Raw genomic sequence first — 57,671 nt, 5'->3', positions numbered from 1 at the left:
TTTATTAAATTTGAAAGTGTTGACTGGCTTATGCCGGATTTCTGTGCTAATTTGTACCAACTCATATTTTTTTCGTTTCGGAGCATTTCAATACACTCAACAACATTCATTATAGATCACCTAATAACACAAAATAAATAAGTACTATTTGCTCAATATACTGAGCCTTTTGTTGAAGATTTTAACATACATTATATATAATTGCAACTTATATTGAGCATAAAGGTGATTCTATGCAGAAATTGATAAATACGTTCGATTTTGGGGCAAATTTACGACGATTAAGAAGAAGATATGAACTTACCCAAGATCAGCTTGTTGCGCGTTTAAATTTGCAAGGGATTGATATATCAAGAAGTAAATATTCACGTTATGAAACCGGTGAGTTAAATGTACCGATAGATACAATAAGGACTTTACAGAAAATATATCAATGCCCGTACGAAGATTTTTTTGACGATGAAAAATAACTGTTTGATTGCTCATTATAATGAGCCATTCGTTTTAAAAAGTACTTTACACTAAACCTATGATAAAACGATAGGGATAGATATTTATGCAAAAACTAAGAAATACGACTACATTAGGGAATAATTTACGAACAATCAGAAAGAAATGCCGACTTACTCAAGAGCAAGTTGTAGCCCGTTTAAATTTATTAAATATTGAAATAACCAGATCATATTATTCACGCTATGAAACAGGGGAATTAAATATTCCTGTCGAAACCATTGTTGCATTGCGTTATGTTTTTCAATGTTCCTATGATGAATTGTTTCAAAATATTCGACCAGATATACAATAAAAATGAATATATAAAAAATAGAATATTTCTAAAGATTTTTAAATTAACTATATTGTATATCAATCACTATTTTTTGACACTCGTTTCTATGTTACCAAACTAATTCCCATTTCAGCTATAATGTCATGCATATTCTTCCCGGCATTAATTAAAATATTGAACTGCTAATATTTTATTTGTTGTTTAGCGTCACCCGGCTTTCTTCCGGATTATACGCCGATGCGTATTATGGAATATAATCTGTTATCGCTGATGCCTCCTGTACTTTGATTAATAAATGTTCATACGTTTGAACATTTTGCAAACAAAATCTTTTAGCTTATCAACCTTTAACATCCGTATCCGTTTCCCGCTTAATCCAGTCTTTTAATACATAATTAATGTATTGGCTAAAATTCCGGTCATCTTCATTGGCCATTTCTATAATCTTTTCCACAAGGTTGGAATCGAGAGTAATGCTCACCTTAACTTTTAATGGTTTGGGATTCATAAGATTATCCTTTTTTATCCCACAATATCATTCAGGGAGATATAACATTGAATAATAAGATAAAGTAGGATATAAGGAGACTAATAGAATAGTCATGTATTGAATAAATGCAGACAGCCACCTTTGGCGGCCATCAGGGCCATATTATCCGGCCAGACCGGGCCATCTCCGGCCATTAACCGTTATGCCGCGAAAGGCTCTTTACATGAGTAGCACATGATAGGCTCTCTGCCTTGGCAAATCCGCCTGTGGTGCTGGTTTGCCGGCTTTGCCAGAATATCATGTGTGATGGAGGCTCATGTCAAGAGTACCGTGGAATAATGGTTAATGGCCGGCCGGATAATATGACTCACACTGGCCGGATAATATGGCACAGTTGGCCGTTTAGGATGACAATCTGCAAATAAACAGATCCGGCTATTTATTCATTGCCATCTTATTTGTACGTTCCAAAAGATAATCCACAGAACAGTTAAAATAATCTGCAACTTTAATTAGGATATCCAGGGGAAAATCCCGAAGCCCTTTTTCATATCGGGAATAAACATCCCGATGAAGTCCTAATATTTCAGACATTGCCTTTATGGTAAGGTCATGGTCAAGACGTAAATTTTGTATCCGCTGCAATTTCAATATCATCCACCTCTTTTATTCCTCTCTATAGACAAAATAAAAGATAGAGGATATAATAATATGAAATAAGACTATTTGGCCGTATTTTTGTTATTTTATAGCGTATTTGCGTCTTATATTGAAACGCAAAAGAAAGTAAGCTATACTAGTTATAAATTATGCAAAGGGGGAGAATATGAAATGAAGTTGAAGAAATTGGCGATAACTTTAATTACCACATCATTAATTATGGGAATCAATGGAATACCAGCGATGGCCGCTGAAAATACAGTGATAAACGAAAATGTATCATTTGAGAATCTAAACGCTTCAAGTACTGCGGATGCGCTAAGACAGAAACAGTGGGTAGTTGATAAGGAGGCTGTGTACAAAACAGTACATCACGATGCAGAAGGTTATTACAAAGATGAAAAAGTAGTTGATAAAGAAGCTGTTTATGAAGATGTACTTGTAAGTCCAGAAGAGGGTCATTGGGAGCAGCAAAAGGTGATTGATAAAGAAGCTGTGTATGATACAGTACATCACGAGGCAGAAGGTTATTGGACGGAAAAAGAATGGGTAGAGACAAAGCCTGCTTGGGATGAGCCTATCTATGAAGAGCAGATTAGACAAATTTGTGTAGATTGCGGAATGGACCTGACAGAAATGTCTGCAGATGATAGAATAGAACATGCAGGAAACCACCTCCTTGCAGATCCAGATAATGCTTCCGGTCAGTGGCGTGACGAGGTTCATCAGGTTCAGACCGGAAGCATACACCATGATGCAGAAGGTTACTGGACAGAACCTGTATGGGTAGAAACCAAACCAGCTTGGGATGAAACAGTATTAGTATCCCCAGAAGAATCTCATATGGAAGACGTATGGGTAGTAGATAAAGAAGCCGTCTATGAGCAGCAGTTAGTAACCCCTGAGGTATCTCATATTGAGAAGGTCTGGGTAGAGACTAAACCAGCTTATGACGAAGAAGTTCTTGTATCCCCGGAGGAAGGCCATTATGAATATGTTTACATTGATTCGGTGGCTGAGTTTGTTAATCGTCTTTATACGAACCTGTTACAGCGTGAGGCTGATGATAGTGGCCTTGTATCATGGACGGAGGTTCTTAAGTCAGGTCGTGAGCAGGGGGTTAAGGTAGCTCAGGGGTTTGTTGAGAGTAATGAGTTTAAATCCAGAACCCTTTCCGACACAGAATATATTAAGATTCTTTATAGAACTTTCCTTGGTCGCGAAGCTGACACTAACGGACTTAACAGTTGGTTAGCTGTTCTGGACAGTGGTCTTTCCAGGATGCATGTATTTAAGGGTTTTGCTGAATCGGATGAGTTTACTAAGATCTGCCAGCAGTATGGTATTCAGAGGGGGAATGCGGTATTAACGGCTCCTATGGATCAGAACGAGGGTGTTACTAAGTTTGTAGCTAGGTGTTATGAGTTATGCCTTGGTCGCAAGGCTGATGCTGATGGTCTTAATGCTTGGTGCAATCAGATCTTGACAGGTGCTAATACTCCTAAACAGGCAGCTTATGGGTTTGTGTTCTCTAATGAGTTTAAAGCTAAGAACCTGTCTGATACTGAGTATGTTAAGGTTCTTTACAGGGTATTTATGGATAGAGAGGGCGATGCTGGCGGACTTAATGCTTGGGTAAATGTACTTAAGAGTGGTCAGAGTCGTGAACATGTATTTAATGGTTTTGCGGATTCCCCGGAATTTCAGGAAATCTGTGCCGGTTACGGATTATTAAATAGATAGATAAATCCTCGACAGTTTGTAAACACAGACTGCCGGGGATTTTTAATGAGGGCGTCTCACGAATTGATATATCAATAATTATTTTTTGATATACGCTTATATCTGAAATACGTTGCCTGGCTGATCTCCATTTCTGCCATGATCTCCCGGCACTTAACAGGTTATTAGACTGCTTGTATTTTATTTGCTGTTTGGCGTCTCCTGGTTTTTTTCCGGCTCCACAGGCATTATGGTGAAATGGTATTGGGGATTAAGAAACAACTGTCTTGAAATGATTCGGCGTGGTTTTAGTATGTATTTGTTTGGAATAAAAAAGTTGTACAAATCTTGTACAAAAAGATCAGAGATGGCGCAAACCTCCTTTCTATGCGGGTTTGAGAAGTGTCTAAAAGTTCAAATCCGGTCTGCGCCTTTCTTATGGAGTGCTTCAAATCCAGTATTTATGCGGGTTTGAAGCATTTTTGTTTTTAATAAAAATGTGACTTACTCCGAATATTAAAGCATTATTTTTTATAATGTCGGCTATTTTCGCATACTCCTGCGAATCTATTAAATGAGCGCTGCAAGGACAACTATGAGAATCCGTTATTGGGGAAGTTGAAGTTTAAGAAATAAAAAACGTATATACATCTGTATTGATATGCATTTGCGTAATTAAAGGAAAAAATGAAGAATACGTGAAACAGAACGGATGTAAAGCAGGTTATGTTTTGTGAAGAGGTTTTCTTATGTTAGAGAATCCCAGCATGTAATCTGCAGAAACATTATAGTATTTACAAAGAGCTATTAAGTATTCAATGGGAAGCGGCCTTTTTTCCAGTTCGTATTGGGAATAAGTTGTTTGAGCAACGCCCAGCATATCGGCAACTTGTTTCTGAGTTAAATCATTATCCTGTCTTAAAGATCTGATTCTATCTGCATAATTCAAATAAACTCACCTCGGATTTTAAAATGGTGGATAAACTGTCCTTAGTTTACAGTAAAGCTCAAATTGATATTGATTTTTAAGTCACAGTGACTTATGATAATTTTAAGTCATATTGAGTTAAATTTTTGTGAAAAAACTGGGAGTTTGACCGCAGTTGGCGGCCTCCAGATAAAAATAATGCTTAAAGCAGAAAGAGGGAATTGAAGATGAAGAAACTGAAAACGTATCTTTGCCTGTTCTTGTCTTTTGTCATGATTTTTGGCGGGACACAGACATGGGCAGCTTCGCCAAATGATCCAATAGGAGACAATATGGCAAAAATAAATTGGAGTGGTAATGACAACTATTGTCGTGTCACTGCTATTAACGGGAATCCGGTGAGTGGCCCTCAGGATTATAATAATAAGGAATTTCCAGTAGGCACCACCTTTACCCTTCAGGCAGATCCTTCCTATGAATCACAATATGGAGGTCAGGAACAGACACAGATGTTTTTTAAGTGGACTGCTCTTGTGGTGAATAGTGTCTATGAGGATCCGGTACAGGATTCTTCCAGTCTGGAAAACCAGTATGCAAGGGAGACAACGCTGACTATTACAAAAAATATGGCAGGAAAAAGTGTACTATTATCCGCCCAATATACTGCAGAGGATCTTTTGGGAAAGATTCCGATCAATGCGGAATGGATTTATGATTATACACCATGCAATATTGTCAGCTATACCGGCGATGTGGACGTATATGGAGAAAACGGCACTTATTTTAGTTCATCTGCAGGTGTGGGAAGCACACTGACTTTTAAGGTCACTGAGCCAACGGCCGGGGCTTCTTATCGTTGGTTCCTTTTTACGGCTGGCGGAGAAGGTTCCATTGGCAGTTTGGTTCAATACTTTCCGGGGGAGAATGGGGATACCTTTACTCTGGAAGTGACTCAGGAAATGATGGACAGTTATTCCGGGGTTTACCCATATAAAGTGTCTGCTGTTCAGTGGGACCATAATGATAGCTGTGAAGTTATGGTCGGCGGCGGAAAAATTATTTCTGCTGATGGTGTGCCTGTAAGTGAAGGGCAGGTAACATCTTTTGAAAATGAAGCCTATCTCAATAACATTGGTGGAAACTATGGAAGCTTTACACCGGGAACAGTCCTTGAAATTCAGGCGGATAATGCCACAAATGTCTGGGAACAGCTTTCTAATATTCCATCCGTTCCCCGTGCAGCTCTCTTTAGAAGCACAAACTTTGTCCCAGGCAAAGGAGAAATAACAACCGTATCGGATACAATGATCGAGTATGTTGTTCCAGATCAGGGTACAGTACTTATTTTACCAGGGGATGCAGATAATTTATTTACGTGGAGTTATGCTCTCTATGATATTGACAACGCTGGTTCGGAGGAGACAACACCAGACGCGCAGCAGCCGCCGGAAACTTCTCAGCCGGAAGTCCCCCAGGTAACGCCAGAGCGTGAGGTCCAGGTTAAAGCCTTTGCTCAGAGGCTTTATGAGAACATTCTTCAGCGGTCGGCTGACCAGACCGGATTGGACCAGTGGGCGGACGTCCTTTTAAGCGGCCAGGAAAGCGGCGCGAAGGTGGCCCAGGGCTTTGTGGATAGCGATGAATTTAAGGCCAGAAATTTAAGTGATGAAGAATATATCAAGATTCTTTACCGGGCATTCCTTGGCAGAGAGGCGGATACGGCGGGTCTGAGTGCATGGCTTGATGTGCTGGATAGCGGACTTTCAAGAATGCATGTGTTTAAAGGTTTTGCCGAATCTGACGAGTTTACGAATATTTGCAATAATTACGGCATTATCCGCGGCAATGCGGTGCTGACAGCGCCTATGGATCAAAACGAAGGGGTGACAAAATTTGTGGCCCGGTGCTACGAGCTGTGCCTTGGACGCAAGGCGGACACCAACGGCATTAACGCATGGTGCAATCAGATTCTCACAGGAGCCAACACGGCCAAACAGGCGGCCTACGGATTTGTATTTTCCAACGAGTTTAAGGCGAAAAATCTGTCCAACGAAGAATATGTAAAGACTTTATACCGCGTATTCATGGATAGGGAAGCGGATCCCGAAGGCTTGGGCGCGTGGATCGGCGTACTTGAATCAGGACAGAGCAGAGAGCATGTCTTTGACGGATTTGCGGATTCTCCGGAATTTAGGGAGATCTGTGCAGGGTATGGTATTCAGTAACAGCAGCATAGCTGTAGGGGTTATTCGGAAAGTGAAATTGATAGACTAAAAATAATCTCCGGAAGAGTTATAATCAAAGTATATGATATGAGCTGCCCGACAAATGGGCAAATTCAACATCTGACGGCGGCAGTATTTCTGGTAAAATAAACAAGCCTCATACTTCTTCACCTCTGAAGTATGAGGCTTGTTTGGCGCTGTGGCCTTACTCAATCGTTAGCCCCTGGTATGGCTGATCCATAGGTATAGTTATTCCCCCGTCCGGCAATGTGATGCTGGTCAGATTGCCATCTTCCATGACGCAGAAATAAATATTAAGAGTGGATGGATCGCCGCCAAGATCCCGGTCCACATAATTTTCCTGGAGTGTTTTGGTAATACTGTCAAGAATCATCTGAGTCAGAGTAATGTTATCGTATGCAAAAAAGTCCTGATGCTGCTGGACCGGGGGTCCGGTGAAAATCGAACAATCTTTTGTAAAGCAGACTGTCATCCCACCCTTTCCGTCGGTCACAGAATCGGCCAGGGACAGATCCCATCCAGTAAGATCAGATATAGCATGAATAAGGTTGTCGGGCGTTTTTTCTGCTGTAAAAGGATATTCGCTGAAACTTTCTCCGCTGCCGATATATAAAGTTCCGGTCGTTTGAGCCGCCTCTGACGATATGGATTCCTGAGATTGAGGAGATGTTGACTCAGATTCCTGAATCTGAGGCGAACTGGAACCTGCCCCCTCAACAGGTTCAGATTCACTGGCTGTTTCACTAACTGGTGGAGTCTCGGCAGTATCTGAGGATGACGTGGGCGAACTCTCCGTTTGTGCGTCTGTAGAAATAGTTGTTTCTGGCGGGGCGGAATTATTTTCGGATGGAGCCTGTCCGGAAGAACAGGCAGATAAAAGAAGAGTTGTGCCAAGAAACAATGCAAACAGTGTTTTATTTTTGAACATAAATATTGCTCCTTTCCCAATGGCCGCCCTTATTTAAAGTGAGACGGCAGAGTATGTGATTTTTGGTGGACTGGGGATGGAGAAAAAGCGTTTCTTCATCTTCATCTGAGTATAGCACAAATTTTTTTATATGGAAGACAATGGAACAATATGTAAGAAAAACGTCATAGGTTTTGAATAATTTTTATTTTGATCCTTTTAAGTCCCTTTAAGCTTTTGCGTTTACTATAGTCAATGTAAGAATGTTATATCAGCTTATTATACAGGAATTTATGAGGAGAAAGCAATGGATGAACACAGAAGATACAGGGAACGCAGAATAGAAGCTCAGAAGCGCGCAAGAGCGGCCAGAAAGCGGAGGCGGATAAAGATTGCCGCCGCTTGCGGGGCCGCGCTGTGCGCAGCCATAGGTATTGGTGTTTATGCAGGGAATAGCCTGTCCGGCCAAAAGGATATGGCAGTAGACACCATGGCGTCTGAGTCCACAGAATCGGCGGCAGAAGGTATGTCTGACAGCAGTTCGGATATACTGTCGGAAAGCGGAAACATGGAAATTTTCACAGATGGAAGTATTGCTGAAGGGGCAGCTTCGGTTAGCTCTGAGAGTGACGGACAGGATGGCAGCGAGGTGGAAACGTCAGAGGCTCTTTTGGAACTTGAGCAGGAAATTGAAGAAATTTTAGCCGAGATTGACGGCGTATGGAGTGTTTATGTGAAGGATCTTGGCACAGACGATATATTATCCATGAATAATCAGCGGACAGTCGGATAATGAATCTTATAACGAGCTGGTGCGTCTGGAAAGCGCTGACCAGAGTTTCAGCGATGGATGCCATATTCTTAATGACTATCTGGAAACTGCCGGATATACAGATACCCGAATATATCATACATTAAGTCCATCGGCTACGGAATCGGAATCTATTTCAGATATTCAGAATCACACTTCGGTGGAGGACTGTGGAGCAATTCTGGAAAAGATTTATGAAGGCACCTGTATTTCCCAGGAAGCTTCGGAGGAAATGCTGGAATTGCTTTTAGGGCAGCAAACCGTGACCAAAATACCGGCGGGGCTGCCGGAAGGTGTTGAAGTGGCTAATAAAACCGGTGAGACAGAGGAATCACAGCATGATGCGGCGATTATTTTTGGTGAGGAGACAGACTATATTTTATGTGTCATGTCCGCAGAATGGTCCGTCAGCTCGCAGGCGGTGGAAACAATTCAGACGATTTCTCAGGCAGTATATGAGTATTTGAATATGTAAAAAACATTCTGTCACTGAAGCATCAATCCATAGGAAATAATATAATATAGCCTTTCTTTGGCGGTCATATCTTCATAGGGCACAAGGGAGGCTATTTTTTTCAGCCGGTTGATCAGCGTATTCCGATGGACGAAGAGCTGCGCGGCTGTGGACGTAGTGTTGCGCTCACATTGGAGATAGATAAAAAGTGTATGGGCAAGCTCAGTCTCATGTTTTTTGTCGTAGCGGATGAGCCTCTTCAGCCATGGGGAACACAAAACCTGGGCAGATTCTCCCTGCCTGATCAGGTAATGGATATGATCCATAAAAAAGTCTTCATAAATATACAGGCCGGGATCGGAAAAATGGCAGACGCCCAGCTCAATGGCGCGAAGGGCCTGTTTATAATAGTCGGACAGATCGAAAATCGAGTCAAAGATATTGCTTATTCCGCAGAACAGCCCCTGAGTTTCGCAAAAGCGCCTGAGTTTGCCATAGTCGGCGGGACCCAGCCATTGATCCTCTTTGTTTGAGAGGATACCTATGATCTGTCCCTGATACAGCAATGTTTTTAATGAGGGAAACAGGGATTCCATCTCATTTCTCACCCGGTGGATATTAATGGTGTGGAAACTACGGGCAGTTTCGATGACAATGCAGTATAAAGTTCGGGAGAACTCCCGGCTGACATAGGCAAAGCGGCTTTGGAGCGCCGTGGAAGCGCTGACTTTTTTGTCAAGGAGGTCGCTTAAAAAAAATTCATAGGGAAAGCCGGAGGTGTTTTTATTAAATTCAGACTGTTGGAATTTCTCATATATAAAGTTTCTCAAAATGACCAGGTAATCATAGTCTATAGATTCGATGGGTTTGTAAAAGTCGCTGATGACAAGGTGGCCCACATCTCTGTCTGTGTCAAAACATAAGATCAGCCGCTGGCGGCCAAGTTTCTCATCGGTAGCCAGAACCGGGAGAGAACTTTTTTTGACCTGCTCATGGAGAGGCTTTCGCTCATAGAGATAGTGGTTGACAAAGTCAAAATCATAATCAGTAAACCCGCCCTCGTCAATAATCTGGCGGCTGTGAGCGTCGAGGCTTTCAAAATAGGGCGCTGCCGCTATGAGCTTAAAGGCTGCGTCAAATACAAAAACAGGGTTTTTGATGACAGACAGAGAAAGCTCGGTCAATTCCTGGATGGAGGCCCCGCCAAAAAAAGCCTCGGACAGCGTGCCTGTAAAGGCGGACAAAAGCTGGTCATAATCAAAAGCCTGGATCAGATCCCGGACAAGGGTATCCGGATCGGAAGCTCCGGCTGAATAAAAAAAGTGATTCTGCATTTTGCCGGCAAGATCTTCCAATTCATTCTGGGTCAGATCAGTGGCAGTGAGAAAGAAGATCCTGTTTTTGGGAACATCATCTTTGCAGGCGCGCAGCAGAGGTTTTTTCAGAATATAAAGCACCTGGGGCTGCCTGGCCTCAGACAGTGTTTCAATAGATGAAACAGAGGCAATGACAGGCGGCATTGACTTTGGAAAATGACAAACTTCCTTTTTCTCGAACCATTCTTTTAACTTCTTCATATTTAATGTCTTTCCCCCTATTCTTCACGTATAAAATCTGTAAATACCTGATGTTATTGTAACACACCCGGGCGCTGTGGCTATGTGCGATTTTGTCGAATTTGGGCAAAAGAAATGTGCGCCGGTGACCAGGACATGGTTCTTTAAATATGTTAAAATAATAACAATTTTAAAAAAGGATCAATAAAACCCCTGATCCTGGAAGGAGGAAAAAGGTATGGCCCGTGTTGACGAGATTGTGATCAGTAATGGGTGTATTGGCTGCGGCAGATGCGTGAAGTCCTGCTTTACTGACGTTTTGCGCATGAATCCGGAAACGAAAAGACCGGAGGCGAAGTATTTGGAGGAGTGTGAGTGGTGTCTCATCTGCGAGGAGCAATGTCCGGTAAACGCCATTTATGTAAAACCCCACATTCCTGTAAAAATCCCACATTCATTTTAGTTATTGGAGAAAGGCAGTTGGACTATGGAAAAATTAGAAAATATCGGGAAAATTATAACGACAGATGTCCTTGTGATCGGCGGAGGAATTGGCGGGCTTGTGGCCGCTTTAAGGGCACGGGAACAGGGCGTGGACGTGCTTATTGCAGATAAGGCCAACGTAGGTTTTGCAGGTATGCCTTCCCGGGCGGGCAACGGCGTGCTGACGCTGAAAAAGGATTCAGATATTGATGAATATGTGGAATACCTTGTTAAAAACCTTGGCGTCTATCTGACCGATCAGGAAGCTCAGACACAGCTTGCCAGCGTCAACTACGAGGCCCATCACAAAGTGATGGACTGGGGGGGTAAAGATCACCACCGATGAAAACGGAGAGATCGGCTATTTCCCCAATCCCTGCGGCCCCTGGTATAATTCAGGGATTGAGTTAAACTGTACAGAGACACTGAGAAAGACCGCGGAGAAAAACGGCATAAAGATTCAGAATAATGTCCAGATTACCTCTCTCATAAAAGACGGGGATAAAGTGTGCGGCGCCGTGGGCTACAGCATTATGGACGGCACATTTTACATATTCCGGGCAAAGGCGGTCATCTCTTCCTGCGCAGCCTGCGGCTTCCGGACGGTCCGCATGTTTAACGGCCGGGGCGAGGGCGTAAAGCTGGCATGGGACGCCGGCGCCCAGATGCGCAACGCCGAGTACGGCAATTTTGTGGAAATCATCAGCGATGTTCTTGGGGAATCCATTTATGGAACCCAGACTATTGTGTACAATCAGAAAGGTGAAAATGTCTGGGATAAATATGTGAAATGGCCGGCGCCGGATGTATGTATCGAAATGATTCTTGGCATGGAAAAAGAATACCGGGAGGGCAACGGCCCGCTGTATATTGACTTCTCAAAAATGCCTGAGGAGTGGAAGGTCATTGGACAGAGCGGCGGCGAGCTTATGGGAATGACCCGGTTTTTCCCGGATAAGTTAAAATGGATGGCCCGCAGCGGCGCCAGGGAACATGAATATGTGGATCTTGGGGAAAAACCTACGGTGAAGACCGGCCTTCACGGAAATGCCGGGCCTGTTCGGGTAGATCTGGATTTTAAGACAACGGTGGACGGACTTTATGTTGTAGGCGTGGACTGCTGTAATGGTTCCGGCGCCTTTGGGGCGATCCCTCAGCCTGGTGGACAGAGAGGAAGCGGCCTGACCTTTGGCATTACCACCGGTTATATCGGGGGCGCCAAAGCGGCGGAATATGCAAAAAATAAAGGGCGCCTGGGAGAACCTGACGCGGCGGACGTCCTGGAAAAGAAGAAAGACGCTTTTGCCTGCTTGAATCAGCCCTCAGGCATTTCGGCCTACGACCTGATTGAGCGGATACAGGAAGCGATCTGTCCCTTTGACGTATGTATCCGCAGAAGTGAAGCGTCTCTGACCAGGGCCATTGAAAAAATCGAGGCTGTTAAGGCCGACCTTCCCAAAATGAAAGCCGGTGACTACCATGAGCTTATGGTGTGCAACGAGACAAAAGCTATGGCCCTTGTGGCGGAACTGATGCTCAGGAGCGCTCTGGTGCGGAAAGAATCCAGAGGTTTTCATTACCGGGAGGATTATCCGGAAATTGATAATAAAAACTGGCTTAAATGGACCATTGCGGACAATGTGGACGGAAAGGTTGTTATTTCAACAGAAGATATACCTATGGAACGCTATAAGTTTAAGCCTCAGGAAATGGAGGGCTGACAGATGGAAAAAAAGTGGAAACCCTTTGAAGAGTACAATGCTCCGGCCATTTACCACGGAATGCGCCAGATGAAAGACGTCTATGTCAAAATGCGGGACGGCCAGGAATTGTGTGTGGATATTTATCTCCCGGACGCTGATGGGGCGTTCCCTGCCCTGCTGTCCTTTGGCCAGCACAATAAAGATCTGCTGGATCCTGAATACAGCGGTTCCATGCCGGCCCAGCCCTCATGGTCCCACTTCTGGTTTGGAAATATTGAAAGCGGGGATACCCGGTTTTTTACATCCAGAGGCTATGCCCATGTGATCGCCCAGGCCAGGGGCGCGGGAAAATCCGGGGAAGGAACGCCTATGGACGCCATGTGGGATCACTATGACCTGATTGAGTGGATGGCAAAGCAGGACTGGTGCGATGGAAATATCGGCATGAGCGGCCTGTCTAATTTCGGGGCAAACCAGCTCATGGCGGCAGCCGCTCAGCCGCCCCACCTGAAAGCGATTTTTCCCCAGGATCCGGGATGGTGCTACGGTTTTTTCAGGGAAATGAATCTGGGCGGCGTGCTGAATACACTTTTTTATCATCTGGATCATATGAGTGTGGATCACATGGAGCGGACGGCGCCGCCAACGCTCTCCGAGAATATGGAAGAATTGTGGGAAGCGGCCATGAAAAATCCCGACTACCGCATGTATAAAAATTTTTACAACCTGCTGACGCAAAAAGGCCAGAATAATCCCCTTGGAATGACATTCCCCTTCTTACTTTACCCTTATGACCGGCCGGAGGAGTACGGGCCGATGGCTCGGTATAAAATCGACAGTATTAAGATTCCCGTATATACCGGCTCCGGCCAGTATGCCATTGATTATCATTTCCACTGGCAGGGGGCGCAGCACTGGTGGAAGGAGCTGCACGATGTACCCAAAAAGCTTCTGCTTACAGGGCCGGCCCACCAGGAACGCCCCTATCATTCCCTGGATATGCACCAGGAAATGCTTAAATGGTACGATTACTGGCTTAAAGGGATTGACACCGGGGTTATGGATGAACCTCCGGTGCGCTACTGGGTGACAGGGGAAAACCGCTGGCACTATGCTGAGGACTGGCCCATTCCCGGAACGGTGTGGACGCCTTTTTATCTGGATACATGGGAACGGCTGCGCACACGGCCTATTGACCCGGATTCCTGGGATGGCGCCCCGGAGCCGGACAGCTTTGTTCAGATGCCGCCTACGCTGACTAATAAAATCGCGAAATTGCGGTATATGACCGACCCCCTCAGCGATGACCTGATGATCGCAGGGCCTATATCTATGACATTTTACGCATCTTTGGACAGCGAGGATACCAACTGGTTTATCACCCTCAAAGATCTGGGACCGGACACATCCGACCGGACCGGGCGGGAAGGAGAACAGGAGATTGGAAGCCTGCCGGAGAAATATCTGACGAAAGGCATGTTAAAGGCGTCGATGCGGGCTCTGGACGAGGAGCGCTCCCTGCCATATAAACCGTGGCATAAACTGACCAAAGAGGCCCAGAAAATGGTTGTTCCCGGGGAGATTAACGAATATCAGGTGGAGGTTATGTCCGTGTGCCACACGTTTAAGGCCGGACACAGGATCTGTGTGGAAATCTCCTGCCTGGATCTGCCTACGGGAACCTGCTGCGTGACAAACACAGAATATATCCCCTATCACATTTGCCGCAATGCCACGGTGCTTCATAAAATATACAGAGACGGCCAGCATCCGTCCCATATTTTGCTTCCGGTAATCCCAAAGGAAGCTCAGTAAAATTTCATAGAAACGATATTGGCTCAGAGCCGTCCCGATCTGTTTTTTCTTGACAGTCCGGGACGGCTTTGCTTACACTATAGTGAAAAAGGGATTATATGACTGCAGGAGAATGGGGGATGATCATTTGGAACAGATGAAAGAGAAAATGCTGCCGGAAATTTTGGATATACAGAATCAGGAGGAGACTTTTTCTCCGGAGGCGGAACTGATCTATATTCTTCGCGGGGAGATGAGTATCGAAATTTACGAAAAGCCGTTTACATTGAAAAATGAAGATGTGATCGTGGTCAATGCCAATGAACGGTACCGTTTTCGCGCTTCTGAGGACGTCCTGTTTGCCCGTTTCCGCATTCCGGGAATTGAAGCTGTGTCCGGCGTAAATGAAGTCTATCACCGGTTTCTGTGCAATTCCGCAATGAACGATATGAAGAATTACGATGAACTGCGCCGTGTTTTGAAAAAACTGCTTATCAGCGACCTGAACGTGCGGGAACACTCCAATCGGGTGAGCTATGCATATATGTCCTGTTTTTATGAGCTTATGCATCTTTTAACCGTACATTTTATGACAGGCATACCGGAAAACGCCCTGTCGAAGCGGGAAAAAAATGAACAGAGACTTTATAAGATTACACGTTATATTGAAAAAAACTATAATCAGGATATCAGTTTTGAATCGCTGGCCCAATATATGTATTTATCTGAGGGATATCTGTCCAGATATTTTAAAGAAAATTTCCATATGCGGTTCTCGGATTATGTGCGCAAGGTTCGTTTAGAACATGCCATGGAAGCCCTTTTATACACCGGCCGTCCGGTGACAAAAATTGCTTATGACGTGGGATTTTCCAGCGTATCGGTGTTTAACAGGGCCTTTAAAGAGACTTACGGTGAGACGCCCTCGTCCGTCCGCCAGAAAGCAGAGCGGGACGCAGCCGCCGGCAGCGGGGAGGAGGAACATCTCAGAGAGGGACTCGATCAGAAGATGACGCGGCAGCTCGCCGAATATCTTCACAGAGATGGCTCTAAAGAACCAGAGAAAAAACAGATGGAAGAAGAATGCTGCCAATTTGACGTCCGTGTATCGGCGTCTCAAAGACAGATCTGGAATCAGGTGATCAATATTGGTTCCGCGGCAGATCTGCTGAAAAGTGAGATACAGGAGCATGTGATCTTACTGAAACAGGCCTTAAATTATGAATATGTGCGTTTTTGGAGTATTTTTTCAAAGGAGATGCTTATTGACGCCAGCGGCGATGAGAATGTCTACAATTTTTCCAAGCTGGATCAGGTGCTGGATTTCCTTTCAGAACAGGGTATCAAGCCTTTTTTTGACATGGAGGAGAAGATACGCCGCATTAATCAAAATATGTATACAGCCATCGTCTACGAGAAAAATCCCATTGTTTTTAAAAATATCGGGCATTTTCAGAGGGTGATGGACGCCCTCATGCGCCATCTGGTGAAGCGCTACGGCTCAGAAGATATGGCGTCGTGGAAAATGGAAGTGTGGTTCGGCGGTTATACCATTGAAGGTATGGAGCCTTTTGACGGCTATTTTCATATTTTCCGGAGTATTTACGGCATTGTAAAAAAGTATGTTCCTCAGATGGAAGTGGGCGGGTGCGGTGTTTTTCCTGAGGCGATCAAGGACCCGCGGCTGCGTTCAAGAAATATATGGAAAGAATGGCGCAGCCAGGCGCCCCGGCCGGATTTTATCTCGGCCATGAATTATGCCTATGAAGCGGATCCTGATGGGAAAGATTTATTCGGATACCGGAATTGTGACAGCCGGTATTTGCTCCACAGCGTCCTTCAGTTAAAAAATGAGCTGAAACAGGCGGATTTTGATGATATACAGCTTTATATTACCGAGTGGAACCTTACCGTTTCTGACAGAAACTATATCAATGATACCTGTTTTCAGGGAGCCTATGTGATAAAAAATGTTATTGACGTCTGTGAAAGTGTGGATATGCTCGGATATTTTACGGGGACGGACCGCGTCTCCCAGCACTATGATTCCGGACAGCTTCTCTACGGGGGAGCCGGTCTGCTGAATAAAGACAGCATATTAAAGCCATCAGCCTTTGCTGTGGATTTTTTAAATCACCTTCTGAAATATACTGTAAAAAAAGGCGGCCATTTTTGGATGACTACCGACCGGAAAGGCAGCTATCACATGGTCTGCCATAACATGAAAGAGATGGGGCAGTATTATTATATGACAGATGAGGGAATGCTTGAAAAGGAGAATGTGGAGGATTGCTTTAAAGAGCATAACCCTTTACATCTGGAAATCGGGTTGGATCACATAGACAGCGGGGAATATGTAATCCGTATGTATAGAGTGAATAAAGACAGCGGAAGTATTCTTGATATCTGGAAAGAGATCGGTTTTCACCAGGAACTTTTGCGGGATGATGTGAAATATATCCGGCGGATCTGCGAACCCCGCCTGGCTATATGGAATGAAAAAGTTGACAACAATTTGATGGTTCTTAATCTGGAGCTTAAAGCGAATGAATTTGCTTTAGTCAGGATTTGTAAGGTCTGATTAAAAGCACAGAAATCAGAAAGAGAAAAAAGGTCAGAAGTATACATTAAAATTCTGATCTTTTTTTGCGCCTGTTTTTGGGAATCGGAAAAAAGTGATGAGATGTCAGAAAAGAGATGTACCAGCGGTAAAGCGCCAACGGGGAATGGCGGATATAATAAACCCATCAATAAATGAAAGACAGCCGGTACAAGATTTCCCCGGATCGGGGAAAAGCAGGCAACAAAAGGAGGAGATATGGGATGATACCTTTAAGGCTGAATTTTACAGATGTGATCTGCGATCATTCCCTGCGGCATATTTTTGCCAATGGTCAGAAGGTGGGGTGTCAGTTTGACGTGCGCCTCAGCTATTACAGAGGCCATTTTTTATCCGCTATTGATGAATTAAGAGTGCGGATTGACGGACACGAAATTGATCCGATGGATATAACCATTGGCCTGAAGGGGAAAGATTATGGTCTGGCGGCGCTGCCCCGCCTTGGCAGTGTATTCTGGCCGGTGGCGGAGCCGGCGACGGTGAAGGTGTATAAACAGGGAGGATTCGATGCGGGGGGACATGATATTGAGTTTATTATGTATTTCCGATCCCCCTATATGGAAATGGCACCCAATGAATTTATGCCCAACGATGGCTGCGGTTTTAAGCGGCTGGCATTTGAAGGAGGTGCCGGAGCATGAGCAACGTAAAGCTGGGAGTGACATTATATTCTTTCTCCACAGAATATTGCAGAGGGGATATGACCATGGAGGACTGTATCCGAAAGGCGAAAGAGCTGGGTGCCGAGGGATTTGAGATTGTGGCCACCCAGATGGTTCCTTCCTACCCTTATGTCAGCGATGAGTTTTTAGGGGAGTTTGACGCCATCTGCCGCTATTACAATATGGAGCCGGTATGCTACGGCGCCAATATGGACAAGGGTCTGTACAGAGACCGGTGTATGACTGATGACGAAATGATCCAGACGGCCATTAATGATATTAAAAACGCCCATAAAATGGGCTGTAAAGTTATGAGAGAGCAGTATCTCATCGGGCCGAAAAATTTTGTCCGCCTTGCGCCTTACGCTGAAAGTTACAACGTGAAGGTGGGCATTGAGATCCACAATCCGGATTTTCCGGGATCGCCTCTTATGGATGAGTTTGCCGAGGCCATTGATAAGAGCGGATCAAAATATCTTGGATTTATACCCGATTTTGGATGTTTTGCCAATAAGCCTAACAAAATGCTCTGGGATAATGCTCTGGCGGCGGGAGGCAATTTAAAGATCATGGAGATGATCAGGGATATGCGCTACGAAGATGTGCCTGTGGAGGAAGCTCAGACAAGAGCTGTAGAGGCGGGAGCTAAGAAGCCGGAGCTGGAGTTTTTGCGTGACAGTTACGGAACACTCCAGTTTAGAAAAGATATTTCCAAACTGCTGGAAGGGCTTAGAAAAATCATGCCTATGTGTGTCCATATGCACGGAAAATATCACTATGTCAGTGAAGACCTGGAGGAAGCGGCGATTCCTTATCCGGAAATTCTTAAAGTAATTAAAGATTCAGATTATGAGGGCTACATTGTTTCGGAGTACGAGGAGTACAATTCAGGGCGTTCTATGGAAATGTTAAAACGTCATCTGCAGATGATGAAAAAATATTTATACTATTAAGTAAATGGAGGAAAGGTATTATGAAGTTAAAAAAATTATTGGCATTGGGAACTGCGGCAGTACTTATGGCGTCTTCACTGGCAGCCTGCGGCGCGGATACATCCGGCGGGAGCGGATCCGACAGCCAGGATACAGCGTCCGCCCAGAGCAGCGGGGCGGCGTCCACTGACGGAGCAGTTCAAAATGAGACGGGCGCCGCTGGGGACAGTGAAGATGGGGGAAGCGGATCTGGTACGGGCACATTTAAAATCGGATACAACATTTTAGCCCAGGGTTCCTATGCTCTGGATACCCTGGCCCATAATCAGGAATTTGTCATTGAAGCTTTTGGCAGCGAAGTTCAGGCCATCAGTGACGACGGCCAGGTGGATAAGATTGTTCAGGACGTTGAAAATATGATCGCTTCCGGTTGTGATGGATTGATCATATGGCTGCCTGCCGATAATCTTTACCAGACCGTCATTGATATCTGTACCAACGCGCAGGTACCCTTTGTATTTTCGGATAAGCTGCCTATGGATGAATCCATTAAAGAGCAGCTTATGACCAATGAATATTTTGCCGGAGCGGTAGGCCCTGCCAATGCGGAGTATGGCTCGCTGATCGCCCAGTATGCCCTGGATCAGGGGTATACAGACTGTATTATTTCCACAGGAACCCAGGGTGATCCCACGGATACCCCACGTATTGAAGCTTTCAGAGAAACTTTTGAGGCTGGCGGCGGCACAATAGAGCAAGTAGTTTATTCTGACAATCAGGATAATATCCCCATTTATGTTGAAAATGCCCTGATCGCCTATCCCGATGTGGATTTTGTCTATGGAACAGGTTCGGATTACGGTATTGGCGCTTGCACCGCCATTGAAAACCAGGGACTTGACGCGAAAGTCCTGACTTCCGGCCTGGACAGCGGAGCCCTTGAGCGGTTGGCAGCCGGAGGCCCTCTGGAATTTGTCAACGGCGACTTCTGGGTGAGCGGCACACTGTCCACAGTTCTTTTGATGAATTATCTTAACGGCAATCCCATTAAGGATGGGGACGGCAATCCGGTGTGGATTGACAACATTATGCCGTTTGAGGTTTCCGCAGATCAGTACGCGGACTTCCAGGCAACATTTGTTGACGGAGACTTTTATTCAGCAGACGAGATCCGGGCTATGAACGGTATTACATATGATGAGTTTATGAATATTGTAAACAGCTATTCCCTTGAAGAAAGATTGGCTGCCCATCAATAATCCGGCAGACAGCCCTTTTATACTCCATGAGATTTAAAGGAGGTACCTTTTATGGCTGCAAAAGCAGTGAAAACCGGCGCCGACCAGAAGAAAATACGTCTGAGAAACCAGATTATTGTTATCGGAATTATTGTGGCTATTTATGTCATTGCAAATTTCCTTACTGGTGGAAAAGTGTTCAGACCCAACAATATCCGGACAATATTGACCCAGGTAACGTATCCGTTAATGGTTGGACTCGGTTTAATGTTCATTTTTACAACCGGTATGATCGACCTGTCTGTGGGGGCCCAGGTCATTCTGGCGGCCAATGTGGGCGCGATCGCGGTTCAGATTTACGGTCTTGGCTATCCGGGGCTGATCATAGGGACGGTTGTTACTCTGGTCATCACAGAACTGCTCTGTACATCCTGTTCCCTGTTTCTCAAGATTCCTTCGTGGGTGGCGGGACTTGGGTGCGCTCTTGTCTTTGAGGCCCTGGGAATGATTCTGGTGGGCGCCTATTCGGAGACGCTGGGAACGTCCATTGTCTATCTTGAGAAATGCGACGGTTTTGGGTCTTTCCTGGTAATTTTTATTATAGCTGTGGTTGTGGCGGTTATCGCCTATTTTATCTTTAACCGCACACAATTTGGATATAACCTGAGAGCCATCGGCGGCGGCGGGGAAGTTGCCGAGGCCATGGGTATCAACCGGAAAAAAACGATTATTATGGCCGCGATTATCGGCGCTGTGATTATTGCTATCGGGGGCATCACCCAGTTAAGCTATACCGGGCGTTTTACACCCACCAGCGGCATGGGCAGCCTGAGCGGTATTTTTAAATCGCTGGCGGTTGTGCTTATTTCAGGATCATTCTCCAGGATTTTTAATGACGTTATCGGCTGCGTGGTTGGCGCATTTATTGTAGCAGGATTATTCAATGTATTAACACTCCTTGGCGTACCGTCAGGTACAGGTCAGGATATTTGTCTGGGCGTTGTGGTTATGCTGTGCGGTATTCTCTCAGCTCTGCACTATAAGGGGGTTCAGAAGTAATGGCAGAAGAAATGTTAAGAATTGAAGGCGTCAGTAAAAGCTTTGGCCCTACAAAGGCAAACCGGGATGTAAACCTGATTCTGAACAAAGGCACTGTCCTTGGACTGGCGGGAGAAAACGGCTCAGGAAAATCTACCCTCGCCTCCATGGTTTGCGGAATGCTTAAAAAAGACAGCGGCAAATTTTATAAGAATGGCCAGGTGTATAATCCCTTCAGTCCTGCGGACGCGGCAAAGCACGGCGTTGCCATGGTCGTCCAGGAGCTTGGCGTTATAGGCAATCTCAGCGGCGTTGTAAATATGTTTCTTGGAAAAATGGATAAATACAAAAAGGGCCCGCTGGTAGATTTGGCGGCGATGAATAGAGATGCTGAAAGCGTTTTTGAAAAATGGGGGCTGCCGAAAGTCCCTTTGGACGTAGCAGCGGGAACACTGTCCATTGAGCAGAGAAAGATCATGGAACTGGCCCGTGCCCTGATCACAGATCCGGATTTTCTTGTGCTGGATGAGATTTCCCAGGCCTTGTCCCAGGATAACCGTGAAGTTTTGTACGCCTTTATCAAAAAATTTATTTCTCTGGGACGCACTATATTGATGGTAACTCATGATCTTGAGGAAATGGTGGAGATTTGCGATGAGATCGCTGTTTTGCGCGACGGTGTGATCGTAGAGAGCAAGGCGGCTGAAAAATATTCTATGAATGAGTTAAAGCGCCTGATGATCGGCCGGGAGGTGTCCGGCGATTATTACCGTGATGACTGGGAGGAATCTTATCAGAAAGAGGTTATCCTTTCTGTGAAAAACCTTAATGTTCCGGGAAAATGTGAAAACATTTCCTTTGATCTGCATAAGGGAGAGATCCTGGCCATCTGTGGTCTTTCCGATGCGGGTATCCATGAGGTGGGAAGCGCTATTTTCGGCCTTGAGGAAGGCCGGCGCGGTAAAGTAACTGCCGGATCCGGCCATAAGGAGATACAGAAACCCGGCGATATTATTAAAACCCGGGGAGCATATCTCTCCAAAGACCGTGACGCCAATGGACTTATGCTGGACGCATCCATCGGGGACAATCTGATCCTGCCTTCGGCCAGAGACCTGTCGGGCAAAGGAGCTTTTTTAAGTCCTGTCAAAGCGAGAAAGCTGGCTCAGAGAGCGTCGGAGGCATTTGAAATTAAATCTACCGGCCTTCGCCATATAGTCCGGCGATTAAGCGGCGGAAATAAACAGAAAGTTAATTTGAGCCGCTGGCTTATTAAAGACCTGGATTATATTATCCTTGACTGTCCCACCCGCGGCGTGGATATCGGTGTTAAGGCATATATTTACAGTGTTCTTAAAAAGGCAAAGGCGGACGGCCTTGGGATTATCATGATCTCAGACGAGCTTCCCGAAGCCATGGGTATGTCGGACCGTATCCTTGTCATGAAAAATCATCAATTCGCAGCCATGCTGTCCCGAAATACAGATTTTACTGAGGATAAGATTATGGAGGTGATGTTGTGATGTCAAAGAGGAAAATAAACTTTAATATTAGCACGTGGCTTCCTGTCATAATTTTTGTGCTGGTTGCTGTAATTTTTGGGATCGCAACAAAAGGCAGTCTTTTTACATCAACCAACCTGATGAATTTGTTTAACCAGTCTGTACCCACGATTATCGCCGGCCTTGGTATGTTGTTTGTGGCAGCTATGGGGTCCACGGATATTACCTGCGGTGTGATCGTTGCCCTGGTTGGCTGCTTTGGGCTGATGGCGTCCACGAATGTAAATCCGTTCTTCATGATTCCGGTATCCCTGCTTATTGGTCTGGCATCGGGGCTCCTCCTTGGCTATATTAACGCGAAGCGGAAAGTGTCCTCCTTTATGGCCTCACTGGCGATGCTGATGGCCTACAGGGCTGTTGTCAACCTGATGTTAAGCAACACCTCCTTTTATTTGCCCGATTCTTTGAAATTTATAGATAATTTTGCTTTTAAGATTATCTCCGTTATTATTATGGTGGCTATTATTGTCTATATTTTTCACTATACACGTTTTGGCGTCTATGTAAAGGATATCGGTGAAAATGAAGTGGCCGTACAGCATACCGGCATCAATGTGGACGCTGTTAAGATCGCGGCATTTGCTGTATCCGGATTTATGGCGGCCGTTGCCGGCATTTATATGGTAGCCCGTCTCGGCGGAACCAATAATACCATTGGAAGCGGATTTGAGATGAAGGTAATGATGGCTCTGTTTATCGCCGGTGTTCCTGTCCAGGGCGGTGTAGGTTCCAAAGTTTATAAACTGATTTTTGGCGCTGTTATAATCAATATGCTTGAAAATGGCCTTGTTCTGTGCGGCACAAGCGGGGCGGTGACTCAGCTTGTTCGCGGCCTGGTGCTTTTGGGGGCGGTAGCTCTGACAGCCTATCTGGGCAAGCATTTTGCCAACGTTGGCGTTGAGGCGGCTCATAACCAGAGAGAAAATGCCGGGGAGACCGCAAAATAAGCCTATGGCGGAATAAAGTGAAAAAAAGTACTTGATATTTTCCTCAAAAAGATGTATTGTAATATCACGTGTTTTTGATAAAGACAAATGTACACCCAGTAAAGACATATGTCGTTTAAAGTAAGATGTGTCCGGTGTGCCGGCGCGTTCATCTGTTAAGGTGTGATCGGGCCGGCGCCTGGGGGGACAGACATATATAAGGAGGAAATATCAAAATGAAAAAAGTTGTAAAATTTGGCGGAAGCTCCCTGGCCAGCGCTGAACAGTTTAAAAAGGTTGGGAAGATCATTCATGAGGATTCTTCACGAAGATATGTTGTTCCCAGCGCGCCGGGGAAACGATTTTCCAGTGATACAAAGGTCACAGATATGCTTTACGAATGCTACGGGGCTGCTGAAAACGGCAAGAATTTTAAGCCGATGCTGGAAAAGATACAGGCAAGATACAACGAGATTATCCAGGGCCTGGGATTAAATCTGTCCTTAAAGGATGAATTTGAAAAGATCCGGGAGAATTTTGAGGCCAAGGCCGGCAGAGAATATGCTGCGTCCCGGGGAGAATACTTAAATGGTATTATCATGGCCAACTATCTGAATTTTGAGTTTATTGACGCGGCTCAGGTGATTTTTTTTAATGAAGACGGCACTTTAAATAATGATAAGACAAATACAATGCTCTATGAACGCCTTAAAGGCTGTGAATACGCTGTGATTCCGGGATTTTACGGCGCTCTGGATGATGGGACAGTTAAGACATTTTCCAGGGGAGGATCAGATATTACAGGCTCTTTAGTTGCCAGAGCCATTACAGCGGATCTTTATGAGAACTGGACGGACGTATCCGGTTTCCTTGTAGCAGATCCGAGAGTTGTCAACAACCCTGAGGTAATTGACACGATTACTTACAGAGAGCTTCGAGAGTTGTCCTATATGGGCGCTTCCGTACTCCATGAGGACGCCATCTTCCCGGTGAGAAAGGCCGGTATTCCTATTAATATCCGCAATACAAACGCGCCGGAGGAGAAGGGAACACTTATTGTAGAGAGTACATGCAGACGTCCCCGGTACACTATCACAGGTATTGCAGGAAAGAAAGGGTTTGCTGCCATTAATATTGACAAAGCAATGATGAACTCAGAGATTGGCTTTGGCCGGAAAGTTCTGGAAGTTTTTGAGGAGAACGGTATTTCCTTTGAACACATGCCTTCCGGCATTGATACGATGACAATCTTTGTCCATCAGCCGGAATTTGTGGAGAAAGAGCAGCAGGTGATCGCAGGTATCCACAGAGCGGTTGATCCGGATTTTGTTGAGCTTGAGGCAGATCTGGCACTGATCGCTGTGGTTGGCCGTGGTATGAAAGCGACCCGGGGAACTGCCGGACGGATCTTTTCCGCTCTGGCCCATGCACGCGTCAATGTTAAAATGATTGATCAGGGTTCCAGTGAGCTGAATATTATTATCGGTGTGAAAAACAATGATTTTGAAACAGCGATCCGGGCTATCTATGATATTTTTGTGACAGCACAGCTTTAAAAGGCAAAAGGACTCCTGAAGCCATGAGCTTTCAGGAGTCTTTTTTGCTATCCTGTGTGGGGTGGATCTGGACATCAAAATCTTTCTGTACTGCCCGCTTATAATGGAGATAGTTGGCGCCCACCCGCATGGTGTTGAGAAGATTAATGATCTCATCCACAGAGAGAAAATCATCGGTCCCGGTATTCAGCCATGTGCGGACGGAAAGAAAATGGAGTTCAATAAATATTTTTAAAAAATGTTCGCGGAGACTGTCTCTGGGCATACCGTCGTGATCCATCATTTCATTGATCTGCTCGCGGAGCAGAGTCTTTATCTTCTTTACAAAATAAGAATCTCCGTTTTCCGGATCCAGAAGAACGGCCATAGCTTTGCGGTTTTTCTGGCAGAACTTAAACCAGCATAAAAGCTGTTCCGGAGGAGAACAGTTGAATTTCTCGTCAAAGATCTGGGCGTTCATAGGAATATGGGGATGCTGGGGAAGGGAACCGTACATATGGGTCATTTCCTGCATCAGAGAGTCCTGGATATGCTGCATCAGATCATAAATATCATTAAAATACTGGTAAAAAGTTCCCCTGGTAATACCGGAATGAGCGCAGAGATCTTTCACGGAAATTTTATCCCATTTTTTTTGCGGAATCAGATCCAGATAGGCGCCAACGATCCGTTCTCTCGTCTGGCTGGCCTTAGTTGTTTTTTTGGCGATGTTTTTGGTATCGGACACAGGATCACTTCCTTTCATTTGTAATATATTGGTAAATCTCTTCTTTTGTCCTGAGATTTTTAATCCTGTCTTCAGGGACATCTTTCTGATAAATTTTTTCAAGAAGGTAAAATAACAGTATCGCCTGGTCAGTGGGAATAGCGGCCATAATGACTGTGCGGATTTTAATGCCATTCCACAAAATACGGTGTTCCATGGTAGCCACCGACAGACGGGGATCGCCTTCTGGCTTTAGGGCATAGACGAAGGCAATGCCCGGATGGTAGGCGTAGGAAAGGATTTTTTCCCGCCGTGAGATGGTTTCAAAAAGCTTATCCCGTTCCTCCTGGGTGTTTGCCACATCCCCGGCTAAAAGCTTTAAAAGGATTATTTTATCTATATTTTCAACGTTTTCATGCCATACAGCCTCTTTAAAAAGCCGTTCCGGAGAAGTCTGATCAGACAGATACAGGCTTTGAGTATGGCGCAGGTTAATATAGTTTTCAATATTTCGGTGATCCTGGTCGTTTAAAAAGGGTGAAATAAACAGCACTGTACTTCCATCAGGTACGGGAATATTTTTCCTGGTTGTCGACAGGATGAGATCAATATTGGTGAAATCATAGGAGTCTTTTTCGTTAACCGGGAGCAACTCGATGACATCCATATAACATCCGAAAGCGCCAAGAAGTTTTCGCTTTAAAGCCCACATGGCGGGAAGATTTAAGTGGCAGCAGATGATGGCCCGGATTTTGCGTTCCGGTATATTCTGGTTGAGATATTCCATGGCACCGCTGATACATAGCGCAAGGTATAAAAGTTCAGAGCTGTCTGCCGTGCGGCCAAGATATTCTATGGCAATGTCCTGAAATAGCCAGGCGATCTCATATTCCACAGTGAGACGCTGCCGGGTCAGATTGATATTTTCCTGGATATTAAAAATATGTTCCGGCATTTGAAAATATCGGATATATTGAAGCAGGGTAATATAAAAATCCTCATCGGCGGAAAAATCCAAGTCAAAATATTTGTGTATTCGCTGTATATAGGCGTTGGCCATATGAATTGTCTGGTAATCAAAATAATGTCCGATGGTGGAAAAGTTTAACTGGCGGGCGTCCATAAGGCGAGCGCCGGCAATTTTTGTATAGATTTCAGTGACCTCGCACTTAGGGAAAGCAATGTCCAGTTGCTTTTCAAGGGCTTCCATAATATCTTTTGTCGCCTGCCAGGCTGGAGTGTCCGCAATATCTCTCTGAATATCTTCAATCAGATGGCCCTGGCGGACGCGAAGATACATGATCACAACAGCCAGATCAAGCATGACCCGGTTAGGGTCCTCAAGACGTATGGAGTAAAGGTTTAAGTAATGACTGATGGTCAGAGATACTGTATCAAGAATTTTTTCATCCAAAAAGACACTGCCATAATAGGCGTTGCCTTTTGAGTTGTAATTCCAGTCCTCATGGAAAAGACGGTTTAATATGGAGCGCCGCTTGCGCTCGTTTTCCTCAAAGGACAGTTCGTCTTTGACCTGGATAAGAGAGATATAAGGCGGCGACAGGACATATTTTTCCCTAAGATCGTTGAGATCATGCTCCAGTGTCGTATGACTGACAAAAATCTCCTCTTCCAGATCATAAAGATTTAATGGGATGTCTGACAGACATAACGTAAATGTGAGATAGCGCACTCGTTCTTCCCGGGTAAAAAAGGCGTTGTCCATATGTCCCAATTGCCGTAAAATGTCTGGATTCTCCGAATGGAAAAAATAGCCTTTGCTTTTCTCCGAGACGATCCGTGTGTGAAACGGTTCAAGATTTTTGTTGATCTCAGCAATATCATTGCGAATAGTACGGGGAGATACATTCAATTGTCTGGCAAGCTGGCTGCTTGTGAGAAAAGACGGCTGATTTTGCATGATATGTAACAATTTTCGCTGGCGCAATGACAGGCTCCACGTTTCCATTCTTATAGTTCCTTTCCGTACCGCCCGAATCCGCGGCACTACTGACTTTTAATATATTTTACCAAAAAGTTCAGATTGAGTAAAGTATCCTCTTGATTGTTACTGTTTACTGGCAAGCCAGCGAACAGTAACTCTTGATTTCCACTTTATAGCGGAAAAAGTCGGTTTGAGTAAAATTGCCTCATAGATTACTATATAGTCAGAAAAAGAAAGGTAGGAGGACAAAACATGAGCTACAATTTTTTTGTGAAAAGTGACATTGAATTTGGCAGGGGTGCAGCAGAAAAGCTTCCTGAGGTGATCAAAGCCAATGGCATTAAGAATGTTATGGTTATCTACGATCAGGGCGTTAAAGCTGCGGGAATTTCTGAAAAGGTATTGGACCAGGTGAAAAAAGCTGATGTTAATGTAACCGTTTTTGATAAAGTACTTCCCAATCCATCCAACGAGCTGGTTGAGGAAGCTGCAGTTATCGCGAAGGAGGCCAATGTTGACGGATTTGTCGCTGTCGGCGGCGGCAGCAGCATCGACCTTGCGAAGGCTGTGAACGTATTAATGACAAACCCAGGTAAGATCGGCGAGTACGGCGGAATGAACATGGTGAAGAATCCGGTTCATCCTCTTATCGCTATCCCGACAACAGCAGGTACTTCCAGTGAGATCACAAACGTTGTTGCGCTTATTGATACAGAGAAGGTTATTAAATACGTTATTATTGATAACAAGCTGACACCAAGCCATGTTATCGCTGATCCTGAATTTACAAAGACTATGCCGGCTTCCGTTACAGCCGCTACAGGTATGGATGCTATCACACATGCGGTAGAGAGCTACATTTCCAACATGGCGACTCCGATGACAGAGTATAATTCTCTGAAAGGTCTCAATATCCTGTATAACAATATCCGTACTGCTGTACATAACGGATCTGACATGGATGCCAGAGAGCAGATGATGCTCGGCTGCGTGATCACAGGCTTTGGTTTCTCCAACGCCAACCTTGGTCTTGTTCACGGTATTGCCCACACACTGAGCGCTCATTTCGGTCTTGCCCATGGTATGGCTAACGCTACAGTTCTTCCTTATGTTATGGAATTTAACGCTGAGAGCTGCCCTGAGAAGATGGTCGAGCTTGCTAAAGATATTGATCTTCCTCTCACAGGCAACATGGATGAAGATAAATACGCCCTTGCCAACGCGCTGAAAGATCTGACAAAAGATCTTGGCATTAAGACCTTGTCCGAGCAGGGCATCCAGGAAAAAGATTTTGATATGCTGGCAGAAGATGTACTTAAAGAGCCGGTACTTGGCTTCAACCCACGTCAGAATATTACAAAAGAACAGGTTATCGAAATTTTAAAGAAAGCATTTTGATTATAGCAGTTCAGCCATCAGGGATGGCACGGGTTGAACTGTCAAAGACTTAGAATAGCAGTTCAGCCGATTGAATGTTACTTTTACTTTTAATCAATACTGGAGGAATCTGAAATGAAAAAGAAAATGGCATTATGCACACCAATCCCAGACAAAAAACTGGATATTATTAAAGAATACTGCGACGTGACAATCTGCGGTGAGTTAAAGCATGGCAAAGGAAATGTTACAGAAGAAATGACCCGTGAAGAGTGCATGGGCAGCGAGCTTGTTGTTCTTGGCGATGAATACGCCGGAGCGGACACAATTACCGCGTGGGCGAATGCCGGCATGAAGTTCCTTGGCGTTGCCAAAGGTACACCGGCTACTGTCGACTATGACGCTATTGCTAACGCAGGGCTTGAACTTTCCTATACACCGGGAAGAAACCGCGTTGCTGTTGCGGAGTTTTGTATTGGTATGATGATTGCCTCCACAAGACGTCTGGCATTAAGCAGCACCGGCCTTCAGAAAGGCGAGCATCTGGGCGCTCCTGTAGATGATGTTTACAATGTTCCTGATGTTAAGAATGTTACATGGGGTCCTCTGGATGCCAACCATCCGTTTACAGATTACGGCATCGGCTTTGAACTGTATGGAAAAACTCTTGGTATCGCAGGTTACGGCGCTATCGGCCGCGAGGTTGCAGTGAGAGCTATGGCTTTTGGCATGGATGTTATCGCTTACGATCCTTACTGCCCGGTTGAAAAGATTGAGGCTGACGGAGCAAAGGCTGTAGATCTGGATACAATGTTAAGTCAGAGTGATATTATCAGCATTCATTTACCGGTTCTTCCGTCCACAAAGGGTATGGTCAACAAAGACTGGTTCTCCAAGATGAAGAAGACTGCTTATGTGATTAACACAGCGAGAGCTGCGGTTATTGACCAGAAAGATTTTGTAGAAGCTCTTCAGAATGGCACAATTGCCGGAGCTGCTGTCGATGTATTCTGGCAGGAGCCAATCCCGGCAAATCATCCGCTGCTGTCCATGAGAAATGTAACTCTGACACCTCATATGGCAGGTTTGACAACAGATGTTGACGGATGGTCCGGAAACATGATGGGCGATGAAGTTATCGCTTACCTGAAAGGCGAACCAAGAAAATATCTCTGGAAGCTTAAAAAATAATGTATAAATGCTGTTGTTTCCCGCGGTAGGAAAAATGCCGCGGGACAACATCAAGGAGGTTGTTACTGTTCACGGGGGTGAACAGTAACATGCGCTTAAACCACGGAAAATTCGCTGCGCAATGGTTTAAGCGCATCCTGAATCACTTTCTTACGCCGGAAACAGCAGGTGTTTCCGGCTACCGTGAATAGTAACAGGAGGTTTACTTACTATGGAAAACAAATGTCAATGTCATAGAAAGGGTGAAAAATTTCCACATCTTTTTTCGCCTATCCGGATCGGAAATATCCGGCTTAAAAACAGAATCATAGGAGCCCCGACAAGTCCGGGAATGATATCAACCGAAGGTCATGTTATACCGGAAATGATTGCCTATATGTCTGAAAAAGCCAGCGGCGGCGCTGCTGTCGTAACTTATGGCGAGGCTATTGTTCATTCCGCGACCGGAAAATCTCATAATGTTCAGCTTCAGTTAGATTCCAAAGGCGTTCGCCACAGCCTGTCTGAGATGGCCAGAGCTATTCATGATGCCGGTTGTTATGCGAACATCCAGCTTTCCCACGGCGGAAAGTACGGCGGTCTTGCCAGCGTTGGCGGTGACCGGGACGTAAATGCGGTTGCCTATGGCCCAAGTCATGAGGTTACACCGGCCGGGGAAGTTTATGAGATGTCCAAAGACATGATCTATGAGATTCTGGAATCCTATAAAAACGCTGCTATGCTCTGCAAGGACTGCGGATTTGATATGGTGCAGGTACATGCGGCCCATGGATGGCTGTTCTCTCAGTTCCTTTCCCCGGTAATGAATCAGAGAACCGATGAGTTTGGCGGATCTCTGGAGAATCGTGCCCGCTTCCTGATGATGGCTCTGGATAAAGTTCGTGAAGGCGTTGGCCCTGGATTCCCAATTGAATGCCGTCTGTCCGGTGATGATCTGACCCCTGCAGGATTAGGTCTTGAGGACTGCATTAAGGTTGCTGAGATGATTCAGGACAAAGTAGATCTGTTCAATATCTCCTGCGGAAACCATGAAGATCCGGATATGTTCTGCCGTACTCATCCGTCCGCATTTTATCCGAGAGGCGTCAACGTGTATCTGGCAGCAGCCATTAAAAAACATGTGAATAAACCTGTAGCCTGCGTTGGTTCTCTGATTGATCCTGCTCAGATGGAAGAAATTATTGCTTCCGGTCAGGCAGACCTTGTAGAGATCGCCCGTGGTCTTGTGGCAGATCCGTTCCTGCCCCAGAAAGCATTTGAAGGCAGAGAGGATGATATTACCCCGTGTCTGCGCTGCTATGAATGTTTTGGAGAGACGTCTAAGTCTGATTCCTTAAAATGTACAGTGAATCCGACCATGGGACAGCAGATGGGCGCCAAGTTCGGCGTTAAACCTATCGAGCGGAGAAAGAAAGTCCTTATTGCCGGCGGCGGCCCCGCAGGTATGGAAGCAGCCATTACAGCGGCTAACCGGGGACACAATGTAACATTGGTAGAAAAGACCGACAAACTGGGCGGTAATCTTCACCCTGCAGGCGCACCTTACTTTAAGAAAGATATTGCGGATTTCTGTAATGTGCTTATTCGCAGAGTAAAGAAAGCCGGCGTAAATGTTATTTATAATACAGAAGTGACTCCGGAATATGTAGAGCAGTTTGCACCGGATACATTGATGGTCGCTATTGGCTCCAATGAATTTAAGCCGCCGATCAAAGGTATTGACCTGCCTAACGTTATTATGGCTATCGATGCGGAACTTCATCCGGAAAAACTTGGCAAGAAAGTAGCCATTATTGGCGGCGGTCTTGTAGGCGCTGAGGGCGCGGTGTCTTTCAAGCACGAAGGCAAGGAATGTACGATTATCGAGATGAAGCCGGATGTTGCCATGGAGGTTAATTCCTTCTACCGGGGCGGCTTGATGCCGGAAATTAATAAATCGGCCACATGCTATGTAAACACTACTGTGAAAGAGATTACACCGGAAGGCGTTATCTGCGAAAGAGGCGGAGAGGAATTTCTTGTGGAAGCTGATTCCGTTGTCATCGCTGTTGGTTTCCGAGCGCCTTATGACAAGGTTGACGCTCTTTGCGACAAGGTTGACGAGTATTATATCCTTGGCGACTGTAAGAAGGTTGGCCAGATTTACGATGCTATTAATAACGGCTATTACATGGCGCTTCTTGTATAAATCGAACAAAATTGATAAAAGTGTCATGTAAAAAACAGTTGAATAATACTATACTTAAAATAGTGGGAGACTGGATATTCAGTACAGTGCCCAAGAAGAACTGATGCCGGGGTCTGGTATGTGCCAGATTTCGGATCACCACCTTTTTAAACGATATAAAGTGAAAGGATGAATTTGTTATGAAGTATGAAAACATTAGAAAACAGGTTCTCGAAGCAATCCTTCAGGCAGTTGACCTTGGCCTGATCAACGGAACATCCGGAAATATCGCGTTAAGAGATGATACTGACGATGTCGTAGCTATCACTCCAAGCGGTATTCCATATACTCATATGACAGCAGATCAGATCGCTATTGTTGATATGAACGGAAAATGGATTGATGGTCCTTTCAAACCATCATCAGAAGTTCCGATGCACACAGCAGTTTTAAGAAGCCGTCCGGACGTTAAAGCAACTGTACATACACATGGTATGTTCGCTACAATTATGGCTATGCTTGACGAGCCCCTTCAGCCGACAACTCCTCCTCAGGCAGAGTTTGTTCCTGTACGTATTGTGCCATTTACAATGCCGGGAAGCGATGAAGTTGCACAGCGTGTTGTTGAGACACTGGGCGCTGACGGTCGCGCCGTTCTGATTAAAAACCATGGTATGTTCTGTTGCGGTAAAGATATGAAAGCAGCTATGTCCGCTACAATCTACACAGAGGAAATGGCTCAGACTGCTTACTATGCAAAACTTCTCGGCAAATTCCAGCCAATGTCCGAAGAAGCTGTTGCAGCTATGAAAGCTCTGATCGCTGCTGACCAGGCTGTTTAATTTTCGCTTTATACAGATACAATTTCTTTCATTATAGGATCTGTCCCGCCCTGCATTTTTGCAGGGCGGGTTTTGTAATGGGAAAAATATCCGCTTATCTCTGATGGCTGGTCCTTATGCAAGCATAAACCATCCTGCCCCATTCCTGAAAGTTACTGTTCACTGGCAAGCCAGAGAACAGTAACTTTCGCAGGCTTTATTTAAAGTTTTGCTTCGCAAAAGAAGCCTGCGAACACCTGAATCACCTTCTTACGCAGCCAGACAGCAAGTGTCTGGCTGCTGTGTGAACAGTAACGATGGCTGAACTGTAGTTACAAAATAAATAAGTTTTTTATTGACGAATATTTTTCATGTTGTTATAATAAACTAGTAACAGGTATTGGCGTAGTAGCCAAGTGGTAAGGCAAAGGTCTGCAACACCTTGATTCACCGGTTCAAATCCGGTCTGCGCCTTTCTTATGGAGTGCTTCAAATCCAGTATTTATGCGGGTTTGAAGCACTTTTTGCATTTGGGAAAACTTGTACAAAGTTATACATATCATGCACTGAAGACACTGCCTGGATAGTCACTGCGCTAACTGGCTGAGCTGATGGTACCAGCTTTGTGTTTGGCCCTCCACATCACTGTTGAGAAAAACTGTCTGATCTGTCAGGTCGATCTCAATGACCGGGGATTCCTTTTTGTACATAAACATCATGACATCTTCATCCTGTCCGTTTCGGAAAAAACCTACAAGGAGACGATCGGTATCCCCTCCGTTGGTCCGTCGGAAGTCATCGTCGGGGAGCGCATCGAGCTGTCTGAGGCCAAGGATATCTTCGGCGCCGAAACTGCAGTCGTAGAAAGCGTAGGAGATGGTGACTGTATCCTGATCTATTGCCATGGATACGGAGGCTGTATCCAGTTGGTGAAGTATACCGGCAACGCCGACACATACTGCTACAGCGGCGACAACAAAAATACCGGTGATGGACAGAAACCACTTGGCACCAGGATGGGCCATATTCAAAGTATAGTTGGTGCTGCACAGGCGATCTTGGACCCAGAGGTGACGGTCATCTGGGTTGGAATACCAACCATTTTTCCAATATTCATCATCATCGGAAATCAGCGGCGCTTGATCTGCATCCAGGAAAATGCGCCTTTGCTGCACAATAATCAAAACTCCGGCGATGATAGCTGCGGCTCCGAGAAAATCTACAGCGGCATAGATGATATAGTCCCACAGATGGAGGCTTCTGGCAGCAAAAAATCTCAGAGATATATACAGGCTTGCGGAAAAACTGGCGTAATCGGCCGCGATGATGACGATGGACCAGGTTCGTTTTTCCAGGCGGTTGATCTTTTCGTTAACCTGTGAATCTTTGCTGTAAACTGTGTTTTTGCGGGAAGTCAGACATTGATGAAGTACAAGAAAGAACAGAGGGATAAAAACCGCGATAGCCGGGAAGCTCCACGCTCCGGAGACGGAAAGAAAAGAACGTCGGGCAGCCGGTATGCACCAGAAAAGCAGGCCCACGGCAAATGGGATCAAATGCCACTTCCAGGAAATGGGGAAATGAGCGGACATAGCACTGACTCGTGTATCAATGGCAATAGTGGCGTGAGTCTGCGGCATGAACCACTGATGGCGGACTTTCAGCGCATACATCTTCCGCTGGGCCAGGATGCGTATCAGTGAGAAAATACAGCAATATTCCAATGCCCACAGAACCCACAGTAAGGTGCTGATACCCATGGTAAAAATCGGGAGAAAAGAGATGATCATGCCCACAGCGAGGTTGATCCACTGAAAACGGCGGAGTGTTCGGCGGTACTTTCCCGTAAGGATCAAGACATCGGAGTGATCCTTCTGATCTTCCGGAATGTGGATTCCCAGGATCATGCCTTCATGAAATTTATCCCTGCCGGAATAGACAAAGCCGCACAAACCGACCATGCTCAGAGTGATGGCGGCAAACATACAGATCATAATGGCTGTTATCATGGCTTATCCCTCCTCGATACATGTGGGATGCATCTGTCCGAAAATATTTTTACACAATTGAAGAAATTCCTCACACCCAACACCTTTAAGACAGGCTTCTGCAGATAAAAGTTCCAGTTCTTTTTCCAGTTTTTCCCGATAATCGCTATTTCCACAGCCTACAGGGCATACAGTGGCCCCCTTCCTCCGGTCAATCTCAATAAAACCTTCGGTTTTTAAAAGCTGGTACGCCTTATTTACTGTCATGGTATTCACCCCGGCATCGGCAGCGAGCTGGCGCACTGTAGGAAGATGTTCCCCGGCTTTCAATTCTCCCCGGCCAATGCCTGCAACAATCTGGTTGCGAAGCTGGGCATAAATGGGAATCACACTTTTTGTATCTAATGTAATCAGCATATTCTCACCTGCTTTTAAGTATTATTTGTATTATATATAATAATACAAATAATACTTAGCGTCAAGGAGAATATGAATAGTTACAAAAGATTTGCCCAAAGGACTGAAATAGCGTATAATAGAACCGCTTTAGAAAGGACATGGTAAAGAGTATGGAGCAGCTTTCTTTATTTACAATGGGAGAAGAAAAAAATACATTCAGTGATATTTGCGATATTCTCGGATGTGATAACAATATACCGGCATGGCCGGATTTATTTGGAAAAGCTGTCAGGAGCTATTTGTCCGAAAATAACATTGAAAATATACGAACATTAAGTTTATTTTCCGGCGCAGGAGGGCTGGATATTGGTTTTTGTGATGTGGGATTTGAAATCATAGAGTCGGTGGAGATTGAAAAAAAGTTCTGTCAGACACTGGAACTAAATTCCGGTCAGGGAAAGCGTTTTGAAAATTGTAAAGTTCAGTGTGTGGACATAAAAGATTATACCGGCGATCATCTGGGAAAAAATCGACTTTATTATCGGCGGTCCGCCGTGTCAGACATTCAGCGCCGCAGGACGCCGGGCCAACGGGGTGGCCGGAACCCAGGATGCGAGAGGCATTTTGTTTAGGGAATATGTAAGATTGCTTGAAAAAATTTCTCCTGCTGGATTCCTCTTTGAAAATGTCTACGGGATTATGGGCGCTCAGGGAGGAAAAGCCTGGAAAGAAATTTCAGAGAGCTTTTCTAATGCAGGTTATCAATTATTTTACAGAATTGTTGACGCGGCGGACTATGGAGTACCGCAGCATAGAGAGAGGCTGCTTATTGTAGGTTTAAAAGAAGGAAAATTTAAGTTTCCAAGACCGACGCACGGGCCGGACTCTCCCGACGGCGCGCCATTTTATAACGCTGAAACGGCGGTCACGGGCGTTGAACTGACGCCGGATGAGCGAAAAACCGGAATCGGTGGGAAATACGGCGCTTTGCTGGACAACATTCCTCCCGGGTTAAATTACAGCTTTTACACAGAAAAGATGGGGCATCCCACGCCAATTTTTGCATGGCGGTCAAAGTTCTCAGACTTTCTTTATAAGGCAGATCCAAATACGCCGGTGAGGACAATAAAAGCCCAGGGAGGCGCGTATACGGGGCCCTTTCACTGGGAAAACCGTCCCTTTGCCTGCTCAGAGTATAAGCGGCTGCAGACATTTCCCGATGATTATGAAATCAGCGGGACGAAGCAGACGGCGGTAAAGCAGATTGGCAATTCTGTTCCGCCTCAACTGGCCCGCATTATGTCCATTGCTATCCGGCAGCAGGTTTTTAAGACAAAATTTCCTTTTAAGCTGTCCCCTTTGGAGGAGGGGGGAGGAGTTGACATTTAGAAAGCGGAAACGTCAACTGACAGCCATATATCAGGAAAAGGCAAGGATGGCCATAGAATCTCTCAGAGAACATCGAACTGTGCTTCCGGATTCCCACAGATATTTGTGCCGGATGACCGATACATTTAAATTTGAGGTCGTTGAAAAATCTTGTGACAGCCAGTATGAAGTTACAGTGGATTGGGGAAATAGGTTAAAAATCGCGGTCAGATCCAATTCGGACAGAATAGAGGACAGTGTTATTGATATCCATATACGCCCCAACGGAGAGGACTGGAACCTTGGCATTGATGAGGTCATTATAAACGTATTTTCAGATGAATTGCGATCCTTTACAGTGGCATGGAAGGCTTTTGAACATGAATTGGCGATTCACTCCATAAAGGCAGATATTGTCCAGCTTAACGGCTATTATCAGTACATCCCCCGACTGAAATGTGAGTGCAGCATTAATAGTCATGTCAGATATAGGGATATTATTTGCAAAGTGGTGTCTGGAGTGGCGGTGGCAAAACTGGTTTCGTCAGATGAGTTAGCTGCCTGTTGGAATACTTCAAAAAATGAACTTACAGAAATCGGAGAACTTTTGCGGTTTCTCGGATATGAGATTCGCAACCACAACACAAATCCGCAGATTGAGGAAGGATATTGGCTTGTGCCATATGCCTTTCCCACTTTGACGCCTCAGAGCGTACAGTTGAGAAAGAAGATAAAATAAACAGGAAACGCTGGAACAGAACTAATATAAGGGGGATGACATCATGGAAATATCGGTGATGTTGAGTTGAAGGACGGGCGTGTTATTGTGGAAGCCTGGGACGCCAAATATGGCAAGCCCTATTTAAGAGATGAACTTGAAGAGCTGCGGGATAAGATATTGACATCGCCGGGCGTAAGGACTGCCGGGTTTATTGTGGACAGCAAGGTTGACCGGAGAAGGGATATTGTGGAACGGGCGGAAGAAATTTCTGCCGAGACCGGGGCAGAGATACAATTGTTCTCCTTTGACGAATGGCTTCAATATCAGACACGGGGCATTAATGCTGCCCAACTGGACGGGATTGGGGAGAAATGGCTTACGGCAGTGGTGGAATCCTTTGCTCAGCGACGGTCGGAAATAGCTCCCATTGATGAACCTTGCGAAGCGTGGATACAGGATTTGATCAAAAGACTGCAATGAAAAAGTTTTATGTAAGCCCTTATTTGGCGTTACTATTCACAGTCCCCTCCGCGCTGCATTCGCAATCCCGCCTGCTTTGCAGGCTTTACAGCTGCTGCCGCAGCTTCGATTGCTCATTTGGCGGAGGTTCCTGCTTCGCAGGCTGATTTGAAGCAGGTACCCATCTTCTTACGAGCAAGTTCGACGAATCTGTGTATCTGCTTCAAATCGACTGTGAATAGCAACTATTTGGCCTAAAAACCGGCAAAGGAGCTGTCACCATTAAAGGGACAGCTCCTTTTGCATTAGGCTGCAAAGGCGCAGATTTTTTAAAATCTGCGCCTTTATTTTTATTGCTGATGAGGTTCAAACGGGATTTTGCAGGACCGGCAGGATGTTTGCTTCGGAATACTGGAAAGAGGCCGGCGCCTGCCCGGATATTATCGCCGCGGCAAAGTCCATTGCCGCAGGCATTCCCCTCTCTGCCATTATTGCCAGGGATGAAGTGATGGACGCTGTGGCGCCTGGGACGATCGGCGGAACTTTTTGCGGAAATCCTCTGGCCTGCGCGGCGGCATTAAAAACCATTGAGATTATGGAAAGAGATCACCTGGCCGACCGGGCATGTGAGATTGGGAAGAAAGTGATGGACAGGTATAAAGAGATGGCGGAAAAATACCCGGTGATCGGAGATGCCCGCGGCATGGGCGCTATGGTGGGCATTGAGTTTGTCAAAAACAGAGAAACAAAAGAGCCGGCCCCTGAACTTACATCTAAAATCATTAATGATTGCGCGTCTATGGGACTAATCGTGGAAGTGGCAGGAACTTATCACAATGTGATCCGTTTTCTGGCACCACTGGTTATGACAGATGAACAGCTTGAGGCGGGACTGGATATTTTTGAAAGGGCGGTATCCGCAAATGTATAAGACGATGGATTTCTCCTACTATCTTCCGGTGAATATTGTTTTTGGCCGAGGAAAGATCCGGCAGATTGGAGAGATGGCAAAGCCGTACGGGAAAAAGGCGCTGATTGTTACCGGACAAAACAGCGCGAAAAAATCAGGGTTGTATGATAAAGTGGTCACAGCCCTGGAGGCGGCAGGAATAGGCCATGTACTCTTTGACAGGGCATCCAAGAATCCTCTGACAACCACGGCTCTGGAAGGCGCCAGCATGGCTGTGAAGGAAGAATGTGACATGGTTGTGGCTGTCGGCGGCGGAAGCGTGATGGATTGTGGAAAAGCCATCGCTTTTATGGCGGTCAATACCGGGGATATCAACGACTATATTTTTAATCGGAAATTCAGCCGGAAGGCATTGCCTGTTTTGGTGATACCTACCACCTGCGGTACCGGGTCAGAGGGCAACGGATTCGCCGTCCTGACGAATCCGGAAAACAATGATAAAAAATCCCTTCGCTGCAATGCCATTATTCCCGCAGTGTCTGTTGTAGATCCGGAGTGTATGATGACCATGCCTGGAAAAGTGCTGGCGTCTGTCGGTTTTGACGCCCTATGCCACAGTATGGAGGCGTATACATCCCGAATGGCGCAGCCCTTTACAGACGCTCTGGCTTTGTATGCTATGAAGCTGACCGCGGACTGTCTTGTAAAGGCCTATAAGCACAAAGATGATGGGGAGGCGTGGGATAAAATCACACTGGCAAGTACCATCGGTGGAATGGTTATTAACACCGCCGGCGTTACTTTAGCCCACGGCATGGAACATCCGGTCAGCGGCCTGAAAGATATTGTTCATGGACAGGGCCTTGCAGCGCTTACTCCTGTTGTGATCGAGGCATCATTTAAGGGCTGTCCTGAAAAGTATGGTGAGATCTCCAGGATTTTTGGCGGAAGGGACGCGACAGACTGTGGAGAACGGATCCGCGCCTTTATAGGGGAACTGGATCTGAGCTGCACATTATCGGATCTAGGGATCGAAGAAGCGGATATCCCCTGGATGGCCCATAATTGTATGAAGGTTTCAGCCGCAGGCGTGGCCAGTAATCCCGTTGTTTTTACGGAAGCAGAGATCGCTGATCTTTATCGGGCAGCGATGTAAATATAGTGATTGAGGGTACCCCAAAAGCCATGTGATGGCTGGCGGGACACCCTCTTTGCTTCAGATGATTAATTTTCCTTTTCTTTTTTCATCCGCTGGCGCTGCCTGAATGTGTAGTAGCAGATAAAAAGAATGGCGGTGATGACCCAGGAGATGGGATAGCTGTAAATGATGGTGCTGATCTGCGGGCGCATAGGCATGGCGATGAATATCCAGATCACACGCAGCACACATATGCCGCCGCAGGTGATGGTCATTGGGATGATCACATCACCGGTTCCCCGAAGGGCGCCTGCGAGAATCTCAATAAATACATAGATGGTGTAACCGGGAACCATGATCCGCAAAATACCCATGCCGATATCAATAACGCCGGCGTCTGTGGTAAACAGCATAAAAACATAGTGCCCCAGGAACAGGAAAAATACAGTGAGGATCAGGGAGACGGCAATAGCCAGTCCAAGGCAGACACGGACGCTTTTTCGCATACGGTCGTATTTTTTTGCACCGAAGTTTTGTCCTACAAACGTTGTGATGGAAATACCAAAGGCGCTTAAAACCATCCAGAACAGGGAATCCATCTTGCCGTAGGCTGTCCAGGCGGCGACCGTATCCGTTCCAAAAGAATTTAAGGATGCCTGGATGATCATATTGGAGATGGTGTAAAGGACGGATTCAAATCCTGCCGGAAGACCGATTTTCAAAAGGGATTTAAAAATATTTCCGTGAAGGTGGATCTTGCGTGGGTGAAGCTGGTACATATCCCTGGTGCGCATCAGTGTGATAACGATCAGGATGGCGCTGACGCCCTGGGAGAGGAAAGTGCCTATGGCAACGCCAGCCACGCCCATATGAGCGCCGACGACGAGAACAAGATCCAGGACAATGTTTAAACAGCAGCAGATGATGAGAAAGTACAGCGGCCGTTTAGAGTCCCCCACAGCCCGAAGCAGTCCGGATCCGATATTGTAGATAAATACAAACAGGGCGCCGGCAAAATAAATGCGCAGATAAAGGGAGGATCCTTCCATAAGATTTTTTGGAGTATTAAGCAGCGCAAGCATCTGTGGTGTAAGGACAATGCCCAGAACAGTAATGATCAGGCCGCCGATGATGGCAAAAGCGGCCGCTGTGTGCATGGCCCGTTCCACATTATTTTTATCTTTCGCGCCGTAGTACTGGGCTAAGACAACAGTGGCGCCGGAAGAGAGGCCGACGAAAAATCCGACGATCAGATTAATAATCTGGGCGGTGGAACCGCCGACGCAGGCCAGGGCTTCTTTTCCAACAAAACGTCCCACCACAATGGCGTCAGCGGTGTTATAAATTTGCTGAAAAAACGTTCCCAGCAAAATGGGAAAGAAAAAGATCAGAAGCTGCTTCCAGATAACGCCCTCGGTAATGGCATTTTTTACAGTTGGTGACTTTGTTTCATTCATATCATTTTCCCTCGCAAAATTGGACTGCCCGGCAAATGACCGGACAGTCCTTATTTTCTCTAATCATGTGTTATCATATCTTTCAGGGATTGTCAATATGGGAAATGTAAAACTCCGAGTAACAGTTTTGCCATCAGGAATGGACGGGCGGAACTGTTACAGCAGGGGTATTTCACCGCCGGTATTGTTTTGGCGGTATGCTTTCGGGGTTATCCCTATCTGATGTTTGAAAATTTTACCAAAGTAGCTGCTGCTTCCAAAGCCGGTTTCCAGGGCAATGTCTAAAATACATTTGTCACTTTCAATGAGAAGCTCCCGCGCTTTCTGGAGTCTTATGTCTGTCAGGTACTCCACCGGGCTGATCCCCAGATGCTTCTTAAAAAGCCGATAGCACTCCCGTTCGCTGATGGGGATGACGCCGGCAATCTGTCGGACAGTCAGCCGGTGGCTGAAATTTTGCTGTATAAAGGAGAGCATGTCTTTAATGCGTTCGTCCTCTGAATACGGCGAAGGGGCATTTTCACTGCCTGTTTCGGCGGCCCAGCGGTAGACATCTTCCCACAGCGCAGAAAACAGACTGCGCAGGCGAAGCTGGGAAAAAGCCTCATCACTTTGAGCTATGCGGGAGGCGTCCAGCAGCTTGTCAAGAAAGGAGGCATCCCTGGAATTTTCCCGGTAAAGGGGGCGGGCGTCCAGAAGTTTTTGTCCCTGCACCGGGGCGATGTATTTCAGGTCAAAAAGGTTGCCCCGGGCGCCGGCGAGAAATTCTCCGCTAAAAAACTGAGATTGGAATAAAACATTTTCTCTGGGTTCCAGGGGATGAAGATAGTGCAGTGTTCCCGAATTAATAAAAATGCCGTCCCCTTCACGAAGTATATATTCGTGGCGGCTGGTTTTGTAAAGGATACTGCCCCTAAGCAGGCTTCCAAATTCAAATTCGTCATGCCAGTGCCAGGGAATATCTCCAAGGAGACAGCCATGAGGGTTTGGGGTGTAAAGGCTGTAGGGCAGCATTTCATTGCGGAATAAAATCCGTTCTTTTTGTCTGCTGTCTATAAGGATGGGCATTACAGGCAAGAGGATCATCACCTTTCACATGGAAAATCTGCCAAAGCCGAATGCCGCACAGAGACGTACTTTTGAGTTTGTTAAAGTCGGATGGCTGTGAGTTGGCAGGATTTTTATATTTTCAGACAGTATAGGGATATCTTTTAAACTTTATTTTCATTATAATTATATTGTGACTATTCAGCCATGCATCTTATTTTTATTAAAACAGCCGCATGGCTGAATAGTTACATTATATTTACCAATAGAAAGTAAAGTCAAGGAGGAAATGGGGCGTATGATTTATTATGTATCTGCCAACGCCAAAATCAATGGCTGGGGAACAAAGGAAAGTCCTTTTAAAACAATCCGTGAGGCAGCGGGGATTGCCGTGGCCGGGGACGAAATTATTGTGGCACCGGGAATCTACCGGGAGTATGTCAATCCTGTCAATGGAGGTACGGATAATGACCACAGGATCATCTATCGCTCTCAGGAGCCTCTGGCGGCGGTGATTACCGGAGCGGAGCCGGTTAAAGGCTGGAAACACTGTGAGGGGAATGTGTGGATGGCCAGAGTGCCAAACACCCTTTTTGGCAATTACAATCCATATACAACGGTGATTTCCGGGGACTGGTATTTCTCTCCGGACCCGGCCCATACCGGGGAGGTTTATCTCAATGGAAAGGCGATGTATGAGTCATTTTCACTGGAGGATATTAAAAATCCCGTGATGGATTACCGGTCCTGGGACCCGGAGGGAACGCTGTACCGCTGGTATACATGTCAGTCCGGCGATTTTACGGAAATTTACGCAAATTTCCAGGGGGCTGACCCAAACTGCGAGAATGTGGAGATCAACGTGCGCAGAAATTGTTTTTACCCTGATAAGACAGGAGTAAATTATATTACACTGTCCGGTTTTACGGTGCGCCAGGCGGCAACCACATGGGCTCCGCCAACGGCTGAGCAGGAAGGGATGGTCGGCCCTCACTGGTCTAAAGGATGGATTATTGAAAATTGTGAAATTTCCCATTCCAGATGCAGCGGTATTTCCCTGGGTAAATATCTCCAGCCGGAAAATGAAAATAAATGGACAACTCGGTTTTTTAAGGATGGCACACAGACGGAGCGGGACGCGATCTGCCAGGCTCAGAGAGAGGGCTGGACAAAAGAAAATATCGGTTCCCACATTATCCGGGGCTGCAATATCCATGACTGCGGCCAGACGGGTATCGTAGGACATCTGGGCTGTGTTTTCTCCATTATTGAGGACAATCACATTCATCATATTAACAACATGCAGGATCTTGGGGGCGCTGAGATCGGCGGAATAAAACTTCACGCGGCTATTGACGTGATCATCCGCAGGAACCATTTTCATCATTGTACCAGGGGGCTGTGGCTGGACTGGCAGGCTCAGGGAACCCGCGTCACAGGAAATCTGTTCCATGACAACGTTCCCCCTGAAGGGACAATAATCAGTAATGGGCTGGCTCTTGGAGAAGATATTTTTATTGAGGTTTCCCATGGACCGACCCTTGTGGACAACAATCTCCTGCTGTCGGCCTGCGCCTGCCGCCTAAGTACCCAGGGACTGGCATTTGTCCACAATCTTATCGCCGGTTCATTCACATGGGTAGGCAACGGCACCGATAACGGCGGTGTCAATCTTCCGACGCCGAGGTATACGCCTTACCATGTGCCTCACCGCACGGAAATTGCCGGTTTTATGACGATTCTTCACGGGGACGCCCGTTTTTACAACAATATTTTTGTTCAGCAGCCGGTGCCGGATGGCATTAAAGACCAGGTGACGAAAGATCACGCGGACGGCCTGAACCAGTGCAATCTTATCTGCGGGACAAAGCCTTATGACGGTTATCCCGATGCCAAAACTTATTTTGGGCAGTTTACTTATGAGACAGTGACCGCCCACACAGGGAAGGATTTCTATTATGATCATCTTCCGGTGTATTCCGGCGGCAACGTGTATTTTAACGGCGCCCAGCCTTATGACGGGGAGAGGGACTTCTGCCAGGTGACTGACGCGGCTGTAAATTTTGAGTTGAAGGAGGCCGACGGAAGGATATACTTTGATACAGATCTCTATGATCATATGCCGGATATGGACACGATTCTTGTGACAACCGGCTATCTTGGGGAGGCTTTTGAACCGGAGCAGAAGTTTGAAGCTCCCGATGGAACACCGATTATTTTTGATACAGATTATTGTGGAGAAAAACGGAAAATGATACCTCTTCCCGGTCCCTTTGCGGGCAGTGTAAAAAGCATTGACATTTTTCGGAAAATATAATAAAATGAGCCTGTCATGGGATTTCATAGCTTAGAGTTGAGTTTCCATGCAAATATTCTTTTGACCACCCGGACGGATCGCGGTTTCGGGTAAAGGCCATACGGACAGCCGGGTCAACTGCCGATTGGCAACATTTGTTGCCTTATTGATTGAGTTAGAAGCTCAAATTTTATAAGTTGGTCACTTTATAACCAGTGCGATCACCGCACATCAACTTGTGAAACGATCAATAAGAGTAGTAAAAGTAAGATATTTGCTATATAGACTCTGTGCGAAGGAATCCGTTTGAATTGGTATTTACGAAAGCCGGAACGTGGTCATCTGTATGACAGAACTTTGAGACTGCGGGTTCGTGACTTTATTCATAATGGATGATTACGCAAGCAGAATGTGCAGATACTTCTGCTTGCGTTTTTTTCATGGGAAACGGTTGCTAAAGCGGCCGTTTCCGGCGCGGGAGTTCACAGGCGGAACGTGTTGCTCCGGCGCTCGCTAAATGGACGCGCAAGCGCGTCCGCTTGGCTCACTGTCCGCAGAAATAAAACGGGAGGGAGAACCGTGGTGGATAAGTTAAAGTTATATGGATTTAATAATCTGACAAAGGCGTTAAGTTTTAATATTTATGATGTCTGTTACGCTAAGACGGCCAGGGAGCAGCGGGATTATATTGCATATATTGATTCCCAGTACAATTCCGAGCGCTTGACTAAGATCCTGACGGATCTGACGGATATGATCGGCGCGAAGGTACTGAATATAGCAAAGCAGGATTACGAGCCTCAGGGGGCGTCGGTGGCCATTCTTATTGCAGAAGGCTCTATGACTCCTGCAGGCAGGACCCAGTTGGCCCATCTGGACAAAAGCCATGTGACGGTCCACACTTATCCGGAATATCACCCGGAGACATGTCTGGCCACATTCCGGGTGGATATTGACGTCGCAACCTGCGGGGAAATCACGCCTTTATCCACTCTGGATTATCTGATCTCCTCCTTTGATTCGGACATTATTACTATGGATTACCGTGTCCGGGGCTTTACAAGAGATGTTAATGGAAAGAAACTTTTTCTTGATCATACGATCACGTCTATTCAGGATTACATTGCCCAGGAGACGTTAAACCGGTATGACACAGTGGATATCAATGTGTACGATTCCAATATTTTTCATACAAAGATGATGATTAAAGAAATTGATCTTCAGAATTATCTGTTTAAGACCGATGTCTATGAGCTTCCGCCGAAAGTGCGGCTGGAGATCATGAATAATCTGCGCCGGGAGATGATCGAGATTTTCAGCGGGCGCAATATTTACAGCAACTAAAGTTACTATTTACAGTCGATTTGAAGCAGTTACACAGATTTGTCGAGCTTGCTCGTAAGAAGGTGGGTAACTGCTTCAAATCGGACTGCGAATTGTAACCAACTAAAAGATAGGAGTTGAGGGGCATGAAAGAAAAGCTTTCTCAGGAGCGGGCGCCAATCTATGAGGCACTGGAAGAGTTTCGTAAAATGCGGGTAGTGCCTTTTGATGTGCCGGGACACAAAAGAGGCCGGGGAAATCCGGAACTGACGGCCCTCCTTGGGGAACGCTGTGTGGGGATGGATGTAAATTCCATGAAGCCTCTGGACAATCTCTGCCATCCCATTTCCGTTATAAGGGATGCGGAGATTTTGGCGGCTCAGGCTTTTGGCGCCGCCCACGCCTTTTTGATGGTGGGAGGGACCACCAGCGCTGTTCAGGCCATGGTATTGTCTGTGGCCAAGCGGGGGGAGAAGATCATTTTGCCCAGGAATGTCCACCGAAGTGTTATGTGCGCTATGGTGTTGTGCGGAGCAGTGCCGGTCTATGTGAACCCGGAGTGCAACGATGACCTTGGAATCCCCCTGGGGATGAGCGTGGCACAGGTGGAAAAGGCCATCCGGGAAAATCCTGATGCCAAGGCGATTTTTGTAAATAATCCCACATATTATGGAATCTGTTCGGATTTAAGATCAATTGTGAAGCTGGCCCACAAATATGGGATGTACTGTCTGGTGGACGAGGCTCACGGGACTCATTTTTATTTTGGCGAAGGTCTTCCAGTGTCCGCTATGGCGGCCGGGGCGGATATGGCGGCGGTTTCCATGCACAAATCCGGCGGAAGCCTGACTCAGAGTTCTATTCTTCTGACAGGCCCTACAATGCCGGAGGGGTATGTGCGTCAGATCATTAATCTGACCCAGACCACCAGCGCCTCCTATCTTCTGTTGTCCAGTCTGGATATTTCCAGGCGCAATCTGGCCCTCAGGGGCAAAGAGGCATTTGCCCAGGTGGTGCGCATGGCGGAATATGCCAGGGAGGAGATTAATAATATCGGCGGCTATTACGCTTACTCCAGGGAATTGTGCAACGGAGACAGCGTTTATGATTTTGATGTGACCAAGCTGTCGGTCAATACTCTGCCGGTAGGGCTGGCGGGGATTGAGGTTTATGATCTGCTCCGGGATGAGTATGATATACAGATCGAATTTGGAGATCTGGGAAATATATTGGCCTATATTTCTATTGGCGACCGTCCCAGGGATATTGAGCGGCTGGTCAGCGCCATGGCTGAGGTCCGCCGCAGATTTGCAAGAGCTCGGGTAAGCCTGATGAGCCAGGAATATATTGAGCCGGAAGTGGCTGTATCCCCCCAGGACGCATTTTATGCCGATAAGGTATCTCTGAAGCTGGAAGAGGCGGAAGGCTGGATATGCAGTGAGTTTGTCATGTGTTATCCGCCGGGGATACCTATACTTGCGCCGGGAGAGCGGATTACCCGGCCCATTATTGACTATATTTTGTATGCCAAAGAGAAGGGCTGTTCTATGACCGGCCCGGAAGATGCCAATATTGAGCGGCTTAATGTGATCAAAGCCTGCGAACAGTAACTCATTTGGGACAGGAGGTATCTATGGAATTTTGGTTTTCAGAAAAACATACGCCTAATGTGAAAATGTCCATCCGGGTGGACCGTCAGTTATACAGCGGACAGAGTGAATTTCAGCGGATTGATGTGTTTGAATCCCCGGAATTCGGCCGTTTTCTCACATTGGACGGTTATATGATGCTGACAGAAAAGGATGAATTTATTTATCATGAGATGATCACCCATGTACCTATGGCGGTGCATCCCTGCGTTAAAAATGTTCTTGTTATCGGCGCCGGGGACGGGGGAGTGATCCGGGAATTGGTGCGCTATAAGGATATCGAAAACATTGATATGGTGGAAATTGATGAGCAGGTGGTGGAAGTCTGTAAAAAATATCTGCCTCAGACGGCCGGATGGCTGGATGACGAGCGGGTTCACATCCACTATGAGGATGGTCTTAGGTTTATCCGCGCCTGCCACGACCGTTATGATCTCATTATTGTGGATTCCACAGATCCCTTCGGTCCGGGGGAAGGGCTGTTTACCCGGGAGTTTTACGGAAATTGCTATAAGGCGCTTAAAGATGACGGGATCATGGTCAATCAGCATGAAAGCCCCTTTTATCCGGAGGACGCGGTGGCCTGCCAGCGGGCTCACAAGCGGATCGTTGAGTCCTTTCCTATCAGCCGGGTGTACCAGGCCCACATTCCCACCTATCCTTCCGGACACTGGCTCTTTGGATTCGCGTCAAAGAAGTACCATCCGCTGAAGGATCTCAGGGAGGCGGAGTGGAATCAGAGAGGGATTCCATGCCGGTATTATACAACAACCCTCCACAAAGGTGCTTTCTATCTGCCGGCCTATGTGGAAGAACTGCTGGCCAATGTGGAGTTGACGCCGGACTGATCTGGATGACTTTCTGGTGACTGAACTGTTACGCTGTGTTAGAGTTTGGAGGATACAAAGTTTATGGAGTTTGTGATTAACAACGTGGAGACCTTCCTTGAGTGCGATAAGCCTTTTAAGGAGGCAAAGATTGCCCTGTTCGGCGCTCCTTTTGATTCGACGACGTCCTATCGTCCGGGCACGCGGTTCGGGAGCGGGGCCATCCGCCGGGAGTCCTACGGGATTGAAAGCTACAGTCCTTACCAGGATAAGGACCTGATTGACGCTCCGGTCATGGACTGCGGAGATCTGGAGCTGTGCTTTGGAAATACAGAGATGGCCTTAAAAGCCATTGAAAATCAGACGACAGCCATTTTTCAGGCAGGGAAACTGCCGTTTATGCTGGGCGGCGAGCATCTGGTGACTCTCGGAGCTTTCCGGGCAGCAGCCAGCGCCTATCCGGATATAAATATAATCCATCTGGACGCCCATGCGGATCTGCGGGATGAGTATCTTGGCGTATCTTGGTCCCACGCCTGTGTGATCCGCCGCTGCTGGGAGATTATCGGCGACGGGAAGATCTGGCAGTTTGGCATTCGCTCAGGAGACCGGGAAGAATTTGCCTGGGGCAAAGAGCATGTATTTACCAACCGTTTTAATCTGGAAGGTATTGAGGAGACTGTAAGATCACTGGGAGATGCGCCGGTGTATTTTACCGTGGATCTGGATGTTTTAGATCCGTCCATTTTTCCGGGAACAGGGACGCCGGAGCCTGGAGGAGTGAGTTTTGACGCTCTGCGTCAGGCAGTGACCTATGTCTGTGGTCATGCCAATGTTGTAAGTTGCGACGTGAATGAGCTTTCTCCCCATTATGATGCCAGCGGGGTATCCACCATGGTGGCCTGCAAGCTGGTGAGGGAGATGCTTCTGGCGTTATAGACACTGACATGCCGCGGGATGCGCGGCACTAAAACCAGTGAAAGCCAGTGTTTCTGGCTGCCAATTGTAACGGACTTTCATATCAGAAGGAGGAAAATGCTATGGGAAAAGCGTTGATTATCGGATGCGGCGGCGTAGCCAGTGTGGCTATTCACAAATGCTGCCAGAACAGTGAAGTGTTTGAGGAGATTTGTATTGCCAGCCGTACAAAGTCCAAATGTGATGCCTTAAAGGAAAAGCTGGAAGGACAGACAAAGACAAAGATTACAACCGCCCAGGTGGATGCCAATAATGTGGATGAACTTGTGGCTCTCATTGAGAAGGTGAAACCGGATGTTGTTTTAAACCTTGCACTGCCTTATCAGGATCTGACCATTATGGAAGCCTGCCTGGCGACAAAGACCAACTACGTGGATACCGCCAACTATGAACCGGAAGATACGGCGAAGTTTGAATATAGCTGGCAGTGGGCCTATAGAGAGCGCTTTGAAAAGGCCGGTATTACCGCCCTCCTTGGCAGCGGTTTTGACCCCGGTGTGACCGGCGTATTTTCCGCCTACGCTTTAAAACATGAATTTGACGAGATCAACTATATTGATATTCTGGACTGTAACGGCGGGGACCACGGTTATCCATTTGCCACAAACTTTAATCCGGAGATTAATATCCGGGAAGTTTCCGCCAACGGTTCCTACTGGGAAGATGGCCACTGGGTTGAGACAAAACCTATGGAGATCAAGAGAGTGTATAATTTTGAGGGCGTTGGGGAGAAAGATATGTATCTTCTTCACCATGAGGAGATCGAGAGCCTTGCCTTAAATATCCCAGGGATCAAGCGTATCCGTTTCTTTATGACCTTTGGAGAGAGCTACCTGACTCATCTGAAATGCCTGGAAGATGTAGGCATGACATCCATTGAGCCGATTATGTTTGAAGGTAAAGAGATCGTTCCTCTTCAGTTTTTAAAGGCAGTTCTTCCGGATCCTTCCACTCTTGGACCGAGGACAAAGGGAAAGACCAACATCGGCTGCATTTTCCAGGGCAAAAAGGACGGCAAGGAAAAGCACTACTATCTGTATAATATCTGCGACCACCAGGAGTGCTACAAAGAGGTAGGCTCTCAGGCGGTAGCTTACACTACCGGTGTTCCGGCCATGATTGGCGCTATGATGCTTATGACCGGTACATGGAATAAACCGGGTGTACACAATATTGAGGAGTTTGATCCGGACCCGTTTATGGACGCCCTTAACCGCTGGGGACTTCCATGGAAAGAATCTTATAATCCGGTACTGGTAGACTGATGGAAAAGGAAGTTTTTAGTGAAATGCCGGGAAAAATTTCCGCCGAACCGTGGTGGGAGCATGTAAAGACACCATGTTTTGTTGTGGATGAGGCGGGCCTCATCCACAATCTTGAGATTTTAAAAGGGGTTATGGACCGCACCGGATGTAAGATTCTGCTGGCCCAGAAGGCATTTTCCATGTTTTACGCCTATCCCCTGATCCGACAGTATCTGTGCGGGACAACGGCCAGCGGTCTCTACGAGGCCCGTCTTGGCCAGGAGTACTTTGGAAAAGAAACCCATGTATATTGTCCGGCGTACCGTCCGTCAGAGTTTGACGATATCCTTGCCTGTGCCGATGATATTGTATTTAATTCACCGTCGCAGGTGGAAAAGTTTGGAGCCAAGGCCAAAGCTGCCGGAAAGTCCATAGGACTGCGCCTTAATCCTTTATGTTCTACTCAGGAAGGACACGCCATCTATGATCCCTGCGCTCCCGGATCACGCCTTGGAACAACTTTGGAAAATTTTAACCCCAAAGTGATGACTATGCTGGACGGCCTGCATTTTCATACTTTGTGCGAACAAGATTCTGACGCCCTGGAACAGACAGTGGAAGCAGTGGAGACACAGTTTGGTCCCTGGCTGTCCATGGTGAAGTGGATCAATCTTGGCGGCGGTCATCATATTACCCGACCGGGATATGATATTCCCCGCCTGGAGCGGATCATCACCCATCTGAAAAACACTTACAATGTGGAAGTGTATCTTGAGCCCGGCGAGGCTGTGGTGTTAAACGCCGGATACCTTGTGTCCAGTGTTCTTGAGATTATGGAAAATGATATGCATCTGGCCATTCTGGATACATCGGCGGCCTGCCATATGCCTGACGTTCTGGAGATGCCTTACCGTCCCCCGGTGATGGATTCGGGAAAGGCAAAGGAGAAACCATACACTTACCGTCTGGGAGGGCCGACCTGTCTGGCCGGTGACGTGATCGGGGATTATTCTTTCGACCGCCCACTTGTAGAGGGCAGGCGGATTGTCTTTGAGGATATGGCCCTGTATACAATGGTAAAGACCAATACCTTTAACGGAATGCCCCTGCCGGATATCCTGTGGCGGGATAAAGAGGGAAAAATTACCGTGGTGAAGTCTTTTGGATATGAAGACTTTAAAGGGCGGTTGTCGTAAAATGTAAAATGAAAGCCTTGGAGGTAGCTGCTCTGAGGCTTTTTTCATTTCTAATAGTTACATCCAGGTAACCATGGCACAATAAAGTGCTTACTTTAAAAATCAAAAGAAAAGAACTAAAATGATTCCAGGATAGGAAAATAACAGTTCTCAGGGACCGGCAACGGAGCTGCTGAAAACTGATTGTGAAGAATTTTATGAGGAGGAGAGACTATGGAGAAATATTTAGTTCGGAAGAAAACATCGGTTAAGAACGTGTACATGCTTACAATGATCGCCGTACTTTCTGCAATTGCCTTTGTACTGGCTTTTTTTGAGTTCCCTGTGCCTTTGTCGCCGTCTTTCGCCCGGATGGATTTATCGGATCTTCCGGCTCTCATCGGCGCTTTTGCCTACGGGCCAATGGCGAGTTTATTCCATTCATCCGGACAAAACTGGACGTGGTGCTGTTTAACGCCTTTCCATTTAATCTTCTGAAGGGCATTGCCATCAGCATGATTACCATGCTCCTTTATAAACGTCTGACCCCGCTCTTAAAGGGAAAAAAGAACCAGTAATATGAAAGTAGGCAGTTAAGCCGCCAGAGATGGCGGATATGAAGGTTACAATATGAATGATAAATCACAGGAGGTTTTACTTATGGAAGCAGAGAAATATTTAAAATATATTGTCCAGGAGATTCACTCCACAGTTTTTGCTACAGTGGATTCTAAAGGGCGGCCGGTGACATGCGCCATTGATATTATGGATTATGATGAGAGCGGGCTGTATTTAAAATTTACGAGGGGACGGGAGAATGGTTTGATCTCTCAAAAAAGCCTGTGGAGCGGGCCTCTTTTGCCTTTGGTGGAGCGGCTGGGGTTAAAAGCGGCTATTTTGTGACTGACCGGTGTACCGGCTGCAAACGGTGTGTTTCTCAATGTCCTCAGAATTGTATTGATATCCGCGGGGGAACGGCGGTGATTTGTCAGGAACATTGCCTGCACTGTGGAAATTGTTTTGAGATTTGTCCTGTAAAGGCTGTAGAAAGACGGTGAGATGATGACACAGGAAGAACGTCTGGAATATTTGATCGACCAGTTACTTCATGAAAAAGAAGAATATAAAACTATTGCCGTGCCTTCAGACAGTCATGGAAAAAGACGGCTGCTCCGTTCGCTGATGAATATCCGTATGCCCCTTCCCATAAGCCGGGAATTTCTGGAGATTCAGGATGAATATTTGAAAGAGGAGACGGAAAAAAAGGGAATTACAAGGCTGGAGGATCTGAGGCCGGTCCTGCCTGGGATATATCTGTGGCAGGGGGATATTACCACCCTGGCCGCAGATGCCATTGTCAATGCAGCCAACAGTCAGATGCTGGGCTGCTTTGTCCCCTGTCACGGCTGTATTGATAATGCCATCCACTCCGCAGCCGGGATACAGCTCCGCCTTGAGTGTGCCCGGATCATGGACAGACAGGGCTTTGAGGAGCCCACAGGGCGGGCAAAAATAACTAAAGCCTACAATCTTCCCTGCCGTTATATCCTGCACACAGTAGGCCCTATTATTTACGGGAAGGTGACTGGGGAGAGCCGGAAGCTGCTGGCAGACTGCTATCGCTCCTGCCTGGAGTTGGCGGCATCTTATGAATTAAAAAGTATTGCTTTTTGCTGTATATCCACAGGGGAATTTCATTTCCCAAATGAGCTGGCGGCGCAGATCGCCATTGAGACCGTAAAAGAGTATCAGCAGACACATCACAACTCTATGGAGGTGGTTTTTAATGTTTTCAAGGACAGCGACTATGAAATCTATGAACGGCTGTTGGAATCCCACAGAAATATCTGAAACAGAAAGGCTTAAAGAAGCGCTGGAAAACGCGGACGCCGTGATCATTGGCGCCGGCGCCGGACTGTCTGCATCCGCCGGATTTACCTACACCGGCCGGCGGTTTGAAGAAACTTTTCATGATTTTATTGAAAAATACAGGTTTCAGGATATGTATTCCGGAGGCTTTTATCCCTTTGATACGCTGGAAGAACACTGGGCCTACTGGAGCCGTTATATTTATATTAACCGGTATATGGACGCGCCGAAGCCGGTGTATCAGAATCTTTATGAACTGGTAAGGGACAAAGATTATTTTGTCCTGACGACCAACGTGGATCACTGCTTTCAAAAAGCCGCGTTTGACCGTCACCGGATGTTTTATACCCAGGGGGACTATGGCCTGTTTCAGTGCAGCGTGCCCTGCCATCAGGCCACATATGACAATGAAGAGGTCATCAAAAAAATGGTGGAGGCTCAGGGCTATGTGATCTCTGAGCGAGGAGATCTGACTCTGCCGGAGGGGACTGTGCCTAAAATGACCGTGCCGTCAGAGCTGGTTCCATACTGTCCTAAATGCGGGAAACCTATGAGCATGAATCTTCGGGCGGACGATACCTTTGTGGAGGATGAAGGCTGGCATCAGGCAGCCGGGCGCTATTCAGAGTTTATCCGAAGACACAAAAACATGAAAGTTTTGTTTTTGGAAGCAGCCGTTGGATTTAATACGCCAACGATTATCAAGTATAGCTTCTGGCGGATGACCTATGATAATCCAAAGGCAACATATGCCTGTGTCAATCTGGGGGACGCTTTCGCGCCGAAAGAAATTTCCGGTCGTTCCATTTGCATTGATGGGGATGTTGGGGAGGTATTAAAAAAATTAAAATGAAAACCAGCAGATTCATTGGCTATTCGTTACCGGGATACATCTTGTGTCGGTTGCTAAGATACCAATCTTTGTCTTGCCATGATGTATGAAGAAGTCTTTCTTTGGGAAATCTTTACGAAAAGGGACAGGACTATTGCTTTTTGTCCTGAATAATATATAATAAACGGGACAAAAGGAGGTGATACGCATGGCATATGGTTATGCGAAAGAGATTCAAAAACGCATTGGTGCGGCTCCTGATGGGACGATTTTTATTGTTTCCGATTTTTCGGATGTAGCGGACAGCGAGACCATACGCAGAAACTTGAACCGGCTTGTGCAGGCTGGTACACTTCGGCGTATTTTGAAAGGCGTCTTTGAAAAGCCGAAATTCAGTAAGCTCCTTGGGGAATATGTGGCGGCGGACCCGGATGCGGTTGCCAAAGCATTGGCGAGATGTTATCATTGGACGATCGCTCCCTGTGGAGATACCGCATTGAATATGCTGGGGCTGTCTACTCAGGTAACGGCAGTATGGTCTTATATCAGTGACGGACCCTATAAAACCTATGAATGGGATAAGACAAAGATTGAATTTAAGCACCGGACCAATAAGGAGGTCACGGGCCTGTCGCCTATGACGATCCTGGTGATCCAGGCGTTAAAGACCCTGGGAAAAGAAAATGTGGACGAAAAAACCATACGGGTGCTTTCCCGCAGGCTGAATGAAGATGAAAAGGCTGCACTTCTTGCAGAAGGGGCCGAAGCAACGGATTGGATTTACACTGTGATTAAAGAGATCTGCAAAGGAGGAAGAGAAAATGATTGAGATTGCCAGACTTCAGGCTGATGACCGGCGGGAGCTGTTTCATAACACTGCAGCAAAAACCGGCCTTCACGATGCCATTGTGGAAAAGGATTTTTGGGTATGCCTGACGCTGGATTACCTGTTCCACCGCTCTCCGTGGAAAAAGGCAGTCACATTTAAGGGCGGGACCAGCTTATCCAAAGGGTATCACCTTATCAGCCGGTTTTCTGAGGATATTGATCTGATTTTGGATTGGCGTGTCCTGGGGTATGGTGTCAATGAACCATGGGAAAAACGCTCGAACACCAAGCAGGATGCCTTCAATAAAGAGGCGAACCGAAAGGCCGAGGTCTTCCTGGCAGAAACCTTCTGCCCGCAGGTCCGGGAAGGGCTTTCTGCTGAATTGGGCCTTTCAGCCAATCTTTACATAGACGAGGAAGATAAACAGACGGTGATTTTCGCTTATCCAAACCTGTTTACCGATGCCTCTACCTTGCAGGTGATTCGATTGGAGATCGGGGCACTGGCGGCCTGGACGCCGGCTGAGCTGGTGAATATTGTACCGTATGCTGCGGAGCAATACCCACAATTATTCAGGCAGAAAGAGGTTTCTGTCCTGACGGTGGCGCCGGAGCGGACGTTCTGGGAAAAGGCGACGATCCTTCACCATGAGGCCAACCGGCCTGAACATCTTTCCATGCCGCAGCGGTATTCCCGCCATTATTATGACCTTTACTGTATGGCGAAATCGCCTGTGAGGGAAAAAGCGTTTGAACGGCTGGATCTGCTGCAGAAAGTGGTTGATTTCAAGATGAAGTTTTATCCGCGGGCATGGGCGCGTTACCCGGAGGCCGTTCCTGCCACTTTAAAGTTGCTTCCTCCGTCATACCGTCTCGGTACTCTGCAGGAGGATTATTCTTCTATGTGGAATATGCTCTATGGGGAGATTCCCTCTTTTGAAAACATGATGGAAGCCATTGGAGAGCTGGAGAAGGAAATTCACGCATTATAAAAAAAGGCTGCAAATAAGGCCAATTATTGTTTTACAGAGTTTAAATGACTTTATTTTTGGCACGCAATAAAGATAACACCCCAACGATTATCAAGTATAATTTCCGGTCGTTCCATTTGCATTGATGGGGATGTCGGTGCGGTACTGGAAAAATTAAAATAAATAGGCAAACAGGCAACAGTTGGGCCGGCGATTAACACAGGAATCGTGAAAAAAGTCTGGCTAAACGAAAATGGCAATTTAGTTTGGCTGATTTAGATAGTGCTGATATATACAATACCATGCTTTTTTGAACAAAAAATAAATGGCCTGATTTGTTATAATATACCCCATAGGAGATGACTCCTGTGCCAGGACTTAAAAAAGATCCTGATTTCATGAGATGTGTGTTTGAAAAAAAGTGGGAGGATCAGGCTATGCATATTAAAAACCCTATTATTCCAGGATTTCACCCGGACCCAAGTATATGCCGTGTCGATAAGGATTATTATCTGGTGACCAGTTCATTTGAATTTTTGCCCGGACTGCCAATATTTCACAGCAGAGATTTAATTCATTGGCGTCAGGTCGGGCATTGTCTTCACCGGCCAGAACAGATGGAATTTCCCGGATGTCAATATAACGGCGGGATCTTTGCGCCAACATTACGGTACCACAACGGTATGTTTTATCTCGTATCAACAAATGTGTCCAGAGACGGCGTTATGAAACCGGGGGGGCAGCGGAAATTTTGTTATTATGTCCAAATCTCCGGAAGGCCCCTGGTCAGAACCGCGCTGGATTGCTCAGGGGGGAATAGATCCGTCGTTATTTTGGGATGATGATGGCACGGCATATTTTATAAGTACTATGCCGTCAGAAAGATCAGATGGTTCTGAGGGAAACGGAA

55 protein-coding genes, 1 tRNA gene and 1 pseudogene (2 of these 57 only partly in view) are annotated in these 57,671 nt (G+C 46.3%); 45 read left to right on the top strand and 12 right to left on the bottom strand.

The features are described 5' to 3' along the window. Positions 1-110, bottom strand: partial view of a helix-turn-helix domain-containing protein gene (locus tag HNP82_RS06260; protein ID WP_183772589.1) — the start only. 214 nt of this gene lie to the left of the window's left edge; only the first 110 of its 324 coding nucleotides appear in the window; it begins with the start codon at positions 108-110; its stop codon lies beyond the left edge, outside the window. 123 nt (positions 111-233) lie between these two features. On the opposite strand from HNP82_RS06260, the gene HNP82_RS06255 reads away from it, so the two are divergent. Together HNP82_RS06255 and HNP82_RS06250 are read left to right on the top strand one after the other, a co-directional pair. After that, the gene (locus tag HNP82_RS06255; RefSeq protein ID WP_183772587.1) at positions 234-470 is read left to right on the top strand and encodes a helix-turn-helix transcriptional regulator; all 237 of its coding nucleotides are present in this window, start codon (positions 234-236) and stop codon (positions 468-470) included. A gap of 86 nt (positions 471-556) precedes the next feature. Further along, positions 557-805, top strand: coding sequence for a helix-turn-helix domain-containing protein (locus HNP82_RS06250; RefSeq protein ID WP_183772585.1), 249 nt, complete (start codon positions 557-559; stop codon positions 803-805). Between the two features lie 322 nt (positions 806-1,127). Here the strand turns inward: HNP82_RS06250 and HNP82_RS06245 are convergent, their stop codons facing one another. Next, complete coding sequence (locus HNP82_RS06245) at positions 1,128-1,295, bottom strand: toxin-antitoxin system protein (RefSeq protein WP_183772583.1); 168 nt, start codon at positions 1,293-1,295, stop codon at positions 1,128-1,130. A 417-nt stretch (positions 1,296-1,712) separates the two neighbouring features. Beyond that, positions 1,713-1,934 (bottom strand): helix-turn-helix domain-containing protein, encoded by a 222-nt coding sequence (locus HNP82_RS06240; RefSeq protein ID WP_330599464.1) that lies wholly within the window; start codon positions 1,932-1,934, stop codon positions 1,713-1,715. A 174-nt stretch (positions 1,935-2,108) separates the two neighbouring features. On the opposite strand from HNP82_RS06240, the gene HNP82_RS06235 reads away from it, so the two are divergent. Further along, positions 2,109-3,680, top strand: a complete 1,572-nt coding sequence (locus tag HNP82_RS06235; protein WP_183772581.1) for a DUF4214 domain-containing protein — start codon at positions 2,109-2,111, stop codon at positions 3,678-3,680. 703 nt (positions 3,681-4,383) lie between these two features. Here the strand turns inward: HNP82_RS06235 and HNP82_RS06230 are convergent. Continuing rightward, complete coding sequence (locus tag HNP82_RS06230) at positions 4,384-4,608, bottom strand: helix-turn-helix domain-containing protein (protein WP_183772579.1); 225 nt, start codon at positions 4,606-4,608, stop codon at positions 4,384-4,386. Positions 4,609-4,919: 311 nt separating this feature from the next. On the opposite strand from HNP82_RS06230, the gene HNP82_RS06225 reads away from it, so the two are divergent. Next, a complete protein-coding gene (locus HNP82_RS06225; protein WP_183772577.1) occupies positions 4,920-6,812 on the top strand; it encodes a DUF4214 domain-containing protein in 1,893 nt (630 codons plus the stop codon). Positions 6,813-7,017: 205 nt separating this feature from the next. On the opposite strand, the gene HNP82_RS06220 is transcribed toward HNP82_RS06225, so the two are convergent. After that, complete coding sequence (locus HNP82_RS06220) at positions 7,018-7,761, bottom strand: hypothetical protein (RefSeq protein WP_183772575.1); 744 nt, start codon at positions 7,759-7,761, stop codon at positions 7,018-7,020. A gap of 286 nt (positions 7,762-8,047) precedes the next feature. Here HNP82_RS06220 and HNP82_RS06215 point away from each other — a divergent pair, with 286 nt between their 5' ends. Together HNP82_RS06215 and HNP82_RS06210 are read left to right on the top strand one after the other, a co-directional pair. Next, positions 8,048-8,533 (top strand): hypothetical protein, encoded by a 486-nt coding sequence (locus HNP82_RS06215; protein ID WP_183772573.1) that lies wholly within the window; start codon positions 8,048-8,050, stop codon positions 8,531-8,533. A 19-nt stretch (positions 8,534-8,552) separates the two neighbouring features. Then, on the top strand, positions 8,553-9,026 hold the full coding sequence (locus HNP82_RS06210; RefSeq protein WP_183772571.1) for a serine hydrolase: 474 nt from the start codon (positions 8,553-8,555) through the stop codon (positions 9,024-9,026). 11 nt (positions 9,027-9,037) lie between these two features. Here HNP82_RS06210 and HNP82_RS06205 read toward each other — a convergent pair whose 3' ends face one another. Then, a complete protein-coding gene (locus HNP82_RS06205) occupies positions 9,038-10,582 on the bottom strand; it encodes a PucR family transcriptional regulator (protein ID WP_183772569.1) in 1,545 nt (514 codons plus the stop codon). Between the two features lie 217 nt (positions 10,583-10,799). Between HNP82_RS06205 and HNP82_RS06200 the strand changes: the two genes are divergently transcribed. From HNP82_RS06200 to HNP82_RS06145, 12 genes are all read left to right on the top strand, one after another. Further along, positions 10,800-11,024 carry a 4Fe-4S dicluster domain-containing protein gene (locus HNP82_RS06200; protein WP_183772567.1) on the top strand — a complete coding sequence of 75 codons (225 nt, stop codon included), beginning with the start codon at positions 10,800-10,802 and terminating at the stop codon, positions 11,022-11,024. Between the two features lie 24 nt (positions 11,025-11,048). Then, positions 11,049-11,390 (top strand): FAD-dependent oxidoreductase, encoded by a 342-nt coding sequence (locus tag HNP82_RS18195; RefSeq protein ID WP_183772565.1) that lies wholly within the window; start codon positions 11,049-11,051, stop codon positions 11,388-11,390. After that, complete coding sequence (locus HNP82_RS18190; protein WP_330599471.1) at positions 11,377-12,765, top strand: FAD-binding protein; 1,389 nt, start codon at positions 11,377-11,379, stop codon at positions 12,763-12,765. Before HNP82_RS18195 ends, HNP82_RS18190 begins: the two co-directional genes overlap by 14 nt. A gap of 3 nt (positions 12,766-12,768) precedes the next feature. Then, complete coding sequence (locus HNP82_RS06185) at positions 12,769-14,562, top strand: CocE/NonD family hydrolase (protein WP_183772561.1); 1,794 nt, start codon at positions 12,769-12,771, stop codon at positions 14,560-14,562. A 112-nt stretch (positions 14,563-14,674) separates the two neighbouring features. Continuing rightward, positions 14,675-17,122 (top strand): GH39 family glycosyl hydrolase, encoded by a 2,448-nt coding sequence (locus HNP82_RS06180; RefSeq protein ID WP_183772559.1) that lies wholly within the window; start codon positions 14,675-14,677, stop codon positions 17,120-17,122. A 242-nt stretch (positions 17,123-17,364) separates the two neighbouring features. Then, entirely contained in the window at positions 17,365-17,802 is a 438-nt protein-coding gene (locus HNP82_RS06175; RefSeq protein WP_183772557.1) for a C-glycoside deglycosidase beta subunit domain-containing protein, read from the top strand. Continuing rightward, positions 17,799-18,776 (top strand): sugar phosphate isomerase/epimerase family protein, encoded by a 978-nt coding sequence (locus HNP82_RS06170; RefSeq protein ID WP_183772555.1) that lies wholly within the window; start codon positions 17,799-17,801, stop codon positions 18,774-18,776. Before HNP82_RS06175 ends, HNP82_RS06170 begins: the two co-directional genes overlap by 4 nt. A 20-nt stretch (positions 18,777-18,796) precedes the next feature. Then, positions 18,797-20,014 (top strand): sugar ABC transporter substrate-binding protein, encoded by a 1,218-nt coding sequence (locus tag HNP82_RS06165; RefSeq protein ID WP_183772553.1) that lies wholly within the window; start codon positions 18,797-18,799, stop codon positions 20,012-20,014. Positions 20,015-20,065: 51 nt separating this feature from the next. After that, positions 20,066-21,052: an ABC transporter permease gene (locus HNP82_RS06160; RefSeq protein ID WP_183772551.1), complete on the top strand. Its 987-nt coding sequence runs from the start codon at positions 20,066-20,068 to the stop codon at positions 21,050-21,052. Further along, entirely contained in the window at positions 21,052-22,554 is a 1,503-nt protein-coding gene (locus HNP82_RS06155) for a sugar ABC transporter ATP-binding protein (protein ID WP_183772549.1), read from the top strand. The genes HNP82_RS06160 and HNP82_RS06155 overlap by 1 nt, the downstream gene beginning before the upstream one ends. Then, positions 22,554-23,540 (top strand): ABC transporter permease, encoded by a 987-nt coding sequence (locus HNP82_RS06150; protein ID WP_183772547.1) that lies wholly within the window; start codon positions 22,554-22,556, stop codon positions 23,538-23,540. Before HNP82_RS06155 ends, HNP82_RS06150 begins: the two co-directional genes overlap by 1 nt. 215 nt (positions 23,541-23,755) lie before the next feature. Further along, on the top strand, positions 23,756-25,075 hold the full coding sequence (locus tag HNP82_RS06145) for an aspartate kinase (protein ID WP_183772545.1): 1,320 nt from the start codon (positions 23,756-23,758) through the stop codon (positions 25,073-25,075). Between the two features lie 31 nt (positions 25,076-25,106). Here HNP82_RS06145 and HNP82_RS06140 read toward each other — a convergent pair whose 3' ends face one another. Continuing rightward, entirely contained in the window at positions 25,107-25,802 is a 696-nt protein-coding gene (locus tag HNP82_RS06140) for a TetR/AcrR family transcriptional regulator (RefSeq protein WP_330599463.1), read from the bottom strand. A gap of 4 nt (positions 25,803-25,806) precedes the next feature. Next, positions 25,807-27,750: a BglG family transcription antiterminator gene (locus HNP82_RS06135; RefSeq protein ID WP_183772541.1), complete on the bottom strand. Its 1,944-nt coding sequence runs from the start codon at positions 27,748-27,750 to the stop codon at positions 25,807-25,809. 228 nt (positions 27,751-27,978) lie between these two features. On the opposite strand from HNP82_RS06135, the gene HNP82_RS06130 reads away from it, so the two are divergent. The 5 genes from HNP82_RS06130 (at position 27,979) to HNP82_RS06110 (ending at position 33,756) form a co-directional block, all read left to right on the top strand. Continuing rightward, the gene (locus tag HNP82_RS06130; protein ID WP_183772539.1) at positions 27,979-29,124 is read left to right on the top strand and encodes an iron-containing alcohol dehydrogenase; all 1,146 of its coding nucleotides are present in this window, start codon (positions 27,979-27,981) and stop codon (positions 29,122-29,124) included. A gap of 114 nt (positions 29,125-29,238) precedes the next feature. Next, positions 29,239-30,294: an NAD(P)-dependent oxidoreductase gene (locus HNP82_RS06125; RefSeq protein ID WP_183772537.1), complete on the top strand. Its 1,056-nt coding sequence runs from the start codon at positions 29,239-29,241 to the stop codon at positions 30,292-30,294. Between the two features lie 211 nt (positions 30,295-30,505). Then, positions 30,506-32,482, top strand: a complete 1,977-nt coding sequence (locus HNP82_RS06120) for an oxidoreductase (RefSeq protein ID WP_183772535.1) — start codon at positions 30,506-30,508, stop codon at positions 32,480-32,482. A gap of 179 nt (positions 32,483-32,661) precedes the next feature. Continuing rightward, a complete protein-coding gene (locus HNP82_RS06115; protein WP_183772533.1) occupies positions 32,662-33,303 on the top strand; it encodes a class II aldolase/adducin family protein in 642 nt (213 codons plus the stop codon). A 381-nt stretch (positions 33,304-33,684) separates the two neighbouring features. Further along, positions 33,685-33,756, top strand: a tRNA-Cys gene (locus tag HNP82_RS06110). A 113-nt stretch (positions 33,757-33,869) separates the two neighbouring features. Here the strand turns inward: HNP82_RS06110 and HNP82_RS06105 are convergent. Both HNP82_RS06105 and HNP82_RS06100 read right to left on the bottom strand, forming a co-directional pair. Continuing rightward, positions 33,870-35,291: a hypothetical protein gene (locus tag HNP82_RS06105; RefSeq protein ID WP_183772531.1), complete on the bottom strand. Its 1,422-nt coding sequence runs from the start codon at positions 35,289-35,291 to the stop codon at positions 33,870-33,872. 3 nt (positions 35,292-35,294) lie between these two features. Next, on the bottom strand, positions 35,295-35,687 hold the full coding sequence (locus tag HNP82_RS06100) for a GntR family transcriptional regulator (protein ID WP_183772529.1): 393 nt from the start codon (positions 35,685-35,687) through the stop codon (positions 35,295-35,297). 140 nt (positions 35,688-35,827) lie between these two features. On the opposite strand from HNP82_RS06100, the gene HNP82_RS18185 reads away from it, so the two are divergent. From HNP82_RS18185 to HNP82_RS06070, 6 genes are all read left to right on the top strand, one after another. Beyond that, positions 35,828-36,301 carry a DNA cytosine methyltransferase gene (locus HNP82_RS18185; RefSeq protein WP_183772527.1) on the top strand — a complete coding sequence of 158 codons (474 nt, stop codon included), beginning with the start codon at positions 35,828-35,830 and terminating at the stop codon, positions 36,299-36,301. Beyond that, complete coding sequence (locus tag HNP82_RS06090; RefSeq protein WP_330599470.1) at positions 36,183-37,058, top strand: DNA cytosine methyltransferase; 876 nt, start codon at positions 36,183-36,185, stop codon at positions 37,056-37,058. Before HNP82_RS18185 ends, HNP82_RS06090 begins: the two co-directional genes overlap by 119 nt. Then, a complete protein-coding gene (locus tag HNP82_RS06085; RefSeq protein WP_183772523.1) occupies positions 37,048-37,776 on the top strand; it encodes a hypothetical protein in 729 nt (242 codons plus the stop codon). The genes HNP82_RS06090 and HNP82_RS06085 overlap by 11 nt, the downstream gene beginning before the upstream one ends. Before the next feature lie 66 nt (positions 37,777-37,842). Beyond that, positions 37,843-38,238, top strand: a complete 396-nt coding sequence (locus HNP82_RS06080; protein WP_183772521.1) for a hypothetical protein — start codon at positions 37,843-37,845, stop codon at positions 38,236-38,238. Positions 38,239-38,521: 283 nt separating this feature from the next. Continuing rightward, complete coding sequence (locus HNP82_RS06075) at positions 38,522-39,148, top strand: aminotransferase class III-fold pyridoxal phosphate-dependent enzyme (protein WP_183772648.1); 627 nt, start codon at positions 38,522-38,524, stop codon at positions 39,146-39,148. Beyond that, a complete protein-coding gene (locus HNP82_RS06070) occupies positions 39,141-40,283 on the top strand; it encodes an iron-containing alcohol dehydrogenase (RefSeq protein WP_330599462.1) in 1,143 nt (380 codons plus the stop codon). The genes HNP82_RS06075 and HNP82_RS06070 overlap by 8 nt, the downstream gene beginning before the upstream one ends. Before the next feature lie 68 nt (positions 40,284-40,351). Here the strand turns inward: HNP82_RS06070 and HNP82_RS06065 are convergent, their stop codons facing one another. Both HNP82_RS06065 and HNP82_RS06060 read right to left on the bottom strand, forming a co-directional pair. Beyond that, positions 40,352-41,722 carry an MATE family efflux transporter gene (locus HNP82_RS06065; RefSeq protein WP_183772519.1) on the bottom strand — a complete coding sequence of 457 codons (1,371 nt, stop codon included), beginning with the start codon at positions 41,720-41,722 and terminating at the stop codon, positions 40,352-40,354. A gap of 156 nt (positions 41,723-41,878) precedes the next feature. Then, positions 41,879-42,790, bottom strand: coding sequence for an AraC family transcriptional regulator (locus HNP82_RS06060; protein WP_183772644.1), 912 nt, complete (start codon positions 42,788-42,790; stop codon positions 41,879-41,881). Between the two features lie 277 nt (positions 42,791-43,067). On the opposite strand from HNP82_RS06060, the gene HNP82_RS06055 reads away from it, so the two are divergent. From HNP82_RS06055 to HNP82_RS18180, 16 genes and pseudogenes are all read left to right on the top strand, one after another. Further along, positions 43,068-45,086 (top strand): right-handed parallel beta-helix repeat-containing protein, encoded by a 2,019-nt coding sequence (locus HNP82_RS06055; RefSeq protein ID WP_183772517.1) that lies wholly within the window; start codon positions 43,068-43,070, stop codon positions 45,084-45,086. A 558-nt stretch (positions 45,087-45,644) separates the two neighbouring features. Then, positions 45,645-46,409 (top strand): adenosylmethionine decarboxylase, encoded by a 765-nt coding sequence (gene speD, locus HNP82_RS06050; protein WP_183772516.1) that lies wholly within the window; start codon positions 45,645-45,647, stop codon positions 46,407-46,409. A gap of 125 nt (positions 46,410-46,534) precedes the next feature. Then, complete coding sequence (locus HNP82_RS06045) at positions 46,535-47,998, top strand: aminotransferase class I/II-fold pyridoxal phosphate-dependent enzyme (RefSeq protein WP_183772515.1); 1,464 nt, start codon at positions 46,535-46,537, stop codon at positions 47,996-47,998. 23 nt (positions 47,999-48,021) lie between these two features. After that, complete coding sequence (gene speE / locus HNP82_RS06040) at positions 48,022-48,885, top strand: polyamine aminopropyltransferase (protein ID WP_183772513.1); 864 nt, start codon at positions 48,022-48,024, stop codon at positions 48,883-48,885. A 63-nt stretch (positions 48,886-48,948) separates the two neighbouring features. Continuing rightward, on the top strand, positions 48,949-49,803 hold the full coding sequence (gene speB, locus HNP82_RS06035) for an agmatinase (protein WP_183772511.1): 855 nt from the start codon (positions 48,949-48,951) through the stop codon (positions 49,801-49,803). Positions 49,804-49,904: 101 nt separating this feature from the next. Beyond that, positions 49,905-51,107: a saccharopine dehydrogenase family protein gene (locus HNP82_RS06030; RefSeq protein WP_183772509.1), complete on the top strand. Its 1,203-nt coding sequence runs from the start codon at positions 49,905-49,907 to the stop codon at positions 51,105-51,107. Positions 51,108-51,130: 23 nt separating this feature from the next. Further along, on the top strand, positions 51,131-52,282 hold the full coding sequence (gene nspC, locus HNP82_RS06025; protein WP_183772507.1) for a carboxynorspermidine decarboxylase: 1,152 nt from the start codon (positions 51,131-51,133) through the stop codon (positions 52,280-52,282). 213 nt (positions 52,283-52,495) lie between these two features. Continuing rightward, positions 52,496-52,759 (top strand): ECF transporter S component, encoded by a 264-nt coding sequence (locus HNP82_RS06020; RefSeq protein WP_330599460.1) that lies wholly within the window; start codon positions 52,496-52,498, stop codon positions 52,757-52,759. 162 nt (positions 52,760-52,921) lie between these two features. Then, positions 52,922-53,164: a hypothetical protein gene (locus HNP82_RS18785; protein WP_330599459.1), complete on the top strand. Its 243-nt coding sequence runs from the start codon at positions 52,922-52,924 to the stop codon at positions 53,162-53,164. Beyond that, on the top strand, positions 53,104-53,319 hold the full coding sequence (locus HNP82_RS18780) for a DUF362 domain-containing protein (protein WP_408609653.1): 216 nt from the start codon (positions 53,104-53,106) through the stop codon (positions 53,317-53,319). The genes HNP82_RS18785 and HNP82_RS18780 overlap by 61 nt, the downstream gene beginning before the upstream one ends. 4 nt (positions 53,320-53,323) lie before the next feature. Continuing rightward, positions 53,324-54,112 (top strand): protein-ADP-ribose hydrolase, encoded by a 789-nt coding sequence (locus HNP82_RS06010; protein WP_183772640.1) that lies wholly within the window; start codon positions 53,324-53,326, stop codon positions 54,110-54,112. Then, a complete protein-coding gene (locus tag HNP82_RS06005; protein ID WP_330599457.1) occupies positions 54,048-54,983 on the top strand; it encodes an SIR2 family NAD-dependent protein deacylase in 936 nt (311 codons plus the stop codon). The genes HNP82_RS06010 and HNP82_RS06005 overlap by 65 nt, the downstream gene beginning before the upstream one ends. Positions 54,984-55,170: 187 nt before the next feature. After that, on the top strand, positions 55,171-55,791 hold the full coding sequence (locus HNP82_RS06000; protein WP_183772505.1) for a DUF6088 family protein: 621 nt from the start codon (positions 55,171-55,173) through the stop codon (positions 55,789-55,791). Beyond that, positions 55,784-56,782: a nucleotidyl transferase AbiEii/AbiGii toxin family protein gene (locus HNP82_RS05995; RefSeq protein ID WP_183772503.1), complete on the top strand. Its 999-nt coding sequence runs from the start codon at positions 55,784-55,786 to the stop codon at positions 56,780-56,782. Before HNP82_RS06000 ends, HNP82_RS05995 begins: the two co-directional genes overlap by 8 nt. Positions 56,783-57,120: 338 nt before the next feature. Next, positions 57,121-57,603, top strand: coding sequence for a family 43 glycosylhydrolase (locus HNP82_RS18775; RefSeq protein ID WP_408609652.1), 483 nt, complete (start codon positions 57,121-57,123; stop codon positions 57,601-57,603). Beyond that, positions 57,512-57,671, top strand: a pseudogene (locus HNP82_RS18180) (family 43 glycosylhydrolase); its annotated part runs 395 nt beyond the window's last position; the annotation flags it as partial. The gene HNP82_RS18775 and the pseudogene HNP82_RS18180, both read left to right, overlap by 92 nt.

Origin of the sequence: Catenibacillus scindens (genome assembly GCF_014202115.1) — a bacterium.
GTDB classification, from domain to species: domain Bacteria; phylum Bacillota; class Clostridia; order Lachnospirales; family Lachnospiraceae; genus Catenibacillus; species Catenibacillus scindens.
Note: the sequence above shows the minus strand (reverse complement) of the source record. Positions and strands in the feature narration are given on the sequence as shown.

Excerpts from the sequence above, each read along its gene's own strand:
- HNP82_RS06200 (WP_183772567.1), top strand. The coding sequence starts at position 10,800 with ATGGCCCGTGTTGACGAGATTGTGATCAGTAATGGGTGTATTGGCTGC.
- HNP82_RS06000 (WP_183772505.1), top strand. The coding sequence starts at position 55,171 with ATGGCATATGGTTATGCGAAAGAGATTCAAAAACGCATTGGTGCGGCT.
- HNP82_RS18785 (WP_330599459.1), top strand. The coding sequence starts at position 52,922 with ATGGAAGCAGAGAAATATTTAAAATATATTGTCCAGGAGATTCACTCC.
- HNP82_RS06205 (WP_183772569.1), bottom strand. The coding sequence starts at position 10,582 with ATGAAGAAGTTAAAAGAATGGTTCGAGAAAAAGGAAGTTTGTCATTTT.
- HNP82_RS06240 (WP_330599464.1), bottom strand. The coding sequence starts at position 1,934 with ATGATATTGAAATTGCAGCGGATACAAAATTTACGTCTTGACCATGAC.
- HNP82_RS06130 (WP_183772539.1), top strand. The coding sequence starts at position 27,979 with ATGAGCTACAATTTTTTTGTGAAAAGTGACATTGAATTTGGCAGGGGT.
- HNP82_RS06155 (WP_183772549.1), top strand. The coding sequence starts at position 21,052 with ATGGCAGAAGAAATGTTAAGAATTGAAGGCGTCAGTAAAAGCTTTGGC.
- HNP82_RS06185 (WP_183772561.1), top strand. The coding sequence starts at position 12,769 with ATGGAAAAAAAGTGGAAACCCTTTGAAGAGTACAATGCTCCGGCCATT.
- HNP82_RS06065 (WP_183772519.1), bottom strand. The coding sequence starts at position 41,722 with ATGAATGAAACAAAGTCACCAACTGTAAAAAATGCCATTACCGAGGGC.
- HNP82_RS06235 (WP_183772581.1), top strand. The coding sequence starts at position 2,109 with ATGAAGTTGAAGAAATTGGCGATAACTTTAATTACCACATCATTAATT.
- HNP82_RS06145 (WP_183772545.1), top strand. The coding sequence starts at position 23,756 with ATGAAAAAAGTTGTAAAATTTGGCGGAAGCTCCCTGGCCAGCGCTGAA.
- HNP82_RS06055 (WP_183772517.1), top strand. The coding sequence starts at position 43,068 with ATGATTTATTATGTATCTGCCAACGCCAAAATCAATGGCTGGGGAACA.
- HNP82_RS06070 (WP_330599462.1), top strand. The coding sequence starts at position 39,141 with ATGTATAAGACGATGGATTTCTCCTACTATCTTCCGGTGAATATTGTT.
- HNP82_RS06220 (WP_183772575.1), bottom strand. The coding sequence starts at position 7,761 with ATGTTCAAAAATAAAACACTGTTTGCATTGTTTCTTGGCACAACTCTT.
- HNP82_RS06020 (WP_330599460.1), top strand. The coding sequence starts at position 52,496 with ATGGAGAAATATTTAGTTCGGAAGAAAACATCGGTTAAGAACGTGTAC.
- speE (WP_183772513.1), top strand. The coding sequence starts at position 48,022 with ATGGAATTTTGGTTTTCAGAAAAACATACGCCTAATGTGAAAATGTCC.
- HNP82_RS06045 (WP_183772515.1), top strand. The coding sequence starts at position 46,535 with ATGAAAGAAAAGCTTTCTCAGGAGCGGGCGCCAATCTATGAGGCACTG.
- HNP82_RS06180 (WP_183772559.1), top strand. The coding sequence starts at position 14,675 with ATGGGGGATGATCATTTGGAACAGATGAAAGAGAAAATGCTGCCGGAA.
- HNP82_RS06100 (WP_183772529.1), bottom strand. The coding sequence starts at position 35,687 with ATGCTGATTACATTAGATACAAAAAGTGTGATTCCCATTTATGCCCAG.
- HNP82_RS06245 (WP_183772583.1), bottom strand. The coding sequence starts at position 1,295 with ATGAATCCCAAACCATTAAAAGTTAAGGTGAGCATTACTCTCGATTCC.
- HNP82_RS06030 (WP_183772509.1), top strand. The coding sequence starts at position 49,905 with ATGGGAAAAGCGTTGATTATCGGATGCGGCGGCGTAGCCAGTGTGGCT.
- HNP82_RS05995 (WP_183772503.1), top strand. The coding sequence starts at position 55,784 with ATGATTGAGATTGCCAGACTTCAGGCTGATGACCGGCGGGAGCTGTTT.
- HNP82_RS06215 (WP_183772573.1), top strand. The coding sequence starts at position 8,048 with ATGGATGAACACAGAAGATACAGGGAACGCAGAATAGAAGCTCAGAAG.
- speB (WP_183772511.1), top strand. The coding sequence starts at position 48,949 with ATGGAGTTTGTGATTAACAACGTGGAGACCTTCCTTGAGTGCGATAAG.
- HNP82_RS18775 (WP_408609652.1), top strand. The coding sequence starts at position 57,121 with ATGACTCCTGTGCCAGGACTTAAAAAAGATCCTGATTTCATGAGATGT.
- HNP82_RS06150 (WP_183772547.1), top strand. The coding sequence starts at position 22,554 with ATGTCAAAGAGGAAAATAAACTTTAATATTAGCACGTGGCTTCCTGTC.
- HNP82_RS06105 (WP_183772531.1), bottom strand. The coding sequence starts at position 35,291 with ATGATAACAGCCATTATGATCTGTATGTTTGCCGCCATCACTCTGAGC.
- HNP82_RS06010 (WP_183772640.1), top strand. The coding sequence starts at position 53,324 with ATGACACAGGAAGAACGTCTGGAATATTTGATCGACCAGTTACTTCAT.
- nspC (WP_183772507.1), top strand. The coding sequence starts at position 51,131 with ATGCCGGGAAAAATTTCCGCCGAACCGTGGTGGGAGCATGTAAAGACA.
- HNP82_RS06250 (WP_183772585.1), top strand. The coding sequence starts at position 557 with ATGCAAAAACTAAGAAATACGACTACATTAGGGAATAATTTACGAACA.
- HNP82_RS06135 (WP_183772541.1), bottom strand. The coding sequence starts at position 27,750 with ATGGAAACGTGGAGCCTGTCATTGCGCCAGCGAAAATTGTTACATATC.
- HNP82_RS06170 (WP_183772555.1), top strand. The coding sequence starts at position 17,799 with ATGAGCAACGTAAAGCTGGGAGTGACATTATATTCTTTCTCCACAGAA.
- HNP82_RS06120 (WP_183772535.1), top strand. The coding sequence starts at position 30,506 with ATGGAAAACAAATGTCAATGTCATAGAAAGGGTGAAAAATTTCCACAT.
- HNP82_RS18195 (WP_183772565.1), top strand. The coding sequence starts at position 11,049 with ATGGAAAAATTAGAAAATATCGGGAAAATTATAACGACAGATGTCCTT.
- HNP82_RS06160 (WP_183772551.1), top strand. The coding sequence starts at position 20,066 with ATGGCTGCAAAAGCAGTGAAAACCGGCGCCGACCAGAAGAAAATACGT.
- HNP82_RS06225 (WP_183772577.1), top strand. The coding sequence starts at position 4,920 with ATGGCAAAAATAAATTGGAGTGGTAATGACAACTATTGTCGTGTCACT.
- HNP82_RS06115 (WP_183772533.1), top strand. The coding sequence starts at position 32,662 with ATGAAGTATGAAAACATTAGAAAACAGGTTCTCGAAGCAATCCTTCAG.
- HNP82_RS18185 (WP_183772527.1), top strand. The coding sequence starts at position 35,828 with ATGGTAAAGAGTATGGAGCAGCTTTCTTTATTTACAATGGGAGAAGAA.
- HNP82_RS06255 (WP_183772587.1), top strand. The coding sequence starts at position 234 with ATGCAGAAATTGATAAATACGTTCGATTTTGGGGCAAATTTACGACGA.
- HNP82_RS06125 (WP_183772537.1), top strand. The coding sequence starts at position 29,239 with ATGAAAAAGAAAATGGCATTATGCACACCAATCCCAGACAAAAAACTG.
- HNP82_RS06175 (WP_183772557.1), top strand. The coding sequence starts at position 17,365 with ATGATACCTTTAAGGCTGAATTTTACAGATGTGATCTGCGATCATTCC.
- HNP82_RS06060 (WP_183772644.1), bottom strand. The coding sequence starts at position 42,790 with ATGCCCATCCTTATAGACAGCAGACAAAAAGAACGGATTTTATTCCGC.
- HNP82_RS06165 (WP_183772553.1), top strand. The coding sequence starts at position 18,797 with ATGAAGTTAAAAAAATTATTGGCATTGGGAACTGCGGCAGTACTTATG.
- HNP82_RS06005 (WP_330599457.1), top strand. The coding sequence starts at position 54,048 with ATGTTTTCAAGGACAGCGACTATGAAATCTATGAACGGCTGTTGGAAT.